This window comes from Nitrospiria bacterium, assembly GCA_036397255.1.
Lineage (GTDB): Bacteria > Nitrospirota > Nitrospiria > DASWJH01 > DASWJH01 > DASWJH01.
In genome coordinates, this window is record DASWJH010000079.1 from 1 (window position 1) to 57,671 (window position 57,671).

Consider the following 57,671-nt stretch of genomic DNA (forward strand, 5'->3'; position numbering starts at 1 on the left):
AATGGGAAGAGAGCATCCTGGGCGTTTTAAACAAGAGCTGCACCAGAAGGTAGACTAAGAATCCGTTGGCGATGTGAATGAGCAGATTGACCAGATGGTAGCCAAAAACATTAAGTCTCCCGAAGTGATAATTCAATGCAAAGGATAAATATCCAATATAGCGGCTATCGGACATATCCAGAAGGTTTGAAAGATGTTTGATCTTGGGATTCTCTACAATCCTGATCACATCGTCGAAATGGAAAGAGGAGGTGAGGGTGTTGAAATAGATAAGGGTCGCCAGAACTGAAAGCGCCAGTAAGACCACCCGTGGGCCCGCAGTTAGGGCCTCAGAGGCGGGAGCCTCTTCTCCTCGTTGTTCTTCTTGGTTCATCTTTTAACGCCACTTTCTCATTTTCGTTAGATTAAGGATTAAAATATCTGAATTTTAGATTTATATTTTTTTGGAATTTTTTTAACCTTCTGTTCAAGGGTCAACCTGACCTAATTCCCGTTGCACTTCCCGGAATTCCTTTTGCGCGTTCAGGTAAATTTCGGAGTGTTTTTCCTCAGGGTTCTCTAAATTAAAATATCGGATAAATACCTCCCGTGCTTCCTGAAAGCGACCCATTTTTTTTAAAAGAACCCCTAAATGAATATAGGCTTCCGGTTTATCTGAAAAAATCTCAATGGCTTCCTGAAATTCTTTCAGGGCTTCCTCTTTTTTTTCCAAACGAACAAGGACTTTACCCAATCGAACATGGGTTTTATAAATTTTAGGATTTCTAGCCAATTCTTCCCGGTAAAATACAACGGAACGGTTTAGATCCTTTTCCTCATAGAGGATTCCTAAATTGTGAAAGGTTCCGGAGACCGCAAGGTTTTGTTTCACAAGGGCCAAAAAAATTTCCTCGGCTTTTTGAGTTTTGCCCATATTTTGATACAGGGTTCCCAAATTATGCAAAAGTCTGGGAGAGGGTGAAACATGTTTTAGTGAATTCTCATAAGCCTGGGCAGCCTGTTCCAATTGACCTGATTCCTGATAGGCATTTCCAAGGTTCATATGGCCCATGGCAAAATGGGGGGCCTTTCGCACCGTATCTTCCCACAGCAGGATATCACTCCCCCAAATACGATTTTGATTTACGGTCATCAGGAAAAATAGGAACAACACACCGATTCCGACCCCCGCCCAGACCTTTCCCGCTAAGGGAATGGCGGGGTGGGCACCCCGCTTCATCAACCTCCCCCAGCAGAAGGCCACCGAAAGGGAAAATCCGATGGAGGGAATATAGGAAAACCTTTCCACGACAATCGGCCAGGGGATGGGAATCAAATTTAATACAGGAACTAAGGTCACTATCATCCACAGACCCCCAAACACAATCTCTTTTGAGAACCGGCCGATCCGAAATAGAACATAAAGCAAAAGACTCAAAAAACAAATACCCCAAATCAGGGTCAACGGAGCGGAGTCAAACAGGTTCGGTTTATCATGAAAAATCGTCAAGGGGTATGGAACCACCAGCAAGCGCGTATAATCCCATAATAAAGCAGGGGCGTTGAGAATTCGCCCCAAAATCCCTTCCCAATTATTTTCAGGTGAGAAACCAAATCCCAGGACCTGTTGTCGTATCATTAAATAAAAGAAGATCACCAAACCCAGAGGAAGGTAGGTGGGCCACCGGGATATGGCCTCCCCAAACCCTTTCCAAGGACGGACCAAAATATAATCGTACAAGAAAAACACAATGGGAAGCGTAATCACCATTTCTTTGGTCAATAACCCCAATCCAAAACACACCAAAACCATTCCCTGTGAAAAAAAGGAAAAAGGTGGATGGTTTCTGAGGGACTGATTAAAAAAATAAAAAGAAGTAAGAAAGAAGAGGGAGGCCAGGGGATCGGTCCGAGCAGCAATAAAGGAAACCGATTCAGAATGGATGGGGTGGACTGAAAAAAGAAGGGCCCCTATAAAAGACATCAGAGGATTTTGAAAAAGCCGAAGTGTCACTCCATAAAACAAAAGGACCACCATCGCATGGAGAATCACATTGGTCAGGTGAAACCCAAACGGATTGTCTCCCCAAATCTGATAATCTACCAAATAGGAAAGCGACACCACCGGGCGATAAAAAGCACATTCAATCGTAACCCCCTCACAAAATTGGGACGTAAAATAGGTCCCGATATATTTCACATTCTGGAAATGGGAATTATTTGAAACATAGGTAGTATCATCCCACACAAAAGGATGCTTCAAGGTGTTGCCGTACACCAGAATACTTACGACCAACAAAATGAGAGGGTTCCAAAATCTCATTTTCCCCTTATGGACTCAACCCACGCTCAAGAGATTGTATTTCCTGTAGGCGTTTTTGGACATGAAAAAATTCTTTGGACGGGCTCTGATGAGGGGAAACCATTTCCAAAATTTTCTTGTATGGTTCTTCCGCCTCACCCCAACGACCCAGGGCAAAAAACAAATTTCCTAAATTGAAGGGCCTCTATATAGGATTTGGCCGTTTCCTCCAAATTTCCCCGGTCATGGAAGGCCAGCCCAAGGGTCAGGTGCCCCATAGCGAAATGAGGCGTTTTTTCTATGGTATCCTTTCATAATAATATCCCATTACTCCAAACCTGGTTCCTCTTTATGGTCAACACTGAAAAAATAGCATCCTCAGCACCAATGCTCCCATCACCCCGTTTCTTAAACCCCAGAAGAGGCCCACGTTCTTTCCCCCACAGGGCGTTGATGGGGGGCGGGTTCGAGTGTGATCTCATCAAGGGGTTACTCCACGGGTTGTAGGCGAAGGGCCCTCAATCGTTCTTGTATGACTCCATACTCACTGGAACCTCTGCGCTCAGGGGGGAAAAAAATGAGGGCTTGTTGGTAGACCTTCTCTGCTTCGGTGAAACGCTTCATGGAATAAAGAAGATCACCCGTATCCAAATAAGAAACCCATCTTTGAGGGAAAATTCGGATGGCTTCCTTAAATTCATGCAGCGCTTCTTCCTTTTTTCCGAAACGATTATACAGGCGACCTAACCAAAGATGCGCCTTATAATAATCGGGATCCACCCGGATCGCCTCTTTATAAAAAAGAAAAGCGTTGTTATAATCCTTCTTCTTTAAAAAAATAGAACCCAAATTAAAATAGGTAACCGGAAACGCCTGCCCTTGTTCAATTAAAGTTTGATACCTTTGTATGGCTTCATCGGTTCGGTCCAATCTTTCATAAAGAGACCCCAGGTTATGGTAAACCTTCGGGTTGGAGGGGTCATTCGACAACGATCTCTCATAAGCCCAGGCCGCTTGTTCAAAATCCCCGCGTTTTTGATGATTAAGACCCAGATTCATATATCCCAACGCAAAATCGGGAGATTTTTGGACCGCGTCACTCCAGAGAAGGATTTCATCACTCCAAACCCTGTTACGCATGACCGTTAAAACCGAGAAAATGACCAGTAGTAACACCATTAAAACTCTCGACCCTCCTTTAATCCAAAGGGATGGAATGGCACTTTTCGTTTTCAACAAGAGGTTAAAAATAAACCCCAAGGATAAGGCAAACCCCATGGATGGAATATAGGAATACCGTTCACTCGCCATAGGCCAAGCAATGGGAATAATATCCAAGACAGGTAAAAGAAAAATAGCAAACCAGAGGCCGCCGAATAAAATTTCTTTAGAAAACCGGCCCATTCGTAATATAAGGAAAAGGTAGGACCCCAAAAAGATTAAACCCCACGCAATGGCCACCGTTGCGGAACCCCACCATTCAGGGCGGCCATGAAAGGGTTTCAGAGGATAAGGAAAAACCTGAAGGCGAAAATAATCCCAAAATATAGCCGGCGCGGTCAATATTCGAACCCAGCTCTCTTCCCAACGAAGGTCTTGTGTTAATCCATAACCCAGGGCATGGTTCCTTGCAACAAAATAAACCAGAATGATCATTCCATAGGGAAGGTACGTTTTCCAACGGAACAGGAGGTCGGCCGCCCCCCTCCAGGGACGGAAAAAGAAAAGATCATACAAAAGCAACAAAAGAGGAAGGGCTAATGCAACTTCTTTGGTCAGAATGGCTAGGAAAAAGAAAGTGGAAGACAGAAATAAGAAAAAACCCCTCCTTCCCCTGAATGACCCCGCACTTTCCCCAAGCCCATCCAACCCGCTTCCGCCTACCCCACCAGACTTTTCCTGAACCTCCGATTTTTCTTGATCCGGCAAGTCAGGGAAGTCTTCACCGCTAGGTTCCTTTCCCAAAGAAACCTCAGAAGGAGCGGTCTCCTTAAGGGATGACAGGTATCGACTAAAAAAGAAAAAGGAAGGTAAAAGAAACAAAGAAGTGGTGGGATCGGTTCGATTGGCAATCACTGCAACGGATTCAACACGCACGGGATGTACTGCAAAAAAAAGGGCGCTGACAAAAGCCACATATGGGTTTTTAAACACCCGAACCAAAACAAAATAAAAAAAACATACCACGAGAACATGAATAAGAACGTTGGTGAGATGGAACCCAAAAGGACGATTTTCCCAAACCATAAAATCAAAAAGATATGAGAGGGAAACAATGGGGCGGTAGAAGGCACAAGCCTGGGCCCTGGCCGCCCCCTTACAAAAACTGGCCGAAAAATATTCGCCAATATATTCCGTTTTTTGTAGATGGGAATTATTGGAAACATAGACCAGATCATCCCACACAAAAGGATTCCCCAAGGTATTGATAAAAACCCCTCCAGTGATAAGCACCAATACCAAATAATAAATGGGATTCAAACGTTGCACCCGGGTCACCCTATGGCTGTTTGTTTAAGATTTCATTGACACGCATTTGAGCATAGGCATACTCTTTTGAACCCTTTTGATCTGCAGGAACCCTACGGATGAACTGTGAAAAAGCCTCCCCTGCCTCATTAAATCTTCCCAATAGCCGAAGAACCTCTGCAATATCAAAATAGACCTTATACCGCATGGGAAATATCCCAATGGCTTCCCGGTAATGGGCCAAGGCCCCTTCTAAATTTTTTTGATACTCTAAAAGGCGCCCTAACCGAAGATGGGCTTTGAAATAACCAGGGTCCTTTTCAAGGGCTTTTTCGTAGAAGTGGACCGCCTGGTCAGGCTCCTTTTTTTCTTCAAACAAAATGGCCATGTTCAGGTAGGTCTCGGGAAAGGCGTCACCCTGGGCGGCCAAGCGTTGGTAAAGGTTGAAAGCCTTTTCCGGTCGGCCTGTATCTTGATAGAGCCTCCCAAAGTTATGAAGAAGTTTGGGAGAAGAGGAAGTCAAGGTCAGCGCCTTTTGATAGGCGCTTTCGGCTTCTTGCAATTCCCCCCGTTCATGATAAGTCAGACCTAAATTCATATGGCCCAGGGCAAAGTGGGGAGATTTATTAACGGTATCTTTCCAAATCAAAATTTCATCACTCCATACACGGTTTCGCATAACCGTGAGGACTGAAAAAATCATGAGGACCCCAACAAACATTTTGACCCAACCCCTTTTCCCAATATTTAAAGGAGGCAGAGGTAAATGGTTCATTAAATAATTACCCGCAACCCCGATCATCAAAACAAAACCAAAGGAAGGGATATACGAAAAGCGTTCCACCACGGTGGGCCAGGGAATTGGAATAATGTTCAGAATAGGCAACAGGGTGACCAGGAACCAAATCCCACCAAAAACCCCTACCTTTGAGAAAGGGAAAAGCCGATACAAAAAAAGGAGAAAAAGAAACAAAAAAATCATCCCCCAAAAGATTCCTGCCCAAGGGGACCCAAAAAGCGTCGGCCTCTCATGGAAAATCATAAGGGGATACGGAATAATTTGAAGCCTAAAGTAATCCCAAATCAAGGCAGGGACGGTGGCCAAGCGGATACCCAATTCATTCCATTTTAAATCCTGTGTTAATCCATAACCCAAAGCCTGATGACGAATTTTAAAATAAAAAAGAATGACCACCCCAAAGGGAAAATAGGTGGGCCACCGGAAAAGAAAATCCTTCCACCCGTTCCAGAGCCGGACAAACATCACATCATACAGCAGGAGCATCAGGGGAAGGGTAATCACCATTTCCTTGGTCAATAGACCCAGCCCAAAAAAGAGTAAAGAAAGAAAAAAAGGAACCATCCGGAAAATTCCCCATGATCGAAGATACCGGTCAAAACAAAAGAATGATATAAACAAAGAAATCGAAGCCAGGGGATCGGTCCGGGCCGCAACGAAGGCCACCGACTCAGAATGAACGGGATGAACCGCAAAAAGCAAACCCGCGATCAAAGAAGCCCTGGGCCGTTGAAAGAGTTTGAGGGATACCCCGTAAAACAAAAGAACCGCACCCATATGAAGGATGACATTGGTCAAATGAAAACCCAAGGGGTGCTTGCCATAGATTAAAAAATCCCCCAAATACGAAAGGGACATCAAAGGACGGTAAAACGCGCACTCCTTTGCGGCCCCTTTGCAAAAACTTTCGGTAAAATATTCCGAGATATGGCTGGTTTTTTGAAGATGGGAATTTTGGGAAATAAAAACCGTATCATCCCAAACAAATGGAAATTGAAGGGAATTGACGTATACCAAACCCGTCAATAGAATAAGGAACAATGGATAAGCAAAACTATAATTTTTGAGGGCCATCCCGAAAAACCCCGAGTTCACTCCCTGAAGGGGAAGGGGTTCCATGGGAGCCCCCAATGGTTTTTCTCTATTTTCATCCGGTTGCAAATCAGAACCGTTATGGCCCGTGGCGTGACTCATCCGAATGGTTCCTCACCGGTAAAAAGATTCCTCACAAAGGCTTTCATCATTGTCCTTGAATCATTTAAAAAGCAAGCCCGGTATTCATTGCGACAAATGTTTCAGGGATTAGGGAAGCAAAAACTTTACTTTAAAGATTTTGGTTTGATGAAGGAGATAACGGAAAATGGCCCAGAGGGTTTTTAAACCATATCGCAGACTGGTCCAAAAATTCACCGAGGAAGCGTCTTTGAAATATTTGGTGGTTACCGGAATTTCCCCAATTTTAAATTTGAAAGCCACGGCTTGAATCAAAACCTGCGTATCAAAATCAAAATCATTAGAATTTCTCAAAAAGGGAATCGTTTCTAAGAATCGACGGCTATAGGCCCTATACCCGGTATGAAATTCAGACAAGGATTGCCCCAATGCAACATTTTCAATGGTGGAAAGAATTTTATTGGCAATGAACTTGTACATTGGCATTCCTCCTTTCAGCGCGCCTCCCGGCATCAACATTCTTGAACCCAGCACAATATGAGCTTCTCCGTTTAAAATCGGTTTAACAATCTCCGAGATAAACCTCGGATCATATTGATTATCGGGATGCACCATCACCACCACCTCACCACCATCCCGGAGGGCTTCCATATAACAGGTTTTTTGGTTTCCCCCGTAACCCACATTATGGGGATGTTTGATGACCTTAATATTCAAACGCTCCGCTAAAGTCGCCGTATTATCCGAGCTGGCATCATCCACCAGAATCACCTCTCCAACAATATCTCTCGGAATTCCCTCAAAGGTATGCCAAAGGGTTTTGGCCGCATTAAAAGCGGGCATCACCACGATAATTTTAGGCAACGATTTCACTTCACGGTCTTTCACCTCAAACGCTTCTTTTTCCATATTCTATTCCCCTCATATTTACTTAGGCGATTTTCTCGCAACCACTTCGATGGTGCCACCATAACCCAGGATTCCATCCAAAGGACAAAAGACAAGGGAAATTAAAAAAAGGGGCACGGATAACAAAAACATCAGGGAAGAACCGATAAAAAATTTCTTCCGATTGATGGGAAGACCGGTTTGTCCCAGTCCCCCATCAATATCCGCATTGAGGATTCGCCGAAAAGACCATTGATGATTGAGAAAATCAAAAAGCAAATTTTGTCTTGATGACAAAAGATTTAGAATGCTTTGAACAAAACCAAAGGTATCATATTCAAAAGAGAACCGGTTCATTTTTCCCACCTGAAACCCTTCCTGTTCAAGCAAATCCACCAGGTTTTCAGGTTTAAAATGAAACAGATGCCTTGGCACATCCAGATGAAACCAGTGGGGCCCGGCCAATTTGGCCTGGAGGCTTCCATAATTAGGAACCGACAGAATCAAAAGGCCATCCGCCTTTAAGATTCGCCGTATTTCACGAAGAGTGGTCCTGGGGTTAGGGAGATGTTCCAGAACATGCCACAAGGTAACCACATCAAAGGTCCCATTTGAAAATTGCCCCTCCTCCAAAGATCCGTAGTGAATGTCGATGCCTTGAGAATTTTTTCCCTCATGAACGGGCCTGACCCCTATTTCCGTTCCCTGTACGTGCCAACCTTTCCCCTTTAACATCTCAAGCATGCGGGCCTTCCCGCACCCCACATCCAGAATTCGACCGGATTTCTTTTTGCCAAACCCCTTTTCGATCCGACGAACTCTCAAGTAACACGTCACCCATTCAAAAAAAGATCGACGATCTCCATAATAAAAAACCGGATAATAACGCCCCATTTCCTTCGGAGAAGGTTGGGGACTGATAAAACAAAAGGAACACCCATTACACCGGACCAAATCAAATAAATGACCTGTGAGGTAGTCCCTAACGGGATACAACCTAACAACCCTATTGTGGTTACAAATTTTGCAAACAGACTCTTTCATTTCTTTTTTCCTTCAATCCAAGCGGTTAAGATCACTCAAATGGGTCCTTGCAATTTGTAACTGGTTTGCAAATAAAACGTTTCCCTGGGCAAGAGTAATAAATTGATTAAAAAAATCCACCGCTTTTTCAACGTTTCCTTGCTCTTTTAAAAGAAATCCCAAATTATAATAGCCCGATGGATCGGTGGGATTAAGACCAATAGCCGTTTGGTAGGCCTGGTAAGCCTGATCCAGGCGACCCATTCGTTGGGACACCGCCCCAAGGTTTAAATAGGCTTCAAAAAAAGTCGGTTGAATTTGGATAGCAACCTTGTAGGCCTGGAGGGCACCCTCCATATTTCCAGTGGCTTGATAAATATTCCCCAAATTGTTGTGTGCGAGAAAATGGTTAGGATCCAAAACCAAAACCTCTTGATAAATTCGAGCCGCCTCTTCTAACCTTCCCCGCTCCCTTTGTAGGTCGGCAAGATGAAATAATGCGGTGGTTTTTTGATTGGAAGATGATTTGTTGATTAATTTTACAAGAATTGCTTCAGCCTCTTTAAAATCCCCCGTATTTTGATATAAAAGGGCAAGTTGAAGGTGGGGGTTAAATTGATTGGAATCTATTTGAATTGCTTTTTGATAGGCTTGAATGGCTTTCTCCTGATTTTTTAAGCGCAAATAAAAATCACCCAATTGTGTCTGAATATATGCCGAGCGTGGATTTGTACGGATTAAATCCAAATAAATTTCTTCTGCACGCCTGATATCTCCCAATGTTTCAAACCCCTGGGCAATGCCCTCCAGAGTTTCTAAAGAAGAATTTTCATCCAATAAAGCCCGCTTTAATTCTCCCCTTTCGCTTTTAATTAAAAGAGAACGGGATTCCTTATTCCCCCCGAAAATCCTGTAACGGTCCAGAACTTTGGCTTTAAGGAGGTGGCCTTCCCCGTTACTCTTTTCCTCTAAGGCTGCATTTACATAGGAGAGGGCATTAGGTAATCTTCCTTGTTTCAGGGAAGAAGCCGAAAGCTGCAAAAGAAATGGATTGAGATCCATTGGGTGATTAACAGCCAGCGAAATCATTGTATTGAGTACCTTCGGGGGCAATTTCGGATAAAGAACCTGGCTCACATGGGTTCCCCCTCCTTTTGTTTCAAAGTAATAATAAGGCCCGAAAAACTCAACATAGTTTTTATCATCCGTGTTAATGGTCGCTCCATCGATCAAAGTTGAAATAGACTCATCTCCCCCTAAATAAAGGGACAAAAGATCGGAAATCCCATCAATATCTATCCGCTGGAGGTCTTTTGCAATTTCCAATTTTGAAATTTTGGCAAGGACTTTATCATAGTTAATATTCAATGGGTTTTTCGAGCCAATCCAGAGAAGATCCCCGGGGGTTGTCTCAAAAACCATTACAAAGGGAAACACACGTGTAAAGGCTTTAAAGGCAGATAAATAATGATCCACACCAAGTGCATCGGTGCTGCTAAACCATTGACTAAACACCCCCCCTTCCTTTAATCGTTTGGCAACCAGTTGAAAAAATTCTTGTGTAAAAAGGTTTGAAGCACCCGTGATCCAGGGAATGGAAGGCTGGGAAATAATCACATCAAAGGAACTCCCATTGGCCAACAGGTAATTTCTCCCATCGTCCACGATCAATTCTACACGGGGATCATTCCACGGTTGGTAATTCACATCTCCAAAAAACCTGGAAGCTTCTAAAATGGTACTTTCCAATTCAACCGCTTTTATTTCCTGAACCGGATGTAGGGATGCGGATCCAACCGTCACCCCGCTCCCTAATCCAATAATAAGCACATTTTTTGGGTCTTGGGCCATCAATAAAGGAAGGTGGGAGAGCAAAACTTGGGTTCTCATATATCGACTTGAGGATTCCTTTCGGCCATTGACTTTTAAATTCATTATATTTTTAATATCCCGTTCCACGGTTACCGTGGCAGTTAATCCCTCTCGATAAAACAAGAGATCGGTTTGGTTTTCCACAAAACGATTAAATTCATCTTTAAAAGAACCTTTGTTTATATCATGAAAATCTTGTAGGTTCCAAAAAACCCCCGAAGTCATGACCTTTTGATTCCATTGGGGAGGAAAAAATGAAAAAACGGTGAGAAAGAACCCCAGAAGAAAAATGAAAACCAACGGTTTACCCCACCCTCTTGTCAAGGAAAGGCCAAGGATGACCAGCCCACACGCTAGGTTTAAACCCACCATCAGCAAAAGCGTATATTGAATTCCTAAAACAGGAATGATAATAAATCCTCCCGAAAAAGCTCCAAAAATAGCTCCCAACGTATTGACGGAATAGGTATCTCCCGCAACACGGCTGACAGCCTGAATCCGGTCTCTATAAATTCTTGCAACCAAAGGAAACATCATCCCCAATAAGAACGTTGGAAGAAACATAACAGAAAATGAAAGAAGGAACTGAATGAGGGGAAACAAAAGGGGGGTCCCAAAAGACCGTTCTTCAAAAAAATACCCGTAAAGGGTCACCATCCATTTGGGAAGGTTTCCCAAACCCAAAAGGGTCATATAGGCAAATATCCCCGTTGCTATTTGAATAAAGGCAATAAACAAAAAACGAAAGGTAATTCGCTCCACCACCGAAGCCGAAACAAAGGAACCAAAAGCCAAACCGGCTAAAAAGGTCGTGAGCATGGCGCTAAACGCATAAACCGATGACCCTAAAACCAGTGAGAGGGCTCTACTCCAAGCAACTTCGTAAACCATTGCAGAAAACCCAGATAGTGCAAAAACAATTAAAACCACGGCAACGCTTTTGTTGGTTACGGGTTTTTCCCCAGTCTTTAATTCCTTTTGAATTCCCCATGGCTCGGTGGGTTTTGAAGAAATAGTTGTTAAGGGAAAAGAACTCTCTGGTCCCTTATTCAATAATTCACCTTCCAAACCGGACTCAAAAACTTTTTTCCCTTCCCTTTCTCTTTCCAAGCGAAGTAAAAATATTATTCCCAAAGCAATGAATAAATTGACCATAACCGCTAAAAGAGTGGTATTAAAAAGTCCAAGAAAGGGTAAAAAAATAAAACCTCCCGCAAAGCAACCCAAAATCGCCCCGGAGGTATTGAGGAAATAAAGAAACCCAAGGGTATGGCCTATCCCTTTGTTTTCTCGCGCCATATAACGGCCTAAAACGGGGAAGGTTGCCCCCATCATTGTGGTTGGAATAATGAGGATGATCCCCATTAGGAAAAAACGGACCAAACTGAAGGTATAGAACTGAAGATGGAGGGTTTCCCAAATGACCCCATAGGATGCCTCAAGGATGGGAAGGAAAAGAGGAAACAGGATTGCGTAGAGTCCAATCCCCGCTTCCAATAAGGCATAGATTAACAAGGGGTTCCTTTTACGCACCATCATAAACCGTCCAAAAAGGAAACTCCCTAAACCCAATCCCGCCATAAAGGTTGTTAAAACCGTACTGATCGCAAAAGTGGTTGACCCAAAAATTAAAACCAACCATCGGGTCCACACCAATTCGTAAATCAGCGCAGTCATTCCGGATAAGAAAAAACAAAAGAGAACCCATTTTTTGGACGAATCAGTCATGGTGTGCCCCAATCGAGTTTGGTAAAATATTCAGAAAGCTTCAGTGAGAATTCTCTCCCAAAGAGACCTCTTTTTCCAATCGTTTAATTTGTTCCTCAACAAAATGGGTCTCTGGGTTTTCTTTCTCCCCCGCCCCAAGGCCTTTCAACATCCCATTAAAATGTTGGAGGGCTTTTTGGGGTTGCCCCGTTTCTAACAACATTCGTCCTAAATTAACCTGTGCAGTAATGAAATTCGGCTGAAGAGAAACAGCCTTCCCGTAATCTTCTAATGCCCCTCGTGGATCCCCTTCCATTTCCTTCAGGCTTCCCAGATTGTTGTACACTTGCCAATAATTCGGTTCCAACAAAATCGTTTTTTGATATTCTTCCCGGGCATCCTTCACTCGGCCCTCTTTCTGATAAGCCAACCCTAAATTATAATGCAGTGTTGCGTCCTTGGGAAACCGACGAATTCCCTCCCCTAAAATTTCCGCGGATTGATTATAAAAACCCAGTTGATAATACACCCACCCCAAGTTTTGATAGGCTTTTCCCTGCGGAGGCCCTAATCGAATGGCGGATTGGTAAGCGATCACCGCTTTTTCTAATGCTTCCTGGCGCACATAAATCCCCCCCAGATTTTGATACCCTTCAATAAAATCCGGCCTAAGCCGGATCGAATCCAGGTAAGCCTGTTCCGCTTTTTCAAGGTGCCCGGTCCTGGAATAAAGATTCCCCAGACTATAGTAAATCAGGTGGTCTTCCGGTTTTAATTTCATGGCTTTTTGAAAGGCATCCAAAGCGTGATCATAATCACCTAAAGACGAATAAGTCACCCCAAGATTATAATAAAGCCTCGGAGATTGGGTTGGAGAGATTTTTTTTTCCGGCAAATTTCTTCTTTCATCCCAAAACAGGGTTTCGTCTTGGCCATGGAGAAGCGAATGATAGACCTCCAGTGCCTGTTTGGGATTCCCCAAGGTGGCATAGGCATTACCCAGGTTGATACTCGCCGCCAGGAACCCAGGTCGAACGGCGTAAACTTCCTCTAAAATTCGAACCGCCTCTCCTAAATTCCCCTGGCCCTGGTACCCTTGGGCCAGATTATTCCCCGCGATCGCCCATGACCAACTTCCAACAGGAAGGTGTTTCATGGTAACCCCCCAAAGGGTGATGTTGTCCTTCCAATCCTTATTTCGATCCAGTGTGAGCCCTGAAAATAGCAAAAAAATGACCACCCCCAGCGTTGCCCAGATCCAACGGGAAAAAGGGTTCCATTTTGGACCATTCTTCGATAAAAGCTGAGAACCCAGCCACCCTACCCAAAAACATAATCCGATGGAAGGAAGGTAAAGAAAACGATCCCATACACTGGGCCAAGGGCTTGGAACCAGATTTAAAACAGGAATCAGCGTAATTAAAACCCATGCCATTGAAAACAGTGTTTCTTTCGAATTCTTCCCAAATTTTAACAGCGCCCAGCCTAAAAGAAAACAGAATGAGATCGCACCCAATACCCAAGGATCCATTAGGTTCTTCTGCCCCACAGGTGCGCGAAAGACCTCCAGTGGCCACGGAATCAACAACATTCTCACATTCTCCATGAAGAGCAAAGGTGCGGTAAAAACCCGTTGTAAAATCCCATCAAAGAGAGATTCCCCACTGAAGGGGTCTCCAAAAATGTGGTTTCTCAAAAACAGATAACCGATCACAACGCCCCAGAAAGGAAGGGAGGGCTTTAATCTTGACACCACTTCATTTTTCGCCCGGATGGGATGAGGAAACAATAGAGAATAAACCATGAATAAGAGAGGCAGTGTGATGGCAATCTCTTTTGCTAATAAAGCCAACAAAAAACAGATCAAAGAGAAAACCTGAAAAACTACCTTTGGTTTTCCAGAGATTTGATCCTTTTTAATATAAAAGATTAGTGCCAAAAGGGAGAAAAGGACCGCAGGAGGATCGGTTCTTGCCGCTACAAAGGAAACCGACTCTGAATGGACCGGATGGATCGCAAAAAGGGTCCCTCCGATAAAGGCAGCCATTTTATTATGGAGGATGACCCCGATCACCTGATAAACCAAAAGTGAAACAGCAATGTGGAAAATAATGTTGGTTAGATGGTATCCAAAAGGGGTTGTTCCCCAAAGGGTGTGATCCAACAGGTAGGTTAGGGAAACCAGGGGACGGTAAAAAAAACAGTCCTCATTAACCCCTTTGCAAAAATCGCTTACAAAGAAAAGAAGAGCATTCTGGCCGGATTGAAAGTGAGTATTTCCTAAAACATAGGTGTAATCATCCCAGACAAAACCATGGGAGAGCGTATTTAAATAGAGAAAGGCCGCCACCAGGCCTATCCATCCCAGGGCAATGGCTGGACGCTCTAATGGGGAAGGATTGAGGGTGGCAAACTTCAAGGTTGTTGGTCCGGTTTCACCAGAATGTGTGGAGACCATAAAAACGGCTCATCACTCCCTGAACCTCCTCTCACCCCCCGCTGTTCTTAGATTGAAGGGCAGTGGCCGGGAAATCCAAAAGTCTAAAATTTGAAATTGGATCCAATCGAGCCCAACAAAGCAAAGGGTTTTTAGTTTACTGAATTTAACAAATTATATCCAATTTATTAAAAAAAAAGGGGAAGCCTTTCTGTTCGCTAGGAGACGGGACCATCGTTTCATGAACCATGGAGGTGATGAAATAGAAGGGATCTCTCCCGCGGAAAGCGGAAATGTGGGGTTATCCGCCAGGGGCTTCACAATCATTTCCGATACCGTCCCCATCGCTATCCAATTGATTTGGATTAAAAACGGAGGGACAATTGTCCACGAAATCGGCTATTCCATCTGCATCAAAATCAATACTGGATTGATCGAATTGATCGCACACATCCCCGTCCCCGTCCCCATTCTCATCTGATTGATCCGGATTGGGAAGGTTGGGGCAGTTATCTTCTCTATCCGGCACCCCATCCCCATCGATATCGGTCACCCCGCCCGCACTTCCTTTGGGGGTAATTTTGACAACGGTTTCCGTATTGGCCGGAAGGGGCGTTGAATAGGAACCGGTAAAATTGGGAGAAACGTTGTTAACGCCCGTCCCGAGAAAAGAAAGCAGAACCCCCGGTCGGGGCCTTCCCGTCACATCCCCTACTTGTCCTTCCACATTCACAAAGTCTGGGGCTACTTCCTTCACCAAAATATCCGTTTCGGTCACAGAATCGGGGTAAACCGTGACCAACCTGTTTCCAACGGCGGTATTTTTTGCGTTGACAGAAACCCTACCCGGCGGGACATTAAAAACGATAAACCGACCATTGGGTGCGGAACGATCTAAGGCCGGGTTGATCCGGCGCCCCCCACTGCCGTCATCCTCCCAAAACCGGACGGTCCCAACCGTACGGCCCAATTCATTTTTCACATCAATTCCCGCATCGGGAAAGGGTTGTTTATTTCCCAAAAAGGTCACCACCTCATCATCGGTAATCCCGTCCCCATTAATCATGACCAGATCGGACAACTCATCCTGATTGAAAAGACCTACCGTCAAACCCGTGGGATTGACCCCTGTTTTCAGGTCAGAATCTGAAAGCCGGGCCTCTTGAAAAAAACCGTTTCCCAAACCTAAATAAATACTTAAACTCTGGGTATCCGAATTCAGAATAGCCAGATCCAATTCCCCATCTCCGTCGATATCCCGCGGAAAAACAGCGGTCTGTTTGCTCCCCCCGCTCAATTGAAAGAAAACCCCCCTCTCGCGACCCGGCCTTAAAAACAACACGGCAGCTTGGCCAGACCCCACCAGGATCAAATCATCCACTGGGCGGGTCAATAGGAGGTCATTGGCATCGGTGCGTTGATCCCGGTCAATATTGGCTATGGCCATGGCCTCCCATGTGGTTCCAGTATCGGCGATTATGGGCTCTACTTGAAAGATGCCATTGGCCTTTCCCAATAAAACCTGGAAACCCTGTCCCCCTACCAACACAGCAATATCCTGGCCTCCGTCTCCGTTTAAATCTCCCACGGCTAACTGTTTTGGAGGGCCACCAATGGCAATAAAACTTTCATCGGGAAGTCTCCGGAAAATGCCATCCTCGAAGCTAAGCAATATTTGAATCTGGTTTGCGGTATCCATGCTTAAGGCAATATCGTCAAACCCGTCACGATTAAAATCCTTGGCCACTACGAAATTCTGCGGACCGTCAATCAGGAACCCCCTATTGGAAATGAAATTTCCGCTGCGCGTTCCAAAAAAAACCGCAACAAAATTGGATCCTTGATTGGCTACAACCAAATCGCTAATTCCATCCCCATTAAAATCTCCCGAGGCAATGGAACTGGGATTAGACATTTGGGAATCCGTTAGAATCCTGGGTGCGGGAAAGGTCGTGAGTCCATCTCCAAAGGTACCATCCCCGGTTCCAAATAAGACGGTCACCGAATTGAGATCCCGATTGATAACCGCCACATCCTGAAAAGCATCGTCATCAAAAAACCCCCTCACAATTCCACTGGGATTCTGGATATTGAGGGAATAAGGGGGATCCTGTTTCTGTAATGAAAAGGTCACCAAACTTCCCGAAAGGATCCCTTTAGTTGGATCAATGCCTTCGGCGAGATTTCCTTCATTGGCCCACAGGGCCAGCTCACTCCGTGTTGCAACGGGAAGGATTTGATCGGTCAATTCCGAAAGACCGGTGTTCAGATGAAAAATATAGGTCGTAATGTCCGCAAGGCTATTTTGAAGGGACTTTAACACAAAATCTCCAAAGGAGCCCAGAGATGCGGTAAAAGCCCCGGCACCAGAAACCCCTCCTGAATTGAAAACCTCCCCCGTACCCTGAACCTTGAATGAGACCTGGTCTTTCACATTGGATTGAGTTAAATCCTTGGTCATCCCGCTCACCACCACTTTTTCGGTGGGAATTTTGGTTACATTCACAAAGGTTAAGGTAACCCCACCCGGAAAGGTAAGTGCTTGAAGTGTGGCCTCGTCATCCTTTGAGGTTACAAAAATTCGAACCAACCCGGGAAAGGGAGGTGGTGAAGCGGAAGATTGAGGTGTGGGAAGATCTAAAATGACAAATCCCCCATCAGAGGAGGTTTGGGTTTGAAAACCGCTTTGATCCAATAATCCATCCTCTCCCGTGTAAAAAATCCGCCCTACCGCCTCCCCCCGGTGATTGTTTACACTGAGGGTGACCCCCTCCAATGTTCTTCCCGTTTGGCGGTTTAACACTTTCCCTGCAATCATTCCCAAATCGGGATCCACCTCAGCCGGGGAAGACATCCCTAAATCCCCCAAACTCATCAGGGTTAAATCCCGTTGAGTCAAACTCGTTCCCATATTGACCGCTTGATAAGTCTCCACATCGGTCGCATTGGGTCCGCTCACTTTAACCATTTGAAATGAAGCCCCGGGAATCGGAAAAGAATTATCGCAATCGTTATTTGGAGGAATGAAAAAATTCCCACTCGCACCGGTTACCACCGGCAAAGTAAACGCCGGAAGAGAAGACTGGCCACAGACCTGGTTAAAAGGAGTATAGGTTTTAAATTCAGGGGGGACACCTAAAACGTCTACCTTGCCCCCTGATACGAGGGTAATATCATCTGTTCGAAAGACCCTTCCTGAAAAAGGAACGGTATGAGGGAATTCCAAATTGGGTTGTAGAGGGTCATTGAGGAAATCGGCTCGGATATCTCGAGAAAAAACGGAATCGGCAACGGACAAAACAACTGCCCCACCGGACAGTTTATCAGAATTGGCCTGGTTAGAAGTGACCACAAAAGATTTTGCGTTGAGAATGACCGGTCCCACAGGGAGGTTGAAGATAACGAAAGACGACGTTCCCCCGATATTCGGATTCGAATAGGGATCCACAGAGCTCAGTGCTCCTGTTACGGTAAAGTAGAAAACCTGGCCAATTCGCGTTCCATCGGGGGCAGTGGCATTAATCCGGGTAAAGGGAAGCCCGGTCCCATCCGACTGCCGCAGCCTTCCCATAATAATCCCTTTGGAGGGATCCAAAACCACATTAACCGAATCAGCCAAATCTTCCAAAAATTCTCTCCGAACGGTGATGAAATCACGGGTAAGGTCATTGGGACCCGTTAAATTAGAGGTATCCGCACTTCCAAAAGCAACCGCCCTGGGAGCCGAAAAGGGTTGGGAAATGGTCACGTTTAACTCCGAGGTACCGGTTTCAAATTCCTGATAGGTATTAAAAAAATTAGAGGCAAAAACCCTGACCAAATAACCCCTGGCCGGAGCCAATTCTTCAATCCGGTATGCCCCCCGGGTAATGGACCGGGTTAAAATCTCAGATGAACCATAAAGGGCAATATCCGCATTAATAACCGGAATTTGGTTTTCTGGATTGAGAACAAACCCGGTCACAGGAATTTTCTCAATGGGAAGGGGAACAACAACCAGACTTAACTGGGAAACTGAGTCCGGGAACACTTCAATCATACGCCCCCCCCTTCCACCCTGGGTGGCGGTGAGGTAAACTTCCCCTGGAGGAATATTAAAAGCGGTAAACCCCCCGTTGGTAGACGTTCCCTGGATATTGGAGAAATCGGGAACCGACCCAAGACCATTGTAAAAAAGGTCACCCACAGGACGGCCTTCTGCATTCCGGGCACTGACAAAAACCCCTGGCTGGAAAAATCCATCGTTAGCAATCACGGTTCCGCTAATGACCCCATAACCGGGGCGTTGCGCAATATTGGCCGCTTGAAGGAGATTGATCAAATCCGCCTGTGTGATGGCCTTCATATTTCCCAAGGAAGTAATCAGAGGGAAATCACCAAGGCCTGTACGGAAAGAAAATTCGAAACTTTTAACGGCAGGCACATCCACCTCCCCATCGGCCTCACAGCAAAAGGGCCTCTCCTCGCTAGAACATGCGGAGAACGCCAGAAAAAGAAGGAGGACACCACAAAAAGAAAGGTTTTTAGAAAAAGGGATCATTTTCACGGGATTTTCATTTTAAAGGGTAAAGAGCCAGCTTATAGATTGAGCAAGTTCTATGCCACAGCAAGGAAAAAATAAAGGGAGAAAAAATTTATATCTATTTGATAAATTTAGGTAAAATAGAAACTCCCAAATCGCCTTATTTCCAATAAAATTTTTAGAAAAAGAGGATAGAAACAATTTCTACATTATGGAAAGGAAAGGCTACTTTTTTATCAGGAAGGAGTTAGGTGGGACCTAAAAGCTATATTTTAACTCTAAGTACACTCTGGTGCTATTTTTGAAAAAACCCACAAAACGGAAATCTCCCGGGACAAAGGGGTCTCTACTTCCCGTCTGTTCCCCTATAAAAACATCGGACCCGAAAGCCACTTGCAGATGATCGTCAATATTGTACTCCGTCCGAGGCCGAATCAGGAATTCTGCATCATTAATAAAATAAAGGGTAAGAAGCTGAAAAGCCCAAAGGTTATTGGCAAAAACCCTCCTTCCGAAAAGGGTCAGAACCGTGTCAAATTTATCCTGGATAATGGCGCCATGATGTTCTGGAATATAATGTTGCAGGAATTGAAGGGAGAAATCTGCCCCAAAACTGGAAAAATCCGCTTGAAAGGCATATTTAAAAAAATCACGAACAATCACCCCCTCTTCCCCCAGCGCTTCTCCCCCAACCACAACCACAGCCCCTGGACGGACACCACCCCCTCCACCAATAATCGGGGATCCAAAAAAGGGAACAAACCCCGCCCCAAAATGTTTATTCAACACATAAGCCACTTCAGCGTTCAACACAACCCCACCAAACCCTTTTGAAAAGGCCCCACCGATATTGTGATTTCGGGTATATTTCTGGTTAAATTCCACTTCGGTTTGAGTCTGTGTTAGGTTCTGAGTCTGAATGGTTTCACGGAACGTGGTGACAAAATCATCCCAAGTGTAGAAATAACTCAATGCAATATCCCATTCCCCCAGAGGAAAGGAAACCTTAAAGGCGGCTTCACTATTTTGAAGGGCAAAGTTCGTCCCTAAAAGGGAAAATTCTGAATCCGGCTCCTCCCTACCCGGTAAAAATTGAAACTGCTCAAACTCAGAAGCCCGTGGGGCGGGGGTATGAAAGGTCATATCCGGAATCCATATGGCTTCAAATTCAACATCACTTAAAAAATAATTGGCCTTCACCAACCAAAGGGGAATATACCGTTCGCTCACATCCCGGAGAATAAACTCCTTAAAGTCCAACGGATTAATGATATCGGTTACTCTGGCTTGCTCGGCAACACCCCAGCGAACAATCTGCCTTCCCATACGAAGGTCCAGGTTAGGCAGGAAATATCCAAAAGATTCCCAATAAAATTCTCTCAGTTCAAACCCGGTTTTATCCTCTTCCACACCCCGAACGTTGGTCACTTCTAACCCCGGGATCTGGTCGATCTCAGGGTTGTCTACCAGAATGGTGGTGGGTCCAATCCGACGGCTGACGGTATCAGCATTTTCCAAATCATAAACGGCATCATAAAAGGTCCGAAGAATTCCGGTTAAACGATTTTCAGAACTAAAAGAATACCGTGTTTCCAATCGAAAAAGATTTAAAATTTTGGTAAACGCCTGGGGATCCTTAATCCGAAAAGCAGTTTCATTTTTTAAATACCCGTTGACGGAAAGATTGTCCCGCACACCCTTAAGCCAAGAAGAGGGTTCTGCAGCTTTCTCCTCCGCACTGGTTTCAGAAAGAACCGTCCCCTTTCCTCCTTTCCCGCTTTCCAAACCGTCCTGGGCGAAAACCCCATGATTTTGGAAAAACCCTGCTCCACTGAACAGAACTAAAAAAAACAAAAAACAAGGGACAATCATTTTCTGAATCATAATTGCGCTTCCCGCTTAATGCTCAAACCCTAAAAAGTCAGGGAACCCGTAATGCTAATAACATGTTTTGAAAAACTTGTTAAAGGAATCACCTGTTCCGTGTCCACGAGGTTGGGGTCCACCGTGATTTCAGATCCGGTGGTATTGGCCTTATTAAAGACATAGTTTGCATTGAGGGTAAAAGCATTGCCCACCAAATAGGAAAGCCCCAACCCGATAGAATTATTAATCGTTTCTCGGAATCTCCCAAAGGCATCCGGATTCTGAAATTCCTGAAATGAAAAACTATAATTGATGTTCCCATTTAACCTTGGGATAATGGGTCTGGAATAAAACAAACTTCCTGCATGAGATGAATTTTCTTGTTGGATCAAAACGGCATTTAAAATACTGTAGGTATAACCAAAACCAAGGGTCCCCTCAATTTGTTTAAAATTTTGACTGACGGACCAATTGGTACTTTTATTTTCAGAATCCAACAAAGGGGAAAGAAACGACACATTTCTCAAATAATTAAATTGGACGGAAACGTTGGAAGGCCATTTTCCTCTCCTGGTTCCCCCAAAGGTTAGGGTATGGGTATGGGCATTCAATCCATTGCGGGTCAGCGAAAGTCGGAAGTTATAACCCGTTCGTATGGAGTAATCATCGGTTAGGTTATATTGAAAGTTGGCTGCAAGCGTCTCGATATTGTTAAAAAATAGCGGCGAAACTTTCACCTCATTATCAATATCGACAAACGTCTGGGAGGTCAATTGAAAGGTGTTTTGTGTGGAAAATCGGATGGGAAGGGTCATTCGCCGACTTCGAATAAGGGGATAACTCATATCCAGCCCAAACCCTGCGGAAAGACCCACCACTTCATCGTCCTCGGTGTTATTTCGGTTACTATCAAAAGTCAAAAAGGTCTGGTTGAACGTCAAACTAATTTTTTTATTGATCCCTTCAAGGGTATCCTTTGCATACTGAACATCCTGGTCATTCGGCTTCCCCCCAATTTTAATCACTTTTTCATATACCTTAACCGCATCCTTGATTCGATCCTGGTTCATGTAGATAATCCCTAACTGAACCAGAAAAACTTTTTCATCGGCCTGGAACTCAAGGGCTTTTAGATAAGCTTCCTCAGCCTGATCAAATTCCTCCTTTTTTTGATAGAGTAAGCCGAGATTAAAAAACACTTCGGCATTGGGCTCAATTTCAATGGCTTTCAGATACTCTTCTATCGCCTCATCCGGCTGGTTTTTTTGGGAAAATTCATAACCTTTAACCCGGTGAACCTCAGCTTCTTTTTGTCTCTCCACTATTTTGGCAACCCTTTCCCGGCTTTCCCGAATCTTTTCCAAATCGGCTCCCTCGACCCCATATTTTAAAGCCAGATCATAGGCCTCTAGGGCTTCAGCAAAAGAACGGTCCTCCTCTGTAATGATTCCCACGCCTTGATAAGCCGGAGCGTACTCCTTATTTAATGAGGTGGCCCGATGGTATGCCAACCGGGCTTGAATTTTTTGGTCCTGAGCATAGTAAATAAATCCGAGGTTGGAATGATAAATATGATTGGTGGGATCTAAAAAAATGGCGGCTTTCATTTTCTCCTTGGCCGCATCCAATTCCCCTTTTTTGATATGCTCCATGGCTTCATCAAAAAAGCTTTTAGCCCTCTTTAACGTTTTTTCCCTTTTATCCCGTAAGCGGTCAATCCGTGATTCGGCGCTTTCCAAATCCGGAGAAGGTAATCGCTTTTCTTCGTCGGTTAACCCCTCGTAAATTTGGTACTCTGCAATGGCTTTTTCATAGGATTGTTGCAGGTCATATAGTTTTGCCAAACGCTGATGAGCGTAGGCGTGCCACGGTCTTAATTCAATGGCTTTTTGATAGGCGAATATGGCCTGGTCGACCTGGGATTCTCTTTCATACAGCTCTCCCAATTGAACCTGGATATTAAAATTAAGAGGATCAAAGGCGACGGCCCGTTCAAAAACTTTAATGGCATCTTCAAACTTTTCTTTCTCTAATAAATTGTAGCCCTCACGTACCAAATCAAAAGAGGTGATTCGGTCAACCCCTTTTCTTTGAATCTTTTCAAACTCCTCTTTGGCCAGCTCCACCTCCCGCTCATCGGTCCCCGATGAACGGACTTTTTGAAACTCCTCACTGGCCTCCAGGTAAAGCCCCCGGTTTTTGTAGACCAATCCCAAGTAAAAAAAGGGCTGTACCCTGGAGGAATCAATGTCACGTGCCTTTTGTAAACTCCAAAAGGCTTCCTCCAATTGACCTCTCAATAAATAAGCCTTTCCTAACTCCAAATGGACGGTGGCCACCTCCGGGGTCAGGGCCACCGCTTTTTGATACTCCTGAATGGCCCCTTCGATATCATTGGCTTTTTTGAATTCGGCTGCGCGATTTAAATGCACGTTGGCCTCGCTAATCTCCGTGCGTTTTCCTTTAAGTTCCGCCACTCTTTTTCCAGCATCCTCCGCTTCCGGGATTCCTTTTCCGAAAAAAACCGCCCTTTCATAGGCCTCAATGGCATCGGTTATTCGACCTTCTTCTTCATAAATGAGCGCTAAAGAATAGTGAGCCTCAAAAAATTTTGGATTCCGTTCCAAGGCTAAAATCATGGAGGAAATCGCCTCTTCCCTATTCCCCGTTTTTTTAAAAATAAGTCCCAATTGATAGGGGGCATCGGCATTTTCGGGAAACAATCGGGAGGCTTCCTCATAGAAGGGAATGGCTCCCTCAAAATCATCCTGGGCCAATTTTTCCTGTCCATTTTTTAAAAGGTCTTCAAATTGTTGTGCCATCAACGGGTTTCCCCCGAACTCTCTTAACCGCTTTCCGGCTTCTACCGCCTCGGGGGCATCTCCCCCCAACAGTTTTGCCGCCTGATAGTGAACCACCGCTTCTTTAAACATTCCCTTAAATTGGAAAATCAATCCAATTTGAAAATAGGCCGAAAAGGATCCCGGCTCTACCTCAATCACATGCTGGTAGGTTTGAATGGCCCTTTCAAACAATCCTAACCCGGCCTGGATTTGTCCCATTAAGAAGTTGGCGGGGGAATTGTCCGGAATTAATTTTAAAACATCAAGCATGAGGTTATGAGAGCCCTCCAACAACCCTAATTGCAATAAGGCTTTTGCTTCATTAATCAAATCCTCCGCCTGACTGGCCGCTTCCGGGGTTTCCCCAATCTGACGGAGTTTTTTCTTTGCTTCTATTCCTTGGGGACTTTGAGGGTTAATTTGAAGCACCCGTTGATAGGTGTTAATGGCTTTTTCCAATTTAGCTGATGAAAAATAATAACCTGCCAATAGAAATAAACCCCCTTGGGAGTTCGGGTCAATGGAAACCGCCCTCTCTAACGAGGCAATGGCTTCCTCCATTTTTCCTAGCTTGGTAAGAATCCCGCTTTGGAGGGATAATCCTGCCAAGTGATCCGGTAAAAGATCCAATAATTTTTTCACGGCTTGTAATGCTTCCTCAAATTTTTGCTGATTGAATAAACTGACGGATTGTTCGTAAAGGGCTGTGGCTTGCTTGGCTTCTTCTGGGGTTCGGCCAATCTGATTTAAGCCCTTTCTCGCAAGATCCCCTTCCTGAGAGTCAGGACTTAACCTTAAAACACTTTGGTAATATTCGATGGACTCAGGGTATTGTCCCTTAAGGTGGTAGGCCTGTCCTAATAGGAGGTAAACCTTTGGGGAGGGAGATAAAGCCAACGCCTTTGAAAGTGCATCAATGCCCTTAACCAACTGCCTTCGCTGAAGAAATAACTCCCCTAACAGCTCCCATCCCGCTCTAAATTCCGGCTCCTCCTGGAGCCCTTTTTTTAAAATTTGAATAGCCTGGAATGTTTTTCCCTCTTGGAGAGAAGTTTGGGCCCTTTGATAAAATTCAGGTTGTTCTTGGGCCGAAACTCCGGAAGCCAGACCAAAAAAAAAGAGGGTTAAAATGGAAGCAAGGATATGTAATATTGGGTTGGTTTGTTTTTTACAGGGATTAATCGCATCAACCTCTTTCTGACGATAACAGGTCCACCTTGAAAAAAAGGGCTGAACCACCGGTTTTCCGAATAATCTAACAGTCCAATGATCGGCCGCAGGCAATAAAAAAACACACTCTTAAATATAACTCTGTCCCGGGCAAAAGTCCACATGACATCACTCCAAAAATTAGAGCACTTTCTTCTTGAACCCTTTTTTAAACCTAAAAATTCCAAAAAAAAGGAGAAGCCCCGAAGGGCTTCTCCTTGAATAGACACCTGCTGTTTACGGAGCTGGTACAATGTTAAACGTCTCCGAGAACAAAGGTGGATGACTTCCGATGTCCACTGGTGGAATCTGTGGGAAAACCTGATCGAAATTCAAAGGACCGATCGGGGCAAGACCTGGATGTTCCTGGCCTGCTCCGTTACAGTTCAAGCAAGAAGCAATAAAGCTTCCCGCAGTGTTCTGCTGCAAGAGCTCTCTCAAAGACGCCTGAGCATCGATGAAGGAGAATGCAAACGCTCGGTTCTCTCGAGTTCCGGACCGGAACCCGTTCTCGACCGCTTCCCTATAGTAGACCACACCGTCATCAGAGGTACCATAGACTAAATCGATACCTGGATCACTATCGCAGTTAGCGCCCCAGAAGGGGTTGCCGCCACCGTCAACAGTGGCTCCAGCCGCTCCGGTACACTTCACAATGGTATCATCGGATGTTCCTTTAATACCATCTGTCCCTGCACCGTCGTCTGTGGTGAAGAACCGACCATCGGATCCAAACCGCTCTGCGTGACTAAAGACCGCCCCTTTTCCATACGCTCCGCCAGCAATTAAGGCAAAGTGGGAGCTCTCGTCAATAATCCCGCCGAACGCACCGTCACAGTCTTCCTCACCTGCGCCACCGGTACGTGACCCGCAAAGCACCCAGGTGTAAGGATCGCTGCCTTCCTCCCCGTGGAAGTTAGGCCCGCTCACTACCTGGATTGCCATACGAAGCACCTGAAGTCCGTCAGTCGGATCTCCGGCCTGGCTCATCCCTTGATCCAAACGGTCATCAATCACGGTCGGAACCGCTTCAATCGGATTCAACGGAAGGATTACGTCAACTGTTCCGTCTCCAGCCGCAAAGAAGCTGTTCACTCTCAATGATGATGTTACGGTTGTCGTTGTACCGAGTGACTCTCGTGTTAGAATGTCATCGGTGGTTCCGGCAATACCGTCACCGCCCACATCAAAGGTCCAGTTACACCATCCGCCTGCACAGCCACCAGTACTCTCGTTGCTCATGGACATCCATGAGACCGTGGTGCCAGCTAATCCGTCTCCGCGGAACTGACCTACTTGGGACCGTACACTCTGGTTGAATTCGCCTGATGAAGAGGCGACATATTTCACCATCAGAGTATCCGCCCAGGCTTGCCTCTCATGGGGGATGTATCTCGGGAATCTCCCCGGTGTCAAAGGCTCGCCATGGTGATCCAAGAACAATAACAACAGATCCGGATCATACCCAGAAGGACCGGGCGTTCCCACTTGAGGGAAGTTCGGGAATTGGTTTAAGAACGGGGCAAAACCCGTCAAAAACGATCCCGGGCTAAAATGGTCTACCATCATCGTCCTCCAACCGGAGCGATGGTGGTCGCCACTGGGAGGAATCATTTCGGTTCCCCCTCGTGGTTCGAAATATTGACCGTCCAGCCATTGCAAAACGGCTTCTCGACCCATTTCAGCACACGCCAATCCGTTCAAGTCATCACCTGATGATGGTGATCCCTTACCAATACAGGGGTTCCCAACACCAAAGAAGTTTTGGGGAAGTAAAGCAGTTCCTTCCAACCCTTCGTTCGTGGTGAAGTTAAGAGTCACGGTGTCTGCTGCGGATGCAACATTACCAAAGGCAAGCATTCCAAGCGCTAAAAATACTGCTGCTAGGATAGTTTGCTTTTTCATATGCATGTTTCACCTCCTTTCAGTTTCGGAATTTCTCTCTCAGCCCTTTGCCAAGAGAGAAACTGGTTTAAAAAAAATTATTCAAAACCTTTATAAAGACATTATTTTAATGAGGCCTCCCCCGATCAGCATTGCTGATTTGGCCCGGACGTTAATTGAAACCCGTTCACATCGTCATAGGTGAAGGTTCCGCTACAAAGGCGGACCACCCCCTGTGTGGAAACGGGATCGGACACCACCTGAGTAAAACTTCCGGTGGCCTGGCCTACTAAATCTCCATCAGAATCGGTAGTGGAGTCAATGCTAAAGGATAAATTAAAAATCTGCCCTTGTTGGGTAACATTCTGGTCAAAACTGGATTCAATGTGGTTGGAGCGTTGCCCCGCAACCGCACCCGGGCCCGAAAGGATGGATCCCCGGTTGGACAAGGGAAATCCGGCATCCGACACCGTTGAATTTCTCCGTTGGTCAATCAAGGCTGTACTGCTTCCCGATGCCACCTTGTTCCCAAACTGTGTACTGTCCTCCAATCCGCAACAGGGGCTAGAGGTATCTGGAAAAGGGTCATTAAAACTGGTGATGGCTGCGGGATCAAATCCACGCATAGTGGGATGGTTACTATTGGTAATGGATGTGGAATTTGCGGTAAAGGTATCTTGGGAATTGGCCATTAGGGGAAAAGAAAACAAGACCCCCAGCAGCACAGAACCCAATAACCACGGTTTGGAAAACGGTTCAGGCAAAAATCCACTTTTTTTATGAAAACCTAATCTCATCATTTGCGGCCCGACTCTTTGACTGGTTCTATCTGGTTAGCCCCCGATGGTAATCATGTCCGTAAGCATTTTCTCAGCGGAGTATTTATCCAACTCATGTCCCTCCGGTTTGATTCCCAGAACTTGGTCCAAAAGACCTGAGATTTCCTCATCAGTGCACCCATTTCGAAGGGCCTCTCGGAAATCAACCTCTAGGTTGGAGAAAAGGCATGGACGAATTTTTCCATCGGATGAAAGACGTACCCGGTTACAGGTATCACAGAAATGGCCGCTGATGGCATGAATGAATCCAACGACTCCCTGTGCTCCTGGAAGCTTAAAATTCTCCGCTGGACCGGCAATGTCGCTTTCCTCCTGAGCGGGTATCAGTTCATTAAACTCTTCAATGATTTTGGATTGCATATCCATAGCGGGTTTGTAGGTTCTCTGCCACATATCAAGGTTGGCACAAGGCATAAACTCAATAAAGCGAACATGGTAAGGCTTATTGAGGGTAAGCTTCACAAAATCAATAATTTCATCTTGATTCACAGTCTCTTGCAACACACAATTGATCTTAATGGGAGAGAAGCCGACACGCTCTGCTTCATGGATCCCTTCCCATACGCGCTCCAAAACATCTCCTCGCGTAATTTCCTTGAACTTCTCAGCTTTAAGGGAATCCATACTGACGTTGAGACGGCGCAACCCCGCCTTGTAGAGGGGTTCGGCCATCTTCTTGAGAAGTATTCCATTGGTGGTCAATGCGATATCTTGTATCCCTTCAATTTTGCTGATTTCTTGAACAAACTCAACAACGCCTCTTCGCACAAGGGGTTCTCCGCCAGTGATCCGGACCTTCTTGAGGCCTCTTTTTGCCGCAACCCGAATAATCCGAAGAAATTCATCGTATGAGAGAAGAGAGCTGTTATCCATAAACTCGATTCCCTCTGCAGGCATACAGTATTGGCATCTTAAGTTACAATGATCGGTGATGGATACCCGTAGGTAGGTGATTCTTCGATTGAAGGCATCGGTCATGATATTCATAAGGTCCCTCGCGCGGGTTTATCTAAAGGTTCACATAAAATTTAATATTTCATGAAACAAGCCAAGCAAACGACATCAAATAAAAGCAAATCCCGGGCCACCTGCTTTTCTTTCTTTAAAAATTTAACAATATCCATATAACCTATTGAAATATAATGTATTTTATTTATAATTTTTCCCTCTCTCACAAACGATTTTTTAAAATATAAAAAACCGTTAGGAAAAACTATTCCCTTTTTCTTCCCCAATTTTCCCTTTCGGGCTACCGAAATTCTTTGCCAAAACCTCGCATCTATTGCCATGTTTTCCTTAATCAATTTTTCTTTAAAAATCAAAACCATCGATCAAAAGACCCCCAAAACCCTGGAGGTTTTTCTAATTTAAAAGAGATGTAAAATCGCTAACCCGTTATCGGTAAACCGATTATTGTCATTTAAAGGGCTTCCTATTAAAAAATCTGCAAGACCATCATTATTAAAATCCCCCGCCATATCAATGGAAATCCCAAAGAGATCCCCATTGTTTTCTCCGGCAAAAACCTTATTAGCATTGAGGTTTTTAACCGTTCCCGCCAATGTAGGCCCTCCAAAAAACATGTAAACCGCCCCGCTGGGGGGACCATTTCCAACCCTGGCGTTGGTGGCCCCAATGGCAAAGTCGGAGATGCCATCCCCATTTAAATCCCATAAACCCGCTCCGGCAGGAGGACCATTCCAGGGCATCACGCTCCCCGCAACATCAGAACCAAAAAAATCGCTTTGAAAACTTCCCTGAAGGGTCAAATCCGCATTGACGGATAATAAATTGGTCACTGTAGAACCCAAAGCACTGCTTCCCCAATAAATAAAGGCCGCCCCCTGATTCGCGTCAGTGGCGCCTCCACCATCGTTGACGGGGGCCCCGATGATTAAATCAGGCCTTCCATCCCCATTTGCATCTCCCGCCCCTGAAACCGCAATTCCAAAGCAATCTTTATTTTCATTTCCGGTAAAGGTAACCTCAGCGTTTGTGGAAGTAATATCCGTAAAAGTTGTTTTTCCAAGGAAAAGGTAAGCATGGCCCATGCCTCCGCACCCTTCGGTTGTTATCTCAAAATCACCTGCAAATCCCCCCCGGGGAACCTCGGTGGGGGCCCCTATCAACATATCGAAAAAACCATCCCCATTGGTGTCTCCCACACCACCTAAAGACAGGCCCAAATGATCGTTGACCCCAACCCCAGTAAAAATGGCGGCAGGTGCAATTGGAGGCAGGGTGGGAGTCACACTCAATGATAAAAGATCGGTTCCTCCATTACAGGCTCCACCCCCCAGGTATAAATATGCCCCGCCACTTCGATCTGCCGCATTAAAAGGGGCACCGATGAGAAAATCGGGACAGCCATCTCCATTGACATCTCCCAAACCGGCCAGTGAAAAACCAAAATTACTCTGGCTGGAGCCTTGTCTTAAAACAAACGCAAGCTTATAAAGGGGATTGGGAATGGTTTGGTCAAAGGGATCGATAAAAGCTTCCTCCAATGTTTCCTGGCTCATGACCACTATGTAGTTCCTTTCTCCGGATTCCTCTACCTCAATTAAAATCATCCGGTCATCGGTAGCACATTGTGGAACCTGAACACAGGCTTCTAATTTGTTTTGAAGAGGAGCTCCCCCAAAAACCAAATAGGCGACCCCATTACTATTGCTGGAAGTCAGGTTATTGGGATCCTTTACCAAAGGAGCCCCAATTAAAAAATCGTCAAAGCCATCCCCGTTTACATCCCCTATCCCGGAAACGGAAAACCCAAGGTTGCCTCCTGACTGACCGCCTACAAAAGTTACTTCAGGCAGTGGAAATCGAAATTCGTGATCTCCCAGGGTACTAAGGGTTCCAGTACCAAGAGGAGGGAAAACACCGCCACTGAAAAGCGATTTTCCAAAAATTAAATAAGCGGCACCCTTATCAGAAAACTCCAGGCCATCATCAAATGAAGGCGCGCCCACCAAAATATCGGTAAATTCACCCTGAGAATCCCGGTTGACATGGCCCACCGCGGCCACCGACCGCCCCAATTTATCCGCGCTTTGATTTCCGATCGCTCTAATACTTGAAACCGTTTCTTCATCCGGGCTTGGCAGGCAGGCAGGGGTAGGAAAGAACAAAATTAATATCACACCCACTTTTTTCAAAATTTTCAAATTTTCTCTAAGCCGTTTCATAACAGAATTAAAAATATCCTAAAAATGAACCCGGAATAAAAAAACAGCGCTTAGTCCTTCCAGTTCCAGTTTAACCGGGGATTGCTGGCGGATTTCTTCAGTGTTAGGGGTATTGGGATTAATCCGGATATCGGCAAAAGTTAAATTATTCCCCGTTTCCGGAACGGGAGGTGGCGTTGGGATCCCCACGGTCCCGAACAAAGATTCGGGTGGAACTTCATCGAACTGTTCAAACCCGGAAGTAAAAATCCGGTCCACGTTTAACTGATCTACTTCGCCAATCACATAGTTAACGTTAGCCCCCACGGAGAGCCAATTGGTGATGAAATATTCCCCGCCCAACCCAAAATTAGTGGAAAAACCCAATCCGGAGGCTTCGGTTGAACTCACAGAGGCAAACCCTCCATCGGGAACACAGGTGGGGTTCGAATCGGGACAAACCACCTTGACGAGAGAATCCAACGTTACATCCGCCAAGGCAAAACCAGCGATTCCAATATTTAAGAAAACGCGGCCCACTTCCGGGTTTTTGAGCAAATGATACCGCCAGCTTAGCCAAAATTGGTTGAGTTGAACATTATATCGGGCTTCCCTCGGAAATATAAAAGGATCGGTTTGGTCCGCCCTTAGAAAAAGGGGTATTTCATCCCGGGCAATCGATTCTCCATTCCAAACTGAAAGGGTAAACAAGAGGGAATGCCGGTCGGTAATTAACCGCTCCACCTCCAGGCCAAAACTTAAATTCCCTTCAATCGCGGAAGTGGAAATGTTTCGTTCATTTGCGGGAAACTCCTGGCTTCGGGGTAGAAGAAAATTGGGATCCTGGACGATCCCCTTTCCCGAATCGGCGATCACATCATTTAGGGTTTCCAGGGAGGGGTCATACATCCCGAATAAAAACCCGACGCTCCAGTTTTTATCCTCACCGTAGGCATTCTCCCCACCCCATACCGAAATGAGAAAGAAGCAAAGAAAACACCAACCCCATTGCCTCATTTGATTGGATAATCCTTTTTTAAAAACATACCCGAACCCATTTTTTCTCAAAGGAAACTCAATCTAGTGCCTTAGCCCTCTGGATAGAAATTTCGGTTTCAAAAGGAAAACCAAAGCGGGTAAAATGGTCACCGCTCCCACACTACTGGTCAACATGGCCAAAGGTACCAATATTCCCTCCATATGAAGGTAGTAACCTGGAAACACCAGAGTAAAACATCCCGCAGAGATGGCAAAGGCTACTGTTAAAACCGCCTTCCCAGCGGTTGTTAATGTCACACCCAACGCTTTTTCAAGGTCCCCTTCCCGCTTCCATTCCTCACGAAGGCGGAAAAGAATATAGATCGCATAATCGGCTCCCATTCCCACGGCCATGGCTGAAATGGCAGCCGTCCCAATACCAAGGGTTATCCCGGTGAGTCCCATGACCCCAAAATTAATTAATACGGCTAAAGCCAGGGGGAGCAAAACCAATACCCCTCCCAAAAGAGACCGCAGAACAAGGGTTGAAACAATAAAGGCGATCAAAGCAATTTGAAAAACATTTTTTACCTTTCCTTCGACCATGGTTTTATTCAAAGCGACCGTAACAGGGGCGCTCCCGGCAACGCCCAAACAACTTTCCTGAACCCCGCAACCTTCAATGTCCTCAATAATGGAAGAGGGACGCGCCCCCCGATTTTTTTCTTTGAGGCCAATGACCCTGAACCCTTGAAAATGTTCTTCCGCATACTGATTCACTTTTTTAATTAATTCTTCCGCCAATTCGGTGCTGTCACTTTTTAAGAAGGCCCAGATCACGGCACTTTGATAGTTATAATCCACCAACCGGTCAAAATCCGCTGGATTCCCCGAAATGGCATAAAGGAAAAGGAACTCCCCGACCTCCCCTTCCGTTTGGGGGATGGCATCATACCGATCATCTCCTCCATGTAAAGAACGATTCATTTTTTTTATGTAATCCACAAAAGATTGCGTCTTACCCACATCCGGAACGGCTCCAATGATTTTCTGTAACCCTTCAATATCCCGCATCACCTGAGGATCTTTTAAAGCTTCCGGTTGCTGGCTTTGAATGAGAACATAAAAGGTCGATGTCCCGCCAAAAGACTGATTTAAGGCCGCATCATCTTGTCGAAACTGGGTTCCCTCAAAAAACTGGGACTTTAAACTATTGTTCACTTTGACCTGAGACGCCGAAACCGAGGAAAAAAGGGCAATGGCCACTGCAACCCATAAAGTGGTTTTGGCCCCGCCCCCTTTGGGTGACCCTTCGGTTAATAAACGCGCAATGGCGCCCAACCCATTGTCTAAAAATCCTTTTTTCCCCATTGAAGGACCTAATGCCGGAGGCCGTAAAAGGATCCGGAAGGCGGGGATAAAGGTCATTTCCAATACAACCGCGCTGAGTATCCCAAACGCGGTCAGCAGTCCAAAGGACTGGAAGGTTTTCAACTCAAAGGTGATCAAAGATGCAAAACTTATTGCCGCCACAAACCCGGCGGTCGCCATAACAGGAATCATTTTAGAAGTGGATTCCACCACCGCAGAACGATGAATATCCGACACCGAATTCCCCTCCTGAACCCTGGAACCCAGCCGGAAAAATTCCTCGTAATACCGCTTAAGAATTTGGAGAGAATGTCCCGCAGCAATGGCCACAATGAGGATTGGGGTAAGGGTTTGCGTCCAGGGATCCAAGGGAACCCGGAACATTCCCATCAAACCGATTGCCCAAATCACACTCATTAGCGCGGTGAAAATCGGGATAATCATCCCTTGAAAACTCCGAAAGGAGAAATAAAGGACAATCATAATCACAAAAAAGGCCAACGGGAAAACAACCCGATTCATCAGTGAGGTGTCTGCCTCTAAGAAGGCTAACGCCACAGGGAGACCTCCGATATGAATTTCCACCGTTGAATCTTTTTCTTTGCTTACGAGTTGGGAGAGGTTTGCATAAATCGTGGAATCACTGATATACCAGTTTTCTCCCTGGTCCGCCCATTGCTTCCAGGAGTCTTCCCCACCCTCAACCTTCTCTTGTGCAGGGGTCTGCCATTTTTTCCATGAGGGTTCTTCCCCTTGGCTTTCTGCTTCGGAGGCTAATTTTTCTTTCGAAGGAGGCTCTTTTTTTTGACCTCCTCCCCAGGTTTCCTCGTTCTGGGTTATTCCACCGGCTCCATTCTCTTTTGAATCAGGTTGGGTCTCTTGGGTTGGATTTTCCTGTTGCCATTTCTTCCAAGGTTCTTCTTTTTGTTCATGGGGCTCCCCTTGGGGTTCACTCTCCGCTTTCCCTTGCCATTTTTCCCAGGGTTTTTCCGGAGAAACATCCCCTTTGCCGTCTGCCGGATATTTTTCTCCATCAGGTTGAACCCCGCCCTCGTTTTCGTTCCCCCCCCGGGCCCAAAACTCCTCTAAAGCGGCACCGCCTTGAAAATCCGTAATGATGGCCGCCGCCCGCCCATCGGGAGAAACCAAACTTCCAACGTATAAATCATTATCAAAAATATTGTCCCGAAGCTCTTTCATTTCTTTATCATTTTCCGGAACTTTCTCCATCAAGCGTTTGATCTCCAATCCCTGGGGACTTGCTATGATGGCTTTGATTTTCCGGTCGGCAATGCTGACCACATTTTCTTCCAAAATTCCGGGAACTTCTTTAACTCCTTCCGTAATCCGTTTAATCTTCCCCAGAATGTTAGGGTTAAAAATATCCCCTTCTTTGGCCACCACACCAATCACCACCACACGGCTTCCCCCAAAACGACGCTCAATTTCATTGTTCAATTTCACATAGGGATGGCCTTGAGGAAGGATTCTTTTAGGATCTAAAACTTTTTCAAGATTTCGAAACTGAAAAGCAAACAGGAGAGTCACCCCCACCACGCCCAGGATAATCCAAATGGGATGGCGGACAATAAACGTTACGTATTGCTTAATCATTTTCTTTTCACCCCACGCTTAAAAAATTGTCCATGTCAACCGGGTACCATCGACCAGACCCGCTTTATGAAAAAAAATGCTCAGGGTCCTCCTGCAAGGGCAGAGGGATTAAAAGGAATATTTAATTTCCGCAAATACACGATCTTGATTGCGAAAAAACCCTACGAAACGAAACTCACCAGGGCCATTTCCGCTTTCAGGCCCCTCAAAAAAATCAGCACCTACCGTAGCCAGGAGGTGATCTGTCATTTGATATCGGATTTTGGGACGGATCACAAACTCAGTATAGGCGGTGAAGTAAAGCATTAGCATTTCAATCACCCAACGTTTATATAAAAGCTCCCTCCTTAAAAAGAGGCTAAAAGCCGATTCAAAGGGTTTCTGCAAAATGGCAGACTGATGATCGGGAATGATTTGCTGGGAGAATTGAAGAGAGACATCAGTCTCACCCATCGAAAAATCCACCAAAAAACCGTATTTAAAAAGATCCCGTTCGATTTCATTTTCGGAAAGACTGCTGGGATCAGGCTCTGTTCCAAAGAATTTTCCCGTCACATAAGCCCCTTCCCCTCCAATGACAACCCCGCCAAAACTTTTGGAATAGGACAAGCCCCAAATTTTAACCCGGGAATAGCGCGGGGTAAAATTGACACTGTCCAAATTTCCCCCAAAACCAAACACACTTCGAAATGCCGCCGGAAAGTCATCCCAGGTATAGAAAAAACTAAAAGCCCCGTCACCTCCCCACATATCCCGGGAAAGGCGAATTCCAATTTCCGTATTTTCCAACGTTAGGGGAGGCTCTGAGATACTGGGGGGAAGTTGAAATTCTTCCCATTCACTTCCCGCAGGAGCAGGTTTATGAAACCGGAGATCTGGGATCCAAATGACCTGGGTATTCCAATCATCGCCAAAATATTCCCCCTTCAAAAGCCATAACGCCCGATACCGGTCCTCCACCCCCTTTAAAATAAACTCTTTAAAATCCAAAGGATTAATTTCATCGGTGATCCGAAATCCCTCTAGAATTCCCCATCGTACGATCTGTTTTCCGATCCTGAAATCGATTCGAGAGGTCGTTATATCCGCATACCCCTCCTTCAGGTCAATCCCGCTGTCAGTTAGATCAAACGTCTCCCCGGTCGTATCCTCCCTTCCCCGAATGGTGTCCTCTTTTTTTAAACTATAAATTCCGTCAAAAAAAGCACGCCCAATTCCAGTCAAACGCACGCTGGGTAGAAGCGCGTATTGGGTCTGAAGCTCAAAAATATTTAAAACCTTTGTGAAGGTGGCGGTGTGTCCAAAGCGAAAGGCCGTTTCATTCTTAAAAAATCCTCCATATTGGAGTGGGAAGGTTCCTTTTGAACCCTCTTCGGAGGCCATGAGTGGGGTAGGTATAATTTCAATAAATAAAATAATCCATAGGATAGGAAAAAATAAACGGACCCAACCAAGATCCAGCCCCAGCAACTATTTTCTCAACCCTCTTTTTAAAACCCTATCTTTAAAATCTTCGTCCTTCAACCCATTATCGAGTTGGAGGTCGCTGATTTCATATATGGTTTTATGGTTTTTTTGAACATTGGTCACTTCCATTTTTTGGTAGACCAAGGCTTTTCCAATTTTTTTCCACTCTAAAGTCTGAGTCTTCAGTAAATCCATTTTGACATCATAATAATCAATTTTTAACGTGCGAAAATCCTTTTTGGAAATCCAAACCAGCTTTTTCCCGTAAATGCCACCTTCCTCTTTGGGCACACTTTCAATCACATAACAGGATTCCCCTTTCAAAAGGTCCTCTTTCACAAACCGATGTGCATCCTCATCCAACCGTCTTTGTCCCATATCCCCAAAAGTTAGGTCAGAACCCATAAAAGCATCGTTTTGGTCCCGGGTACTCAATTGACGGACCGTTCGCAGGCTTGGAAGATAAAGCCAAAGACCATCGGGTTTCCCCGTCTCCGAATAATCCCAAATTAAAAAACCAACTCCCTTGGCATCAGGGGGAAATTCGGTGAAAAAAAGGGTCTTACTATCAAACCCATCCTTTCCACCATAATGTTTCCAATACCGCTGAGTCATAATTTTTCGCTCTTCACCGTCCTTATTGATTAACCGAAGCGTAACCATGGAAATCTGATCTTCCCCCCCATAGAGATTCCGAGCCTTCTCCATGATGTCCATTCCGGACAGTTTGTCGGCCCCCCGAACCATTTCCGGGATTGATAGAAAAAGCCCAATGATTAAAACCAGCATTCCGATCGGTTCGAAGATTTTTTTCATTCCCTCGGTCTCCTTTTTATTGGGTCCATTGCACACACCACCGATGACCCTTTCATATTAAACAAAGGTCAATTCTGATAAAACTCAAACAGGCAATTCTTAGGAATTCTGTTATTTCCACAACCCATTAAAAAACATCCATTGAAACCCTTTCTCATCCCCAAAGGCCCTTCTCCCATTAGAGCAAAACCCATGCCCTAAAAGAAAAAAGAGTAACCTTTTTAAATCAAATGCTTGACTTTATTCCTGAAATCCACCCCCTTTTAACCTGAATTTTTAAAAAAAGGAGAATCCCCAGACCCTTTATGCCCCCGGCCTGTTTATCATTCTTCCCATAGAGTGAAAAGATTTCCCTAATATTTCCTTCCATTGCTAAAATAGAAGTGTTTATCCAAAAAATCGCTCCACACCCCTTTGGCCCCTATGGAAAATAAGCCTACTTTACGGGAAAAGGAAATCTCAAAAGGCCGATTCATCGCCGGGAACTGAACCTCAACGCCCTTGGGCATGAGTAAAACCGGCAACCCCCCAAAAGGAAACTTCGGAAACCTAACCTTATTAAAATGGATAAAACTAGGGTTTCCGTCCTGTTAAAACCGTAAAGGGGGTAGGTTCTGGCATTCGAACCTCTTTGACTTGCAGGAACCCAATTTCCCGGAGCCATTCGGAAAATTCTAAAACTGAATAATTTCTTCCACCGGGGGTATGAATGAGTTGATTAATACCAATTAATGCCGGGAGGAGAGGGCCTGTTTTTTCAGCATTGAGTAATTGTTCCTGAAGAATTAAGAGACCACCGGACTCTAAGGCGTCAAAAGATTTTCTAAAAATGGAGCGGACAATCTCCGGGGGCTCTTGGTTCATCATGGAAGACAGCAATAATACATCATTCCCGGTTGGAAAAACATCTTCCAGGTAATTTCCCTCCTGAGTGGAAACCCGCCCTTCCACCCCAAATTGCTGAATGAACTCCCGGGTAATTCGAAGGGTTTGAGGAAGATCAAACACCAAACCTTTTAACTTTTTATTTTTCCGGCACATAAAAATCGTAAAGGTTCCAGGACCTCCTGCAACGTCCAACATTTGACGCCTTTCCCGAACATCAATGGTCCGAACCAACAGGTTGGCTTGAGCCACACCCCGGTAATGCATTCCCATAATATAATTTCGAACGGCTTCCTCACTTTGATCATGGGGTTTACTAATGGCGGGTTTTCCCTTTACAACCGATTGATAAAGCTCTCCCCAGGGAGAGTACCAGTCTTCAAACATGGAAACGATTCCCCCCTGAAAACGGGGGCTCCCTTTTACAAGAAAAGTCTTAGAAAGGGCACTGTTAGAATAAGCCCCTTTTTTGCGGTTAAGTAATCCCAAAGCGGTGCATCCAATAAGCAAAAGTTCAATGCCCCGTTCATCGGCCCCACATTCTAAGGCCAACTCCTTTGAGGTGGCGGAACGCTCTTTTAACCTGGTAAAAATATCCAAATGGTTTGCCACATGAATGATTTTGGAGTTCCAATAAGCCGAACTGAGTTCCATTACCCTCATGGGGTTTAAATCCCCTTTTTTCTTGGCCGGTTTTTTAGGTTTGGTTTTTCGTCTCAAACCTTGAGAAGTGGATTTTCGTTTCGAGGGGGGTTTTCTCATTCCAAACTCCTTTCAAGCATTCGGGGTAAGGGTCATAGTTTACAAATCATTGACAATATTATCAACTCCAGCATGAACGCTTCGTGATCAGAATGTCACCGCTCCTCAATAGGGAACTTTGAATGTCCCCCGTTGCCTTGGGGGCATCCTTCATTCGATTCCTTCCACACCCACGGCCAAACCCCTCCTTTGGGGGGGATCCACCGTAGGGAAAATCGGCTTAATGAGGGTGAGAACCATGGTCATGGGGATGGTCATGATCATGGTCGTGGTCGTGATCATGGTCGTGATGATGGGATTGAGGAGAATCGATATGGATTAACCCCACACTTTTCACATTGCTGCAACCCACCGTATCCCCAGGGATATATAAACGGATGGGCCCTCCAGATGCTGGTGAGAGGGGTTCTCCATTTTGGCGGTATACGAGAATTCCATGGTTTTCCAATTCTTCCAGTGACAGATTTGCAGTAAATGCTGAATTGCTCGCTCGTACTGTCACCGCCTTGGTTCCCGCTTCGGGTTTTGCAACCTCTAAAATACCTTTCAACAGGATCCCTTCCCCTTTGACGCCCGGGATCACTTTGCCTACGTCTTCCACATATAAATCCTGGGGAAGTCGAAGAAGATCTTCATAGGTCAATTCCAGAGGCCGTGCAACCGAACCATTTATTCTTAAAACAGCCTCGACATTATCTTGAATTTCAAGGTCGTGATCATGATCGTGTAAATCACACATGGGTTTTCCTCCTCAAGCAAAAAATCAATGAATTCCAAAATGAAAGACCCCCAAAAAGGATTAGGGTTCCCGCCCTCCTGGAAGGTGATTCATATAAATTAAATTGGGTTGCCTTTTCCCATAATTCACCCGGCTTGCAGATCCATAAAAAATATTGATCCGCCGGTAATTCTCCACCGGCATTCCCAAAGCCGAGGTCATCGCCACCCGGATCGGGCCCACATGACTGACCACGAGGACTCTTTGATCAAGGTGTTTTGAAATAATACCATCCAATTGAACCTGAAGTCGTCTCTTCAAATCCAAGATGGATTCCCCCCCTTCTGGTTTATAGGAAATCGGGTCCTTTTTCCAAGCCGAAAACCCCTCTGGATAACGGTTTTCAATTTCATCAAATGTAAGACCTTCCCACACCCCAAAATCCCTCTCTCTTAAATCAGGTTTCAGTTCGGCCTTTAAACCCAGCTCTAGAACAATCGGTTCAGCGGTTTGCCGTGTCCTGGCTGTAGGGCTAACATAAATGGCAGAAATATCTTGCCCTCCAAGCCAGCGGGCTAATTCCTTTCCTTGGCCCAGCCCCGCCCCGTTGAGATGGGGATCGTCTTCTGCCTTATAAATCCGATCGTCCTGATAATCCGTGGCGCCATGTCTCAAAAATAGGACAGAACAGGACGGTTCCTTGTCTCTCATCAAACCCTCTTAGAACGGCCTACGGGTGATAATCGACCCAGACTTCCCCCTCAGGGGTCTCTTCTTTTTTCCAGATGGGGGTAATCTGTTTCAATTCATCGATAACCCATTTACACGCTTTGAACGCCTCTGCACGGTGAGCGGCCCCCACTACAATTAAAACAATGTTTTCACCGATGGTAATTTCACCGTAGCGGTGTAGGATACCCACTTCAATAATGTCAAAATCCTTTATGGCCTTTTCTCGAATCTCCAGAAGCCGTTTTTGAGCCATTCCCTCGTAATATTCAAAGCTTAAACCGCCAATGTCTCTTCCCTTGGAGTTGTCCCGGGCAATTCCCAAAAAGGTCACGATACCTCCGATTCCGGTTGAACTCTTTTTAACACGGGCAATTTCTTCATCCACCGAAAAATTCTCTCGCTGGATCCGGACCAATTCTGTCGCTCCCACACTTCCCCCTGCAAAGGGTGGAAGAATTCCCACCTCGTCCTCTTCCTTGACAATGGTATTCTCATCGGCAATCTCTTGGTTAACAGAAACCATGACCTTTTTTTCTTTAACCAGATCAACGACTTGTGGAAACTCTCCCTTGATTTGAAGGAGAACATCTTTGAGTTTCATCCCATTCCCAACCTGGAGAGCGATCTCATCCTTTCCCGCCACTTTTTTTAATACAGCGAAAAGCTTAATTTTTGCCATTCTTAACCCCCTTCCTTATAACACCATTCCAAAATGCAATAGACCTTCTAGGAACTAATCCTTCCGTCTCATAAAAATAAAGGTTGCCCAAACCAATGTCAATACGGCGAAAACCAAAAGGACCGCATGCTCTAGCCATAATGATTGCAAGGTAAAATCCCCCACCAATACCTTCCGCACCCCCTCTACAGCATAATGGATCGGGTTGACGGAAGCAATGACCCCAATCCATGAAGGGAGGAACTCCGCAGGAACCAGGGCCGATGAAAAAAATAAAAGAGGCAGGGTCATGAGGTTTCCGATCACCACCAATGGCTCTTCCCTTTGTAAAACCATGGCAAATCCGTTGGAAAGGGAAGCAAACCCAACTGCCAATAAAAAAATTAAAACCAAAGTAAGCAAAAAAGAAATCCCGCTGACCGGGGTGGCGGCACCCATTACCCAGGCCACCCCAAAAATAATCAGCGTCTGGATTAAAACGGTTACGGCCGAATGTAAGACTCGACTCAAAACAATGGAACTTCGATAAATAGGGCTGACCAACATTTTTGAAACCACTCCAAAATTCAACTCCCTCAACAGGCTGACCCCTGACCATGAAGAACCGAAAAGAACGGTCATGATCAGCACCCCTGGGAGGAAAAATTCCATATAACTTTGAGAGGGAAACCCGGGCATGCTGGAAAAATTTCTAAAAAGTTGTCCGAAGATCAGCAACCAAATCAGAGGTTGCACTAAGGTAAAAAGGGACCATAGGGGCATCCGGAGGGTAATCTTCATATATTTTTGAAAAAGAAACCAGGTATCAAGAAAAAAGTACATTCCCCTCACTCCTTATTTTTTTCGTCTGCTTTCCAATAGGTTTTCGTTTCTTGGTTTTTTGAATGATCCCCTTCTTCTTTGGAACTCCAGGAGGAGGCATCCGAAGGCCATCCTTTTTGGCCACCTGTTTCAGAAACATTCCATTTTTTTGGGTCGTTCTCCCATTCCTCTAGTTTTGGAGACTCTTCCTCTGCTTTCCCTTTCCCCTTTTGCCCTCCCCAGGAACCTCCTTTTTGCCACTTGGCCCACCAGGGGTTTCCATCCCCAGAGTCCGCGGAGTCTTCTATGCGTTTTCCGGTGTATTTTAAAAACACATCGTCCAAACTCGGTCGGGACATGGTTACCGATTTTACCTCTAAATTTTTACTTTGCAGAGATTTTAAAATAAGGGGAATCGCCTCACCTCCATTGGCAACATAAACGCGAACACCTTTTTCCTCCTCTAAAAGATCTTTGACATAGGGTTCTGTCCGGAGGGCCGTAACCATCTGCTTTTGCACGCCGTTCAAACTTTCAAACGATAAGTTCACCGAATCCCCCTTAATTTCATCCTTTAGGGAATCAGGGGTGCCTATGACTCGGATTCGACCTTGATCGATGATCCCTATTCGTTGAGCCAGGGTGTCTGCTTCATCCAAATAATGGGTGGTTAAAAAGACCGTCACTTTAAATGCCTGATTCAACCGCCGGATTAGATCCCATAAGGCCAACCGGCTTTGTGGATCCAGACCCAGGGTGGGTTCATCCAAAAAAAGCAGGCGTGGACGATGAATTAGGGCTGAGGCAATATCCAGCTTTCTGCGCATTCCTCCCGAATAGGTGGAAACCAATTGATCTGCTGAATCCTGAAGATCAAAAAATTGAAGTAAATCTCCCACCCGTTCCCGGATGAGGTGCGAGGAAAGCCGATAGAGTCGTCCTTGAAGGTTCAGATTTTCCCTGCCTGACATAAAATAGTCCACCCCGGTTTCCTGGGCAACATATCCAATGGTTTCCCGAACCAATCCCGCCTGTTTCATCACATCATGGCCGTCCACAAAAGCCGTTCCGGAGGTCGGACGTGAGAGGGTAGTTAAAATTTTAATTGTTGAACTCTTCCCCGCCCCATTTGGACCCAGAAACCCGAAAATCTCTCCTGGATAAACTTCAAAACTTAAATCTTCAATGGCTTTACATCCGGAGGAATAAATTTTCGTTAGCCCATCGGTCTTAATCATCGAGCTCATTTAACACCCAAGGGCTGATTTCGTTTAAAGGGTCCCGATTTTCCGCCCGATTTAGAAAGCAACCCCATACCGGTAAAATACATTCCCTTATCAATGGCTTTACACATGTCGTAAATGGTTAAAGCAGCTATACTGACGGCGGTGAGGGCCTCCATTTCAACCCCGGTTTGTCCACCCACTTTTACCGTTGCGGTAATGGTTATGGAACAAAGGCCATCCTCATTGGGATCGGCCTGTTCTTCAAAAAGAATGTCTACACTGGTTAACAAAAGAGGATGGCACATCGGAATAATATCCGGAGTCTTTTTGGCCCCCATAATCCCGGCAACCTGAGCAACAGCCAGAACATCTCCTTTGGCAATTTTCCCCTGTTGGATTTTTTCCAATGTATTAGGGAGCATAAAAACCTGTCCGGTCGCAACCGCCGTTCGAAAGGTTGCATTTTTCTCTGAAACATCAACCATCCGTGCACGCCCCTCTGTATTAAAATGAGTAAAATCTTGTTCACTCACGACCTCTCCTCCTTCTTTTTTTCTGGAAAGTGTTTCTAACCTAAAAAGGGCCCCTTGAAAAAACAAAATCCCAAGAAAGGTAATCCCTTATATCGGAAAACCTTAAATTACAAAGGATTTAGGCAATTCTCATGCCAAATACCCCATCCGAAACATTTTCCATTTTGTCATTAAGCCTTTGAATTCATTTTCCTTTTTTGGGTATTCCCATTTAAAGACTTTGCCAACCCCAACTGAATTGGAAAAAAAAAAGCATATATTGGAAAAATTTTTCTCCTTTTAGTCGGCTGGTACCCCTTGGTTAAGCTTTCGTAAAAACTATTTCACTTTCACCCGGGCTAGGAAATAGGTTTTGGGTCAGGGTTCTCCTTTTTGAAGGGTGTTACCCACCTTAGGAAGGTCAAATGAATGCCCAATATAAAAAAAAAGGAAGCTGAAACAAAGAGGTTTCCCATTTCCAAGAAAAAGGTCCAAATGGGGGATAAAATTTGGATTAGCTTTACCCCACCCTTCTTTCAACAAGAAAGGTGGAAACCTTCATTTGAGCCTCTACATCCTGGCTTTCCTTCTTTGCCGAATTTTCCACCACCAATTCCTCAATGATTAAAAACTCCTCTGAGGTTTCAAGATCATAGATAAACTTTCGGATTCTATCATAACGATTGTTGATGGTAAAAGAAAAGGATATTTTGGAGAGTCCTTTGAGTTCTAAATCTTGCTGTTGATATGAAATGGAGGGAATGTCAATTCGATGCCGTTTCGCGGTTTTCGAAATAGAAGATATGGTCTCTGAAAAATCTTCTTTGGATTTCAGCAATTCCTTCCATCCTTTCAATTGAACTTCTGCATTTTTTAAAGAATGTATTCGGTTTAATTTTTTTCGAGATTCCTCCCACTGAAATACCGTTTCACTCCGTTTCATTTTATGGGGAAACACAAAACCAATAAACAAAAAAGCATTGGAAAGAAGAACCAATAAAAACAGGAGGGTTCCGATTTTTAATTTCCGATACCGCTTTAAAATTCCCAAATAATCCACTTTATTTTCTCAATTAAAATTATTCTACATAGCGAAAGGTAATCAAAAACTGAATTCTACCCTCTTTGTCTTTTTTTTGGTTCGCCAAAAATATCGTGTCAAAATGAGGTGACTTTTCAAGTTCCAAAATAAACTGGGTTAAACTGTGCAAAGATAACGACTTTCCTTCGATTTGGACCCCGTTATCCTTTCCCTCCGGCTGAACCCTGGAAACTGAAATGTCTCGTGAAACGGGCTCTTCTAAACTGGAGAAAAAAGACGTCCAAGAAAACGATTTGCGTATAATCAGGGCATTGGCAAAATTAACCTCTTTTAGAATATCCTTTTCCCCTAGAGAACCCGCGGGCCCGCCCTCGAAGGTAGCCTTCAAATCATTTTGTTGATTAAGGACCCTTTTAACGCTTTTTTGAAATCGAGCAGTATCCTCTTTTATGGTTTGAAGTTGGGTCAGGCCCATCACAAAAATCAAAGACAACCCTATCGACAGAAAAAGCAAAACCCATTGAAGCAAAATTATAGAACCGTAAGGTTCAGTGGAGAGGTTGATTCGAAAAGGAAGAATGACCTGGGACCTTTTCGGGGAAGGAGGAGGGGTATTTTCGGAGGTGGAGTGGGCCGGATCCATACCTAAAGTCCTACCTTCCCATGGCCGCGGCTAAAGCGGGAATCACAAAAGGGACATCTTCCCCATCCACGGAGGAAAAACCATCCATTGCCACAAAGGGTTGCAGATCTAAAAGATGAACTTTTAAAGGAAATCGCTCTTCTAATGGGGAAATCAAATCAGACATCTGAGGTCCACCAAAAAGGAAAATGGTATTGATGGTTTCGGTTGGTCCTTCCCGGCGATAAAACCGGAAAGAGGTTTCTATTTCTTCAGTAATTTTTTCACTGCGGGAGACCCCCTCTCCTGGCGCGGACACCTGACGATCCTGAAAACCTTTAATCCGGATAAAGTCCGGGAGACCGTGACTGAAAATCATAATGGTAAAATTAGAATCAAAGACATTGACAAAAAGAAACCCTTCTTCCCCCGAAATCTCTTTGGAAAGAATTTCCCGGCACAAATTCAGCACATGAAAAGAGGAAATATCAATGAGGACCGGATAACATCCCAATGACCGTATCAGATCCTCATATTCACATAAAATGTTTCGTTGAATCATGGAGGCCACCACATAGTGTTTCTTTCCCTCACTTTTCCCCCGTTTTAAAATCTGGTAGGAGAGTTGGGCTTCCTTTAAGGGAGACAAAAAAGTTTTTTCCATATTCCAACGGACCAATTGGTCCAAGTCCTCCTTCTTTTTGGGTAAATGATCCAATTTCAAAAGAAGAACCTTGACCGCGAGATCTGGGAGGCTGAGGGAAATGGGTTGGCGTCGTATTTTTTCCTCTTCAAATAGGTTTTGAATGATTTTTTTAATTTCCTCCGGCTTTTGAATATTACGACCGGTGGGAGAAGGGATTAGGAATTCTTTGCTCATCTTGTGCACCTGATACCGGTGAAGATGAGAACTTCTTCCTCTTCCTTTCAGCTTTACCAAAGCCAGGGAAGAAGCGCCAAAATTTAAACCCACCCTGGGTTGAAATTGGGGCCAAAAACCCATTCCCATACCCCTCTTTTGCCAAAAGGGGCTGAAATCCCTCTTGGACAGAATTAAAAAAGATGTTAATCGATGAAGGTTACCCGATTAATTTCCCTGAGCGTCGTTTCCCCCTGAAAAACCTTTTCCAGTCCAGCTTGCCGCAAGGTTGTCATTCCCCCTTGAATGGCCCCTTTCCGAATTTCGGAGGAAGGCCGTCGGTTAAGAATCATCTCTCGAATAACATCCGACATATCTAAAAATTCGGTAATTGCTTTCCGTCCCTTAAACCCCGTGTTATGACATTCCGGACAGCCTTGTTGGATAAAAACAGGAACATCCTTGAATTTCTCATAATCTAACCCCGAATCTTCACACAACTCACGGGTCAACCGTGCTTCTTTTTTACAAAAACCACACAAGCTTCTGACCAAACGCTGAGCCAAAATACAGTTAAGGGACGAAACAAAATTGTAAGGCTCAATCCCCATATTAATAAAACGTCCGATCACATCAAAGGCATTATTGGCATGGACCGTGGTAAACACCAGGTGGCCCGTCAACGCAGATTGAATTGCGATCTGTGCGGTTTCGGAATCACGGATTTCCCCCACCATGATCTTATCGGGATCATGCCTTAGAATCGATCGCAACCCCCGGGCAAAGGTGAGGCCCTTTTTTTCATTGACGGGAATTTGGACCACATCCTGTAATTGGTATTCAACCGGATCCTCGATGGTAATAATCTTGTCCTCCGTATTATTGATTTCGGTCACCGCGGCATATAGACTGGTTGTTTTTCCACTACCCGTCGGTCCCGTAACCAAAACCATCCCATAGGGTTCGATAATACTTTTACGGAATTTCCGTAGGTCCTCTTGGTTAAAACCCAACCGGTCTAAACGTAATTCGTCAATATCAGCTGTAATATATTCTTTGTCCAGAATGCGAATGACCACATCTTCGCCAAAAATGCTTGGAAGAATGGAAACACGAAAATCCACTTTCTTTTGCTCCAATCGCATTCGAAAACGCCCATCCTGAGGAACCCTTTTTTCAGCAATGTCCAATTCAGACATCACCTTAATCCTTGAAATCAAAGAAGGATGAAATTTTATATCCAGGGTTTCCATTGCCGAATAAAGAACACCGTCAATCCGGTATTTCACAAACACTTCTTTTTCGGAGGCCTCAATATGGATATCGCTTACTCGCTTCTGAAGAGCAGTCAACAAAATGGTATCCACCAACTTAATGACTGGACTTGAATCTTTTGAAAGTTTTTCAACGGATAAATATTCCTCCCCCGTTTCATCCTCTCGGATCAATTCGGGTTTAAAGTCCGTTTCGATTTTCTTGAGGACTTCACCCGAGCCTTCGCTTCGTTTGAGCACCTCCAATATGGCTTTCTTGGTACCCACGCCAATTCGAAGTTCGCGCTTCAGGTGGGTTTCCAATTCATCCACGGCAGTCAAATTGGAGGGATCGGACATGGCAATGGTCAGCACACCATTTTCTTCTTCTAGAGGAATAAACGGGTATCGATACATCAACTCCACCGGAATGGTTTTAAAAAATAGAGGACCAATTCGGTATCCTTCCAAAGCGTAAAAAGGGAGGTCAAACTGAACCGCAAGCGTTTGGGACAATTGTTCATCGGTCACATGGCCGCGGGAGACCAGGATCTCCCCTAACGGTTTCCCGTCCCTTTGGGACAGAAGGAGCAATTCACCCAATAACTCTTCCGAAAGAAGACCTTCTGAAATCAATAGTTCCCCAATCCGCTTACGTTTGAATAATCCTTTCATTTTTTATCCTTGAAAAAGGGGGTCCGACCTTCAACCATGGATGGTCCAACTCTTATTCCCAAAACCGGGTAACCTCATTGAATGGTTCCTGCTAAATTAAAAATTGGGAGGTACATAATGATGACAATGGTACTAACAAAAACCCCCATGATCAACAAAATAGAAGGTTCAATCCATGTCATTAGGCGAGTGAGTCTGAGATCCAACTCATCCTCTTGGAAATCTGCAATCTCCCGAAGCATTTCTGGAAGAGAGCCTGTTTGCTCTCCAACTTCAACCATTTCAACCAGCATACGTGGGAAAAAAGCCATTCCCGCAAATGCCCTGGCCAAACTCACTCCTTCCTTCACCTGTTCCATGGATTGCTGAATCCTAAGAGATAAATCTTGATTGGTCACCGCCCGAACTACCATCCCCAGTGCGGGAACCAAAGGAATCCCCCCCGTTAAAATGGTGGATAGGGTCCTAGATACGCGGATAATATTATGCTGAATCATTAAACTTCCCAGAAGAGGAATTTTTAATAACCACCGGTCTGTGTTTCGCCGTCCTGTCTCCGTTTTAACCCAATAACGAAAACCGATCAGCATCAGGACCAATACCGCGATTATGGCCAGGAAATATTCTTTTAAAAAATCCACAAAGCCCATGAGATAAAGGGTGCTTTGGGGAAGCTGCGCATTAGATTCCTTATAAATATCCGAAAAAGTTGGCATCACAAACGTTAATAAAAATAAAACCACCGCAACAGAAACCACCACTAAAAAACTGGGGTAAGAAAGGGAAGTCATGACCTTTCTTTGAACCGCAATCATCCTTTTCAGATATGAAATAAACCGATCTAGGATTTCCGAGAGGTTTCCACTTTGTTCCCCCGCCCGGAGGGAAGCCACATACAATTCAGGAAAATGACGAGGGTGTTTGGCCATGGCATCGGAAATAGCGCTTCCATTTTTAATCTCTTGACGGACAGCCATAAGGTCCTTTTGGAAACCCGGGTTTTCCACCCGCTCCACCAAGATATCGATCACCCGAATAATTGGAAGCCCGGCTCTTAAAAGGGCCGAAAATTCTTGATTAAAGATAAGAAATTCCCGTTGACTAATACGGCTTGAGAACTGAGGGAGGGAGAAGGAGAGGTTTAAACCCTGAAGCTTTCGAACAGAAAAAACAAGGTATCCTTTTGACTCCAAATCCGATTTCAGGTCCTCTTCATTTTCTGCGTCAACTTTCTCCTCAAGAATCGTACCATCGCTTTTTCCGATTCTGTAAGCGAACCGAGGCATTGAGAATGTCCATCCTCCATTTTTTTCAAGTATAGGAGATATAAGGGAATAAAGCAAGCCTCTAAGGTTTTGGAACATTGTGATTCCATTTGGGTTTTGACTATTTCCCACGTTTTTCACCCTTCCCTCAACTAGATCTCAAATTGCCTCCTCACTCCAAGAAAAGCCTTTTCCATAACCACTCTTGAACTCCCCTCATTTTCTCAATCGATCCGTTCAAATTTATTATTTTCTTTCCCATCTCCTAAGAATTTCCCGTGATCTATGTTTTATAACCTTCAATCTCTCTTTTGCCACGTATTCCCTTGCCGTTGAATAAGAATTAAAAAAAAATGGCTCTTATGTTCAAAGAAACCATTGGGAATATGACCCTGGAGGAAATTTTAGAAATTCATTGACAGGGAAACCCAATGTGATTACTATCTTATAGCTTTTAACAACTTTTGAAAGCATCGTTTTTTGTTCAAGTGTTTTTACCCAGACCTCTTCAAATGATTGTTTTCAAACAAACTTAAGAACTCTCCAAAACAACCAAGGGGAAACCCAATGGAACCCGGGTAGAGGGGAATGGGACTCAACCGGCCCATTCGGCCAAAGGTTTTGGGTGAGAAAGCCAAGCAACACCCCCAAGGAAAACTCCCGTTGGGGAAATTCCTCGAAGGGATCAAAAAATAAGAACCAGATCCTTTTCTGAATGGGGCTTTGCCCAAGATCACATATAAACTTCCAACAATTAAATTGGTATTCATGAGATAAAATAGTTAATTTTTTTTCCCAACGAAACTCGAAAACACCATTAATAACTAATAAAATTTTGAATGATCCCCCTTTTCCATAGGATAAAATAAAGGGGATAACCGGTATAGTGGAGGCAAAGATGAAAGATACCTATGATTTAACCAAAATACCTTTTTTGGACAAAGGGCCGAAACTGATCATCGGGGTGATTGTCCTGGTTTTCCTTGTAGCAACCATCAGTGCCTCATTTGAGATTGTGGGTGCAGGGGAAAGGGGAGTTATCTTCAGCAAAATTGGCGGGGTTAAAGATCACATCTTAAATGAAGGCCTTCAATTTAAAATCCCCTTTATTGAAGACATCATTACCGTAGATGTTAAGGTTCAAAAATCACAAACCGATGCAACCGCGGCATCCAAAGACCTTCAAACCGTTTCATCCACCATTGCCCTCAACTATCATATTGATCCCGGCCAGGTAAATACCGTTTATCAAGATATCGGTCTATTTTTTAAAGACCGTGTGATTGATCCAGCAGTCCAAGAATCCGTGAAGGCCGTCTCGGCCCAGTTTACCGCAGAAGAGCTGATTACCCGCCGGAGCGAGGTCAGCCGAAGCATTGAATCCAACTTAAAGGAGCGTCTTTTGCAATTTAATATTATTACCGACGGGTTCAACATTATTGATTTTTCCTTTTCTCGGGAATTTAATTCAGCCATTGAAGCCAAACAGACCGCCGAACAACAGGCATTGAAGGCAAAGCGGGATTTGGATCGAATTAAAATCGAAGCAGAACAGAAAATAACCCAAGCCAAAGCGGAAGCAGAGTCTCAGAGAATGCAGAGAGAAACGATCAGCCCAACGATTTTACAGTTGAGAGCCATTGAGAAATGGGATGGGAGGTTTCCTCAGGTGATCGGGGGAGCAATGCCCTTTATTGATGTAGGAACCCTGGCTCCACAAAAATAAAAAGGTTCTCCGGAAGCAAAAAAAAGCGGAGCCTTTATGAACCAGGTGTTGCTTAGAATCGCGCTGGCACTGGTGTTTCTTGGAGGTTCGGGGGGTTGCCAATCCTCCACCCCTTCAGAACAGGGTACAGAGCCGGTTACGGTTGTATTTAAACATGGGAAAATTGCGGGAGACCCACAAACCTTTCAATCCCTTCTCCAGCGCTTTGAGGACGCCCACCCAGGAATTCTCGTAAAGGATGAAACCCTTCCTGCCTCCACAGACCAACAGCATCAGTTTTATGTGATGAGCCTTGAGGGACGTTCCGCAGAGTTTGATGTTCTCTCCCTGGATGTCATTTGGGTTCATGAATTTGCAAGGGCCAATTGGATACACAACCTGTCCCACCTCCTCCCCCCCGACCAGCGGGTTCAATTCTTTCCGGGACCCATGGAGGCAGTCACCATGGAAGACCAAGTATACGCAATTCCCTGGTATATTGATGCCGGGATTCTCTACTATAGAAAGGACCTCCTCGACAAACATAGGCTTCAAGCCCCCACTACATGGGAAGGGTTGGTTGACACCGCCCAAACCATCCTGGCTCAGGAAGAAGATCCCCATTTAAAAGGGTTTGTTTGGCAGGGAAAACAATACGAAGGGTTGGTTTGCAATATTTTAGAATATGTTTGGTCTGCAGGGGGAAATGTTTTGGATGGAAAGGGACGGGTCATCTTGGATAGTCCAGAGGCAGAACAGGCCTTAACATTTACCAAAGACCTGATTGAACGCTTTGCGGTCTCCCCCCCTTGGGTCACCACGGCCGATGAGGAGGCCACCCGCAGGATTTTCGGAGAAGGACGGGCAGTCTTTATGCGGAATTGGCCATATGCATGGAATATTTTTCAAAAAGAGGAATCACCCATCCGAGGAAAAGTGGGAGTATCCGTTCTTCCCCATTTTCCAGGTCAATCTTCCGCTGCTACTTTAGGGGGATGGCAACTGGGTGTGAATAAATTCTCCAGGCATCCTAAAGAGGCTGAAGCCTTGGTACAATTTCTGACCTCACCAGAGGTTCAGCGGTGGATGGCCATTGAAATAGGATACAAACCCCCGCGGAGGGCTTTATATCAGGATCAGGTAATGATTGCCACCCAACCTTTTATTACCGGGCTCTTCGAGATTTTTGAAACCGCCCGTCCAAGACCGGTTTCCCCTTATTACCTCATGCTCTCTCAGGTCATGCAACCGGAATTCTCCGCCGCCTTGGTCGGCCTGAAGGAACCCAAGGCAGCATTAAAAAACGCCCAGAGGCAAATGAACCATATTCTCTCCGCTAATCTAGAAAGTTAAATAACGTGGAACGTCGTGGTTTGATATTTTTCCTCATTGGTCCCACAGTCTTTATCCTAATCGCCCTTGCCTTATTTCCCATCTTGGCGGTGATCGGCCTCAGCCTACAGCGAAATCTTCCCATCTTTGATATCTCTCATTTTGTCGGTCTAGACAATTATTTTTTTTTAATGGGTGATCCACGGTTTTGGAATAGCCTTAAAAACACAGTCTATTTTACCCTTGTCTCCGTAGCACTTGAGATCAGTTTAGGTTTAGGAATCGCCATTTTATTGGACCAGGCTTTTACCGGGCGGGGATGGGTCCGGGCTCTGATCTTAATTCCTTGGGCCATCCCAACCGTGGTGTCTGCAAGGATGTGGGAGTGGTTATACAACGGGGAATTTGGCCTGATTAATTTTTTCCTCCAACAAACACAGGTCACCCACCAACCCATCAATTGGTTAGGAGATCCATTTTGGGCCATCCACGGGGCGATCTTAATGGAAGTTTGGAAAACCACCCCTTTTGCAGCCATACTATTAATGGCTGGACTCCAAACCATTCCAAGAGATTTATACCATGCTGCCAAAGTAGACGGGGCCAATGCATGGGCCATTTTCCGATACATTATTTTACCTTCCTTAAAACCGATCATCCTGGTGGTTCTTCTGTTTCGCACACTGGATGCCTTCCGCGTCTTTGATGCCATCTATGTATTGACCGGAGGGGGCCCTGCGAATACCACCGAAACCCTCTCTGTTTATGCTTACAAAGTATTATTCCAAACACTGCAATTCGGTTATGGGTCCACCATTGCCGTAGTGACGTTCATGTGCGTGGGCCTAATCAGTATCATTTATTTGAAACTTCTTGGGAAAGATTACTGGCAAAGGCTTTTAACATGAGGAACCCAACCCTAATAAAACACATTATTTTTTTCCTCCTCTTAACGGGTGTGGTAGCCTTCTGCTTGGGACCGGTTCTATGGCAAGGCATAACCGCTTTAAAACCAGAGTCGGAATTAACCTCCCTGCCACCGATTTTTCCAACACACCCCACACTCCAACATGTCCAATCGGTTTTTACCGACCACCCTTTTTTGAGGATTATCTCCAATAGCGTCCTTGTGGCTTCAATGACCACTTTCACCTCCTTACTGGTAGGATCACTGGCAGCATTTGCGCTGGCCTGGATCGGCTTCAGGGGAAAGGGAGTCCTCCTGGCCGTGGCCCTTGCGATATCCATGTTTCCTCCGATTTCCACGGTAAGCCCCCTTTATCTCATCATTCGGGCCCTCGGGTTAAGGGATACCTGGTGGGCTTTGGTGGCGACCCATACGACTTTTGCTTTGCCCTTAACACTGTGGATCCTCACCAGTTTCTTCCGGGAAATTCCCGCAGAAATTTACAAAGCAGCTCAAATGGACGGCTGTACACCTTTCCAAGCATTTTATAAAATAATTCTCCCCCTATCCGCACCCGGTTTGATGGCCTCAGCCATTTTGGTGTTTATCTTCTCCTGGAATGAATTCTTATTCGCATTGTCCTTTACCACCACCGAGGCCTCCCGAACCATACCGGTGGGAATTGCACTTTTTCCCGGGCTCCACGAAATCCCTTATGGGGAGATTGCGGCCGCATCTATTATCGTAACCATTCCGGTTATATTGGTTGCGCTTGTTTTCCAGAAACGAATGGTGGAAGGAATGACGGCCGGAGCAGTAAAAGGATAGGAATATACCGAACCCTGTGGGCGAGAAGGGGAGACTCCATACGACTTCGCCGGTTAAAGAAGCGAGGATCGGGCTTTGCCTGGCCGAGCGAGGGGTGTGGGGGCATCGGAGGACCCACATTTTGGATTACCGCACGGGCCCCCAAATTTAGTGCCCAACGACGCTAGCCCCTAAAAAGGAAAAAAATGGCGGAGGTTCAATTAGAAGGTTTAAGCAAACGGTTTGGGAAAACCGAAGTTCTCAGGAATATGGATTTAACGATCCAAAACGGAGAGTTTTTCACACTGGTGGGTCCCAGCGGGTGCGGAAAATCCACATTACTGCACCTGATTGCAGGGCTGGAACCCTTAACATCCGGTGAAATTCGCTTTGATGGCAAACCCATTAGCCATCTTCCCCCCAAAGATCGGGATGTCGCGGTGGTTTTCCAAAGCTATGCCCTTTATCCTCACATGACCGTTTATGAAAATATCGCTTTTCCCCTCCGGATGAAAAAACAATCCCCTCATCAAATCGGGGAGGAAGTCAAAAAGGTAGCGGAGTTTCTTGGGTTGAGCCACACCCTTCAACGCAAACCCAGGGAACTCTCAGGAGGGCAACGACAACGGGTGGCCTTGGGCAGGGCGATTATCAGAAAACCCCGCCTATTCTTGTTGGATGAACCTCTGTCCAACCTGGATGCCCAACTCAGAATGGAAATGCGAAGCGAATTAAAAAAATTACACCAAAGACTCAAAATCACCATGATTTATGTCACCCATGATCAGGCCGAAGCCATGACTCTCTCGGATCGAATGGCCATTCTGCATGAGGGAACACTTCAGCAATGCGGAACCCCCCAAACCATCTATGAAAATCCTAAAAATCTTTTCGTCGCAAAATTTGTCGGATCTCCCCCCATGAATACGCTTCAAGGTGAATGGCGTTCCACCTCACCCGGAACCATTCAATTGGGAGAAAATATCTCTTTCCCCATTACCACTCCCCTGTTAGATCAAATGAAATCGGAAAAATCCCAGAATAAAAGAATGGTTCTCGGCATTCGCCCTGAGAATATTTTTCTTGTTCCGGATGGGCCCTCGAAAGGCTTCTCCGGTCAAATCTCGGTGGTTGAACCCATGGGATCTGAAAATTGGGTTGAATTAAATTTTTTCCATCACTTCTTAAAGGTAAAAGCCCCCCCTCACATTCAAATCAAACCGGGTCAGACCATCCCATTTACTTTCCAGGAAGAAAAAATTCATCTTTTTGATGCGGACACCGGTCTCCGGGTAGGTTAATACACCCATTAAATATTCTTCCTTTCAGGTAAAAAAGAATAGGGTTGGGTTCATTAAGAAACCACAATCCAGCCAATAAACTCCCAATTCCCTTCCGTTCTAAACCTTAAGAATTTCAGGTATTTGACGGATTATTGACTCTCGTGTATGAATAAAAAAGACAATAGAATTTTTTTTGGGTGTTACTTCTCTATCAATCTTTTTAAAAAAATTCAACCCCTTCTATAAAATGGTAAGGGTGGATATCCCCGCCATAAAAGGGGAAATTAATTCTGTTATAATGAAAAACGTGGTTAAAGCAAAAACCAGTCTCGCGATCATTCCCACCCAATCTCCTAACATCCAGAAAATGGGGAGGTCATGACCTTAGGGGATTCATTCCGATTTCTTGAATGTATGAGCTTATCCCAAACCACGGGAGTCAAAACGGCCACTTTGTCTGAATTGATTCAAGCCGTAGAGATCGTCGCACCGGGAGCCGTTTTCCATCATACCCATCAATTCTACCTTAAAGGTACCCTGGTGGCTCCGGAATATCCCAATGATTTTGCGGTATGGGTGGCGGAAAATCTGGAAGAGAGAGCCCTGGCGGAAAAACTGGCCTGTCTCGATTTTTATTCCATGAAATCCGTTGAAGAGATTCGTCGGGCCATTGTCAGAATTTTGGAAGACTACCGGGATCATTTCCCCGCTCCCCGGCCCGCCAGGCCAGGGGATGAATTCTTTTTTAATGATTCAATCACCTTGGTCATTCCAACTGGATTTAGGGCAAGGGATATTACAGAATTCAGAATGGCCCTGAGACAGGTTGGACCCAGCAGCATTTACTACCATTTTTTTGAGGCCCGGATCCGTATGGAGAGCCCATCCGATGATTTTTCCTTTTGGGTTGAGCAATCCCTGGGGCGAAGAAATCTCTGCCATCAAATTCGGCAACTCGATCCCTATTTGTACAGCCTGGAAGGACTAAGGCGAAAACTGATTGAGTTGGTGGATATGGAGCTTACCCATGGATAATTTGAAGCCCTACGAAAAGCTAGCCCCATCCGAAGATATTCGAATGCTTAAAAAACTGGCTGAGCAACTGAAAAACAAATCCTACTTGCATGTGAATTCAACCTCGACCGGAGGCGGGGTCGCCGAAATTTTACATCGATTAAACGATATTTTTGTGGGATTGGGAATCAAGGCCCGTTGGGAAGTCATCAAAGGGAATGAAGAATTTTTTGGAATCACAAAGAATTTTCACAATGGACTTCAGGGAAAGGATTTACAGATTTCAAAAAAAATGTGGGCTCACTATTATGAGGTCAACAGGGAAAACTCAAAAAACCTGAACCTTTCAGCAGATATGGTATTTATTCACGATCCACAGCCCGCGGCCTTAATTCATTACCGGCCTAAGCAAGGGAAATGGGTGTGGCGGTGCCACATCGATCTTTCCCATCCTAACCGGAAAATTTGGGAGGACCTCCGTCCCAATGTGGAAAATTATGATGCAGCGATTTTTTCTGTCTCAAAATTCGCCCAAACCTTATCCATTCCACAATTCATCGCCCCCCCTTCGATTGACCCCCTCAGCAACAAAAACCGTGACCTTTCCAAGGAGGAAATACAAAAGGTCCTCGAAGAATATCAAATCCCAACGGATTTGCCCATTATGATGCAGGTTTCCCGCTTTGATCCCTTTAAAGATCCTCTCGGGGTAATTCAGGCCTACCGCATGGTCAAAAAATACCATCCCTGCCGTTTAATCCTTGCAGGGGGTGCGGCATCGGATGATCCCGAGTCATCAGAAATTCTTGCCAGGGTACGGGAAGAAGCAGAGGGAGACCCGCACATCCATATTCTAGATCTTCCTCCATTCAGTGATGTACACCTCAATGCCTTACAAAGGGCATCCACGATTATCCTTCAAAAATCCTTGCGGGAGGGATTTGGTTTAACAGTGACGGAAGCTTTATGGAAAGGAAAACCGGTCATCGGCGGATCGGTAGGAGGCATTCCTTTACAGATCAACCATGGAATCACCGGCTTTTTAGTTCATTCCGTTGAAGGGGCCGCTTTCCATATCCGTCAGCTTCTGCACAACCCTCAGCTCACCAAACGCATGGGGGAGATGGGCAAGGAACATGTCCGTCAGAACTTCTTAATTACCCGGCAAGCCAAGGACTATCTCGCCCTATGGGTTTCTCTGGAAACCCCCAAAAAAAAGAACATCGTCTACCTACACTAAAACACTTTCTCAAATATTTTTCAGTTAAAAGAATAGCCAATTGAAAATGTTTCCGGTATGATTGCTTGTATTCCCTTTCAAAATGATAAAAATCCAAAATTATTTAAAAATAAAACCCCATTAAAAA

Annotated in this window: 39 protein-coding genes; 7 read left to right on the plus strand and 32 right to left on the minus strand. The window is 45.1% G+C overall.

Annotation, left to right across the window (positions count from 1 at the left end; all coding sequences use genetic code 11):
- From VGB26_10245 to VGB26_10400, 32 genes are all read right to left on the minus strand, one after another.
- A partial coding sequence (locus tag VGB26_10245; protein ID HEX9758161.1) for a hypothetical protein occupies positions 1-373 on the minus strand: 373 nt, incomplete at its 3' end.
- A gap of 93 nt (positions 374-466) precedes the next feature.
- Positions 467-2,302, minus strand: coding sequence for a tetratricopeptide repeat protein (locus VGB26_10250; protein HEX9758162.1), 1,836 nt, complete (start codon positions 2,300-2,302; stop codon positions 467-469).
- A gap of 468 nt (positions 2,303-2,770) precedes the next feature.
- Entirely contained in the window at positions 2,771-4,771 is a 2,001-nt protein-coding gene (locus tag VGB26_10255) for a tetratricopeptide repeat protein (protein ID HEX9758163.1), read from the minus strand.
- Between the two features lie 10 nt (positions 4,772-4,781).
- Positions 4,782-6,743 (minus strand): tetratricopeptide repeat protein, encoded by a 1,962-nt coding sequence (locus VGB26_10260; protein HEX9758164.1) that lies wholly within the window; start codon positions 6,741-6,743, stop codon positions 4,782-4,784.
- A gap of 108 nt (positions 6,744-6,851) precedes the next feature.
- A complete protein-coding gene (locus tag VGB26_10265) occupies positions 6,852-7,631 on the minus strand; it encodes a glycosyltransferase family 2 protein (GenBank protein HEX9758165.1) in 780 nt (259 codons plus the stop codon).
- 18 nt (positions 7,632-7,649) lie between these two features.
- Positions 7,650-8,654 (minus strand): class I SAM-dependent methyltransferase, encoded by a 1,005-nt coding sequence (locus VGB26_10270; protein HEX9758166.1) that lies wholly within the window; start codon positions 8,652-8,654, stop codon positions 7,650-7,652.
- Between the two features lie 12 nt (positions 8,655-8,666).
- A complete protein-coding gene (locus VGB26_10275; GenBank protein HEX9758167.1) occupies positions 8,667-12,233 on the minus strand; it encodes a fused MFS/spermidine synthase in 3,567 nt (1,188 codons plus the stop codon).
- Positions 12,234-12,273: 40 nt separating this feature from the next.
- Positions 12,274-14,670, minus strand: a complete 2,397-nt coding sequence (locus tag VGB26_10280) for a tetratricopeptide repeat protein (GenBank protein HEX9758168.1) — start codon at positions 14,668-14,670, stop codon at positions 12,274-12,276.
- A gap of 280 nt (positions 14,671-14,950) precedes the next feature.
- Positions 14,951-19,072 carry an FG-GAP-like repeat-containing protein gene (locus VGB26_10285; GenBank protein ID HEX9758169.1) on the minus strand — a complete coding sequence of 1,374 codons (4,122 nt, stop codon included), beginning with the start codon at positions 19,070-19,072 and terminating at the stop codon, positions 14,951-14,953.
- Between the two features lie 357 nt (positions 19,073-19,429).
- The gene (locus VGB26_10290; GenBank protein ID HEX9758170.1) at positions 19,430-21,055 is read right to left on the minus strand and encodes a DUF1302 family protein; all 1,626 of its coding nucleotides are present in this window, start codon (positions 21,053-21,055) and stop codon (positions 19,430-19,432) included.
- A gap of 29 nt (positions 21,056-21,084) precedes the next feature.
- A complete protein-coding gene (locus tag VGB26_10295) occupies positions 21,085-25,164 on the minus strand; it encodes a tetratricopeptide repeat protein (protein ID HEX9758171.1) in 4,080 nt (1,359 codons plus the stop codon).
- A gap of 162 nt (positions 25,165-25,326) precedes the next feature.
- The gene (locus tag VGB26_10300; GenBank protein ID HEX9758172.1) at positions 25,327-26,994 is read right to left on the minus strand and encodes a hypothetical protein; all 1,668 of its coding nucleotides are present in this window, start codon (positions 26,992-26,994) and stop codon (positions 25,327-25,329) included.
- Between the two features lie 125 nt (positions 26,995-27,119).
- Positions 27,120-27,737 carry a hypothetical protein gene (locus VGB26_10305; protein ID HEX9758173.1) on the minus strand — a complete coding sequence of 206 codons (618 nt, stop codon included), beginning with the start codon at positions 27,735-27,737 and terminating at the stop codon, positions 27,120-27,122.
- Between the two features lie 69 nt (positions 27,738-27,806).
- The gene (gene moaA, locus VGB26_10310) at positions 27,807-28,799 is read right to left on the minus strand and encodes a GTP 3',8-cyclase MoaA (protein HEX9758174.1); all 993 of its coding nucleotides are present in this window, start codon (positions 28,797-28,799) and stop codon (positions 27,807-27,809) included.
- A 41-nt stretch (positions 28,800-28,840) separates the two neighbouring features.
- Positions 28,841-29,134: a hypothetical protein gene (locus VGB26_10315; GenBank protein ID HEX9758175.1), complete on the minus strand. Its 294-nt coding sequence runs from the start codon at positions 29,132-29,134 to the stop codon at positions 28,841-28,843.
- Positions 29,135-29,179: 45 nt separating this feature from the next.
- Entirely contained in the window at positions 29,180-31,000 is a 1,821-nt protein-coding gene (locus VGB26_10320; GenBank protein ID HEX9758176.1) for an integrin alpha, read from the minus strand.
- An 18-nt stretch (positions 31,001-31,018) separates the two neighbouring features.
- Entirely contained in the window at positions 31,019-31,996 is a 978-nt protein-coding gene (locus VGB26_10325; GenBank protein ID HEX9758177.1) for a hypothetical protein, read from the minus strand.
- Positions 31,997-32,059: 63 nt separating this feature from the next.
- Positions 32,060-34,942, minus strand: coding sequence for an MMPL family transporter (locus VGB26_10330; GenBank protein ID HEX9758178.1), 2,883 nt, complete (start codon positions 34,940-34,942; stop codon positions 32,060-32,062).
- A 108-nt stretch (positions 34,943-35,050) separates the two neighbouring features.
- Complete coding sequence (locus VGB26_10335; GenBank protein ID HEX9758179.1) at positions 35,051-36,412, minus strand: DUF1302 family protein; 1,362 nt, start codon at positions 36,410-36,412, stop codon at positions 35,051-35,053.
- Positions 36,413-37,225, minus strand: coding sequence for an outer membrane lipoprotein-sorting protein (locus VGB26_10340; GenBank protein HEX9758180.1), 813 nt, complete (start codon positions 37,223-37,225; stop codon positions 36,413-36,415).
- A gap of 573 nt (positions 37,226-37,798) precedes the next feature.
- Complete coding sequence (locus VGB26_10345) at positions 37,799-38,872, minus strand: methyltransferase (protein HEX9758181.1); 1,074 nt, start codon at positions 38,870-38,872, stop codon at positions 37,799-37,801.
- 220 nt (positions 38,873-39,092) lie between these two features.
- Entirely contained in the window at positions 39,093-39,611 is a 519-nt protein-coding gene (locus VGB26_10350) for a molybdopterin-dependent oxidoreductase (protein HEX9758182.1), read from the minus strand.
- 60 nt (positions 39,612-39,671) lie between these two features.
- Positions 39,672-40,301 carry a histidine phosphatase family protein gene (locus tag VGB26_10355; GenBank protein HEX9758183.1) on the minus strand — a complete coding sequence of 210 codons (630 nt, stop codon included), beginning with the start codon at positions 40,299-40,301 and terminating at the stop codon, positions 39,672-39,674.
- Positions 40,302-40,320: 19 nt separating this feature from the next.
- Positions 40,321-41,001 (minus strand): molybdenum cofactor biosynthesis protein MoaE, encoded by a 681-nt coding sequence (locus VGB26_10360; GenBank protein HEX9758184.1) that lies wholly within the window; start codon positions 40,999-41,001, stop codon positions 40,321-40,323.
- A 54-nt stretch (positions 41,002-41,055) separates the two neighbouring features.
- The gene (locus VGB26_10365) at positions 41,056-41,823 is read right to left on the minus strand and encodes an ABC transporter permease (GenBank protein ID HEX9758185.1); all 768 of its coding nucleotides are present in this window, start codon (positions 41,821-41,823) and stop codon (positions 41,056-41,058) included.
- A 5-nt stretch (positions 41,824-41,828) separates the two neighbouring features.
- Positions 41,829-43,049 (minus strand): ATP-binding cassette domain-containing protein, encoded by a 1,221-nt coding sequence (locus tag VGB26_10370; GenBank protein ID HEX9758186.1) that lies wholly within the window; start codon positions 43,047-43,049, stop codon positions 41,829-41,831.
- Entirely contained in the window at positions 43,046-43,561 is a 516-nt protein-coding gene (moaC, locus tag VGB26_10375; GenBank protein ID HEX9758187.1) for a cyclic pyranopterin monophosphate synthase MoaC, read from the minus strand. The genes VGB26_10370 and moaC overlap by 4 nt, the downstream gene beginning before the upstream one ends.
- A gap of 499 nt (positions 43,562-44,060) precedes the next feature.
- Positions 44,061-44,600, minus strand: a complete 540-nt coding sequence (locus VGB26_10380; GenBank protein ID HEX9758188.1) for a GspMb/PilO family protein — start codon at positions 44,598-44,600, stop codon at positions 44,061-44,063.
- 19 nt (positions 44,601-44,619) lie between these two features.
- Positions 44,620-45,225, minus strand: a complete 606-nt coding sequence (locus VGB26_10385) for a PilN domain-containing protein (protein HEX9758189.1) — start codon at positions 45,223-45,225, stop codon at positions 44,620-44,622.
- A 10-nt stretch (positions 45,226-45,235) separates the two neighbouring features.
- Positions 45,236-46,207 (minus strand): pilus assembly protein PilM, encoded by a 972-nt coding sequence (gene pilM / locus VGB26_10390; protein ID HEX9758190.1) that lies wholly within the window; start codon positions 46,205-46,207, stop codon positions 45,236-45,238.
- Between the two features lie 62 nt (positions 46,208-46,269).
- Positions 46,270-47,991, minus strand: a complete 1,722-nt coding sequence (locus VGB26_10395; GenBank protein ID HEX9758191.1) for an ATPase, T2SS/T4P/T4SS family — start codon at positions 47,989-47,991, stop codon at positions 46,270-46,272.
- A 74-nt stretch (positions 47,992-48,065) separates the two neighbouring features.
- A complete protein-coding gene (locus VGB26_10400) occupies positions 48,066-49,277 on the minus strand; it encodes a type II secretion system F family protein (GenBank protein HEX9758192.1) in 1,212 nt (403 codons plus the stop codon).
- Between the two features lie 877 nt (positions 49,278-50,154).
- Between VGB26_10400 and VGB26_10405 the strand changes: the two genes are divergently transcribed.
- The 7 genes from VGB26_10405 to VGB26_10435 all read left to right on the plus strand — a co-directional run bounded on the left by VGB26_10405 (position 50,155) and on the right by VGB26_10435 (position 57,544).
- A complete protein-coding gene (locus VGB26_10405; GenBank protein HEX9758193.1) occupies positions 50,155-50,982 on the plus strand; it encodes a prohibitin family protein in 828 nt (275 codons plus the stop codon).
- A 36-nt stretch (positions 50,983-51,018) separates the two neighbouring features.
- Positions 51,019-52,314, plus strand: a complete 1,296-nt coding sequence (locus tag VGB26_10410) for an ABC transporter substrate-binding protein (GenBank protein HEX9758194.1) — start codon at positions 51,019-51,021, stop codon at positions 52,312-52,314.
- Positions 52,315-52,319: 5 nt separating this feature from the next.
- Positions 52,320-53,201: a sugar ABC transporter permease gene (locus VGB26_10415; GenBank protein HEX9758195.1), complete on the plus strand. Its 882-nt coding sequence runs from the start codon at positions 52,320-52,322 to the stop codon at positions 53,199-53,201.
- Complete coding sequence (locus tag VGB26_10420; protein HEX9758196.1) at positions 53,198-54,028, plus strand: carbohydrate ABC transporter permease; 831 nt, start codon at positions 53,198-53,200, stop codon at positions 54,026-54,028. The genes VGB26_10415 and VGB26_10420 overlap by 4 nt, the downstream gene beginning before the upstream one ends.
- A gap of 185 nt (positions 54,029-54,213) precedes the next feature.
- Entirely contained in the window at positions 54,214-55,308 is a 1,095-nt protein-coding gene (locus VGB26_10425; GenBank protein ID HEX9758197.1) for an ABC transporter ATP-binding protein, read from the plus strand.
- Between the two features lie 360 nt (positions 55,309-55,668).
- Positions 55,669-56,325: a DUF5752 family protein gene (locus VGB26_10430; protein ID HEX9758198.1), complete on the plus strand. Its 657-nt coding sequence runs from the start codon at positions 55,669-55,671 to the stop codon at positions 56,323-56,325.
- Positions 56,318-57,544 carry a glycosyltransferase gene (locus tag VGB26_10435; protein ID HEX9758199.1) on the plus strand — a complete coding sequence of 409 codons (1,227 nt, stop codon included), beginning with the start codon at positions 56,318-56,320 and terminating at the stop codon, positions 57,542-57,544. Before VGB26_10430 ends, VGB26_10435 begins: the two co-directional genes overlap by 8 nt.
- Positions 57,545-57,671 lie beyond the last annotated feature (127 nt).

What these genes read in the sequence shown, in the direction of transcription:
- VGB26_10250 (HEX9758162.1), bottom strand. Translation starts at nt 2,302, where the DNA reads ATGAGATTTTGGAACCCTCTCATTTTGTTGGTCGTAAGTATTCTGGTG.
- VGB26_10260 (HEX9758164.1), bottom strand. Translation starts at nt 6,743, where the DNA reads ATGAGTCACGCCACGGGCCATAACGGTTCTGATTTGCAACCGGATGAA.
- VGB26_10265 (HEX9758165.1), bottom strand. Translation starts at nt 7,631, where the DNA reads ATGGAAAAAGAAGCGTTTGAGGTGAAAGACCGTGAAGTGAAATCGTTG.
- VGB26_10270 (HEX9758166.1), bottom strand. Translation starts at nt 8,654, where the DNA reads ATGAAAGAGTCTGTTTGCAAAATTTGTAACCACAATAGGGTTGTTAGG.
- VGB26_10275 (HEX9758167.1), bottom strand. Translation starts at nt 12,233, where the DNA reads ATGACTGATTCGTCCAAAAAATGGGTTCTCTTTTGTTTTTTCTTATCC.
- VGB26_10280 (HEX9758168.1), bottom strand. Translation starts at nt 14,670, where the DNA reads ATGGTCTCCACACATTCTGGTGAAACCGGACCAACAACCTTGAAGTTT.
- VGB26_10290 (HEX9758170.1), bottom strand. Translation starts at nt 21,055, where the DNA reads ATGATTCAGAAAATGATTGTCCCTTGTTTTTTGTTTTTTTTAGTTCTG.
- VGB26_10300 (HEX9758172.1), bottom strand. Translation starts at nt 26,994, where the DNA reads ATGAAAAAGCAAACTATCCTAGCAGCAGTATTTTTAGCGCTTGGAATG.
- moaA (HEX9758174.1), bottom strand. Translation starts at nt 28,799, where the DNA reads ATGAATATCATGACCGATGCCTTCAATCGAAGAATCACCTACCTACGG.
- VGB26_10320 (HEX9758176.1), bottom strand. Translation starts at nt 31,000, where the DNA reads ATGAAACGGCTTAGAGAAAATTTGAAAATTTTGAAAAAAGTGGGTGTG.
- VGB26_10325 (HEX9758177.1), bottom strand. Translation starts at nt 31,996, where the DNA reads ATGAGGCAATGGGGTTGGTGTTTTCTTTGCTTCTTTCTCATTTCGGTA.
- VGB26_10330 (HEX9758178.1), bottom strand. Translation starts at nt 34,942, where the DNA reads ATGATTAAGCAATACGTAACGTTTATTGTCCGCCATCCCATTTGGATT.
- VGB26_10340 (HEX9758180.1), bottom strand. Translation starts at nt 37,225, where the DNA reads ATGAAAAAAATCTTCGAACCGATCGGAATGCTGGTTTTAATCATTGGG.
- VGB26_10345 (HEX9758181.1), bottom strand. Translation starts at nt 38,872, where the DNA reads ATGAGAAAACCCCCCTCGAAACGAAAATCCACTTCTCAAGGTTTGAGA.
- VGB26_10350 (HEX9758182.1), bottom strand. Translation starts at nt 39,611, where the DNA reads ATGTGTGATTTACACGATCATGATCACGACCTTGAAATTCAAGATAAT.
- VGB26_10355 (HEX9758183.1), bottom strand. Translation starts at nt 40,301, where the DNA reads ATGAGAGACAAGGAACCGTCCTGTTCTGTCCTATTTTTGAGACATGGC.
- VGB26_10360 (HEX9758184.1), bottom strand. Translation starts at nt 41,001, where the DNA reads ATGGCAAAAATTAAGCTTTTCGCTGTATTAAAAAAAGTGGCGGGAAAG.
- VGB26_10365 (HEX9758185.1), bottom strand. Translation starts at nt 41,823, where the DNA reads ATGTACTTTTTTCTTGATACCTGGTTTCTTTTTCAAAAATATATGAAG.
- VGB26_10370 (HEX9758186.1), bottom strand. Translation starts at nt 43,049, where the DNA reads ATGAGCTCGATGATTAAGACCGATGGGCTAACGAAAATTTATTCCTCC.
- VGB26_10385 (HEX9758189.1), bottom strand. Translation starts at nt 45,225, where the DNA reads ATGGATCCGGCCCACTCCACCTCCGAAAATACCCCTCCTCCTTCCCCG.
- pilM (HEX9758190.1), bottom strand. Translation starts at nt 46,207, where the DNA reads ATGGGTTTTTGGCCCCAATTTCAACCCAGGGTGGGTTTAAATTTTGGC.
- VGB26_10395 (HEX9758191.1), bottom strand. Translation starts at nt 47,991, where the DNA reads ATGAAAGGATTATTCAAACGTAAGCGGATTGGGGAACTATTGATTTCA.
- VGB26_10400 (HEX9758192.1), bottom strand. Translation starts at nt 49,277, where the DNA reads ATGCCTCGGTTCGCTTACAGAATCGGAAAAAGCGATGGTACGATTCTT.
- VGB26_10405 (HEX9758193.1), top strand. Translation starts at nt 50,155, where the DNA reads ATGAAAGATACCTATGATTTAACCAAAATACCTTTTTTGGACAAAGGG.
- VGB26_10410 (HEX9758194.1), top strand. Translation starts at nt 51,019, where the DNA reads ATGAACCAGGTGTTGCTTAGAATCGCGCTGGCACTGGTGTTTCTTGGA.
- VGB26_10420 (HEX9758196.1), top strand. Translation starts at nt 53,198, where the DNA reads ATGAGGAACCCAACCCTAATAAAACACATTATTTTTTTCCTCCTCTTA.
- VGB26_10425 (HEX9758197.1), top strand. Translation starts at nt 54,214, where the DNA reads ATGGCGGAGGTTCAATTAGAAGGTTTAAGCAAACGGTTTGGGAAAACC.
- VGB26_10430 (HEX9758198.1), top strand. Translation starts at nt 55,669, where the DNA reads ATGACCTTAGGGGATTCATTCCGATTTCTTGAATGTATGAGCTTATCC.
- VGB26_10435 (HEX9758199.1), top strand. Translation starts at nt 56,318, where the DNA reads ATGGATAATTTGAAGCCCTACGAAAAGCTAGCCCCATCCGAAGATATT.